Consider the following 41170-nt stretch of genomic DNA (forward strand, 5'->3'; position numbering starts at 1 on the left):
CAGTATTTCACCAGAATGCACGAAGTCTGAATTTTATGACTGTCTACAATTCGGGAACATATTGAGACGGCGTCCACAAATTTCAGGTTGATTTTTCCGGTGTCTACTGAATCAGGAAAAATAAAGATCACGTCCACTTTCAGGGGTACAGTTTAGCTGCTAGGACTTATACTGAACTTGTTTAGAAGAGAAGAGAAAAAGAAAGAAGGATGAAAAAAGACATGCAAAAATCAACTTTTGTAAAAAATATTCTGGATGGTTCACTCAGTAAAAACATTCTACTATTCGCCTTACCGCTGGCCTTTACCGGAATACTTCAGCAATTATTCAATGCCGCGGATATTGCTGTTGTCGGACAGTTTACAGGGGAATTGGGCGCTCAGTGTATGGCAGCAGTTGGCGCCTGTGCTCCGCTGATTAACCTGCTGGTAAATCTGTTTATCGGTATTTCACTTGGCTCGAATGTCGTTATTGCAAATATGACTGGCCACCGAAATGAAAAAGGATCTTCTCGAGCAGCGAAGACTTCTGTCATCATTGCCCTGATTGGCGGATTTTTCATTGCTATCGTTGGACAGCTGATTACACCTGCATTAATGAGATGGATGAGCGTTCCGGATGAGGTTTTTGGGATGGCCATGGAATACATGAGAATCTACCTGATTGGAATGCCTGTCATTTTGCTTTATAACTTCTGTGCTGCGATCTTCAGAGGCATAGGAAATACCAGACTTCCACTCTTAACTCTGAGTTTTGCCGGGATCGTCAATGTAGCCTTAAACCTGTTTCTGGTTGCGGTTTTACATCTCAACGTAGCTGGAGTAGCCATTGCAACGATTACCTCTAATGCAATCAGTTCTGTTCTTCTGATCTATTTGCTCTTTAAGAAAACCAAACTGATGAGTATGGATTATGGGAAGTTTCGTATTGATCCTGAACTGGCTAAACGGATCCTGAAAATAGGTGTGCCTTCCGGAATTCAGACTTCTGTATTTTCGATCGCCAACATGGTCATTCAGTCTGGTTTTAATTCATTGGGAACGATTGTTATGGCGGCAAGCAGTGCGTCGATCAATCTGGAGTTAACAACATTCAACTTCGTATCTGCTTTTGGTCAGACATGTACAACTTTTATCGGACAGGCGTATGGAGCTCATCAGATTAAAAAATGTAAGAAGATTCTGAAAATTTGCTGTATGGAAGGATTTGGAGCGGTTTTGATTGCAGCTTCATTAATCGTCTGCTTTGGAAAGGACATGATCGCTTTGTTTAATTCAAATCCGGAAGTGATCGAATATGGCTATTACCGGCTTTGCATTCTGGTATTCTCTCACTTGTTTTCAGTTCAATATGAGGTTATTTCTGGATATCTTCGTGGATTTGGAATTTCATTGCTTCCCGCTGTACTGACAACTTTTGGGGTTTGTATCCTTAGGATTTTCTGGATTCTGTTCATTTTCCCGTTAAAACCTACCTTTGAAACGATTGTAATGGTTTTTCCGATTTCACTAGGAAGTGCAGCTTTAATGCTTGTGATCGCATTAATCATCAAACATCCAGCAACCAGGATTCTTCAAGATGATGCATTCAGACAGAATCAGGTAATTTCTCAAACTGGACAGATATAAATCATTGCTTGTTAAATTCTTATACAATTTATCTGAAAAGACTGTTTGTTTCATGGAAATAAATAGTCTTTTTTTAAACTCTGATAGGGGATGGATCTTTCAATTCAAGGTTTTCTGAATTTTAAGCTTTCGATAATTTTTGTTTGCGAGGATTAATAGTTTAGAAGCTAAACTATGGTTATGGAAAGTGGTTCTGAGTTGATCAGGTCAGGAGTGATATCCTTCTTTATTTCGGTTTACAAAGAAGCGGAGATCTTTTTGTATAGGTGGCTAAACTTGGAACTATTTGGATTTGGAGGTGCTGATTTTGGAAGCAGAAAGAATCACTCATCCCTTTGCCCCGGTCTGGAATCAGAATTCAAAGATATTAATTCTTGGCAGTCTGCCGTCAGTGAAATCCAGAGAGAATAACTTCTATTATGGTCATCCACGTAATCGCTTCTGGAAGGTACTGGCTGGAATATTTGAAGTAAGTATTCCAGAAACGATTGAAGAGAAAACTGACTTTATTCTGGGTCATCAGCTGGCCATCTGGGATGTGATTGAGAGCTGTCAGATTCAGGGAAGCAGCGATTCGAGCATTCGAGAAGTGAAGGTTAATGATCTTGAAATTGTTCTCAGGCAATCAAATATTCATTACATCATCTGTAATGGAAAGGCCGCTGAAAAATTTTTTATGAAATACCAATATCCAGAAGTCGAAATTAAACCGATTGTATTACCATCTACCAGTCCGGCGAATGCAGCCTACAGCCTCGAACGTCTGATTTCAGTCTGGAAGCCAGCAATTCTCAATCTTCTCAATGACGAGAATTCGCTGGTATCATAAAAGATAAATATGAATAAAAAAGAGATCAAAGAAAATGAAAATGAACAAAACTGATAAGAACAGAGATTACGATTCAAGTACAGGAAAAAGGGATTTTAGATCTTCAGACAGCAAATCGGATTTACAACAGGATTCAAGAGGAATTTTATTCGGGCTTGCGGGAGGTATGTTATGGGCCGTTGATTCAGTAATTTTATCTATGGCTCTAGCTCCCTATGAAATGATCTGGATGGCACCAGTTGTTGCGACGTTTATTCATGACTCAATTTCCGCCCTGATTTTAATCCTGCTTCAGATCGCAAAAAAGAAGCTCGGGCAACTCCTTCATCTATTAACCATGAAAGAAGGGCGTTGGCTGATTTTTGCCGGCCTTTTAGGTGGTCCGGTGGGGATGAGTGGATACGTTTTCTGTATTCGCTATGCTGGTCCAGGATTAAGTGCTGTCTTTTCCTGTTTGTATCCTGCATTTGGTCTTCTTCTTTCATTTCTGCTCTTTCATGAGCGGTTCTCAAAGAGGCAGATTTTGGGACTTATACTTTCTCTAAGCGGAGTAATTGCCTTATCAGCTGGCAGCGCTCAGAGTGATAATTCGAACTTGCTTATTGGATTGGTGTTTGGTCTGGTTTGTGCCTTAGGCTGGGCTTTAGAAGGATTGGTTGCCCAGAAGTCAACTGAAAGCCAAATGGTCAGCAGTGATCAGGCATTGACCATCCGTCAGATTACTTCTTCAATTACATTCGGTCTGATTTTAGTTCCACTTCTTGATGGATGGCCTCTCACATCGCAGATTATAATGAGCCCCGATTTGAAAGTGATCGCTCTTGCCGCAATAGCAGGTACTGCAAGTTACTTATGTTACTATAAGGCAATTCATCTGATTGGCGCCTCTAAAGCCATGCCGTTAAATATTACTTATTCGGGATGGGCAATTGTCTTTTCTTTGCTCTTGCTTGGAAGCATTCCAACTTTTTTAGAAATAGCTGCCGCGATTATCATACTAGCTGGCGCTCTGATGTGCTCTTCGAAATAAATGCTATTCAATACATTAACAGTGCCAGAATTTAAAACAGAAAAGGAGCATTTATTCAATAGGTAATGTCTTTGTTTACTCATCGAATGATGGAAACTTCATAGTTTATTCTCCCAAATAAAGGACAGATGGATAATTAATAAAAAATTCTCTTTTTTTGTTATTTTGGGTTGTACTTTCGAATTCTATAAGTATAATAGATTAGGCAATGAGGTACTGAGGCCGTGGTGGAATCGGCAGACACGCTACTTTGAGGGGGTAGTGAGCTTAGCTCGTGTGCGTTCAAGTCGCATCGGCCTCACCATTTTTAGCACATCCGAACGTGTCAGCTTCTTAGCTGGCACGTTTTCAATATTTAAGGCAATGATCATTTTGGCATCATTGCCTTTTTCTTCGTCAAAAAGATAGACCGAATTTACAAGAGAGTTAATAACTGCTTTCTTATAATCAAAGTCATTTATATCTCCGGCTCTAAACTTCTCTAGCCAGAAAACGATATGATCCTTTGTAAAGGCTGGCTTCTTTAACCTTTCGCGAACAATCTTATCTGCAAGAATTGACTGCTGATCTTCCAGATCTATAAGGCGCTCCTTCGTTTTTGGGGTAAAAATGCCTTCTTCGATCGCTGCTAAAATATTTTCAATCTTTTTAGTGACTTCTTCATGTTCTGCTTCCAGTGATACCAAAAGACTTTTATTTGAAGCTTCTTCTTCCAGAAGAGCATACTCTTTCTCAGCAATCTGTTCGATCATGTCATCTGTCAGGACTTCACGACAGATGTAGGCTACTACTGTATCTTCCAGATCTGTCTTTCTTTCGGTTTCCTTCGAACAAGATCCGGGGCGATTTTTTCTCTTGGAGCATTTGTAATAGTGATATCTCTGACCTGTGCTTGAGGTTCCCTGTTCTCCAATCATGGTGGCCCCGCATTCCCCACAAAATAACTTGCCGGATAATAAATATTCTTCCATGGCTTTCTTCCTTCCTCTAGTATACCGATTGGCTTCTATTCTTTTCTGTACAATTTCAAAAAGTTCTTTACTGATAATGGATGGTAAAGCATCTTCGTGGCGATGATCGCCATAGATATAGACTCCTGTATATCGTTCGTTTCTTAAAATTCCATGCAATCCATTTCTTTTAAACTCTCCACCTCTGCGGGTCTTGAAGCCTCTGTCATTTAGAAAGTCACAGATTTCAACTTTGCCGTATCCATCCGCATACATTTCAAAAATTATACGAACGGCTTCAGCTCCAACCGGCTCTAGGACAAAGCGGCCAGCTTCAACTTTATATCCTAATGGAGTTGCACCATTACTTTTAGCATGCAGCGCGTTTTCTTCCAGCCCTCTCTTAGCAGACCTGGATAGATTTTCTGAATAATATTGGGCAAATCCCTCCATGATTGATTCCATCAGACTGCTCTCTGGAGAGTCATCCAAAGGTAGAGTAGCGGAAATGATCCGTACTCCATTCTTCTTTAATTTACTCTTATAGACCGCTGTATCATACTTGTCTCTGGAGAACCGGTCGTGAGCATAAATCAGAACTGTGTTAAATTCGCCTTTGGAGCTGTCGCTAATCATATGCTGAAAAGCTGGACGCTGGTCTGTTCGACCCGAGATTGCACTGTCTGTATATTCACGAATTACTTCCAGATCGTGATCGGCAGCAAAGCGGTGACAAACTCTAAGTTGCGATTCAATACTTTCTTCTCTCTGGTTGCTGCTAGAGTATCGGGCATAGATTACAGCAGTTTTAACTTCGTTCATCTAAACATCCTTTCTGTTGGAAATTGGATATACATTGAATTCAGAAGATAGCAGCTTCTGAGCTCGTTTGTTTATTTGTCTTTGGCCTTTTTAATCACATCTTCCATCATTGTTCTTATAGCCTCCGAGTTTTTCTGACCAATTTTCTTTAATGCCGCTTTGTATTCATCCACAAAGTCAGCTTTGTATGATGCACTAACTGTTTTCATATTCTGTTTTTTCCAGTCGTTCTGATAGGATTGCTGATTGAACGGTTGACCATCTTTAGTTTTTCTTGGCATAAATTTTCCTTTCTTAAAGAAGAGGCTAAAGCTGATTTCTTCAGCCCCTCAATAACTCGATACGATTACTTATTTAAAAAGAACCATCAGAGCTAGAATGATTCCAATAATATAAAATGCAATCTCAGCATAATCTTTCCAATGTTTCATATAAACTCCTTTCTAAGGTGTAACATATATCTAAGAAGGGGAGAGGATCTCCCCTTGATAATTCAACTTAGCAAAGTTTTTATAACTGCCGCTAAGTTGAGTAAGAACCAGATGACTTTGAACACGGCTTTGGCGAGCTTTAATGTGTATTCGAAGTCATTTTTCTTTGCGTGTCTCATAAGCACCACCTCCTTACATCTATATAATAACATAATAGAGCTAGTATGTAAAGAGTAAAACTGAGAATATCCTTTATCTATCGTCTTTTCACTTCTTCTCTTCCTCAAAACTCTGTAATACAAGCAATTGTATTTAACTCTACTTTGCTTGTTTCTCCATATCTTCCTTGATCAGTTTTTTTACATACGGACCAAAGGACTTATTCTCCAGCCATCTCAAAAGATCGGATTCTGTATTTTTGTTGAAACTCACTGTTTTGTTTGTTAACTTGCGGGCGTTGTAATTATTCCTGGCTCTTTTCTGTGCGTCTGTAGTCATTTAGATCGCCCCCCAGAGAATGACAAAAAATGCGATAATGCCGATTAGCTCAAGGGTAGTAATGATGAAGTTGCTTAATTCTTTTGACATGTTTATACCTTTCTTTATAGAATGAAAGAGCAGAGAGCACTGGAATCTCCGCTCTTTGAATTGTTTTAAATTAAATGATTCCGATAACTTTAAGAAGGATCATCAGCCATCCAACGACTGAAATGATTCTGATCAAGACTTCTTCTATAGCCGCCAGCAAAGGAAGAAGTCTTTTTATATGTTGTGTAATTTCATCCATTCTCTTGATTCCTTTCTATATCAGATGGGTTTCCAGTGCTTCATCTGACTTCTATAGTATATACCCAATGGGTATATAAATCAAGAGAAACCTTATATATAAAGCAAATTCGAATCTTTACCTTTTTTATATCTCTGCCTTTCCGATTACTTTTCCATAACATCTAATATCGGAAAAATCTGTCAGCGGCACATCTTCGTATTCAGGGTTCAAAGAATGCAAGGTGTTGCCGTTTTTCTCTTTAATGTAGATTTCTCCATCAACACACCAGATTCCGATTTCTCCATCTTCAATGTCATCTTGAGATTTAACAAGCACAAAATCTCCGTCTTTGAATTCGGGTTCCATCGAGCGACCGTCAACTTGTAAAACAAAATCAGCTTTTCGCGCGTCTCTTGAATCTCGAATTCGAATGATTCCATCTAGATCTAGCGCACCATTACCAGCACCAGCTGATGGCCGTCCGTAATAATAGCGCTTTTCGATCATTGGGATTGGATAGGCCTCTTGGTCTGAATCACTTTCCAGGAAGTCGATGGCAACATCGAGAATTTCCATAACGACTCTTTGCAATCTGGGATTTACCAGCCGAAATTTTCTAATTAGTTGTTCTTCTTCGTCGGAGTTGAACATCAAATTCGGAGATAAATGATTTTTTTCTTCATCCATACCGACTAAATAATCGACAGATACATTTAGAGCCTTTGCAAAATTCAAAATAACTTCGATCTTTGGTGTTCTAGATCCTTGTTCATAAGCTTTGTAGGTATCGAACGGGATTCCCATATATTCGGCAAATTCTTTTTTGGTGAACCCTCGTTCAATTCTTTGTTCTTTTAAATTTTCCGCAAAACTTTTCATCTCCTTTTTTATCCTTTCTATCGTTTCCATTATATACGAAACGAACGAAACTTAAGTCCGTAATGGGTACAAAATGGGTATTTGTTTTCGGCAAAGGGGTTGAAAAGAGGTACATAACGGGTATACTAAGTTCTGTAAGAGGTACAAATTGAACCTATTACAGAAAGGAGTAACTATGTACCCAAACATCAATGCTGAGTTAGCTCGACGAGGAATGACTCAAGGTGATCTTGCTGTTTTTCTTGGAGTTGGGCGCAAAACAGTTAACAAATGGCTGACCGGAAAGTCTTCAATTCCGGTCGAAGTATTATGCCAGCTAAAAAAGTCATGGGGGACAAGCATTGACTACCTGCTTGATAGATGTAGCCCTAATCAGAAGGAGAAGTTATGAAAACCGAAATATGGAACGGTAACGAAATTCGATTTGTTGAGAAAGACGGCGAATGGTGGGCGGTTCTGGCTGATTTGTGCAAACCATTGGGAATTCGCCAAAGAGACGTTAGCTACCGACTTAAGAAGAAGGGGGTCGTTTCAAACGTCCCCCTACCAGACAAACGCGGCGTTACTCAAAATTATTTAATCGTTAATGAAAAAGGCGTTTATAACACGATATTTGCTAGCAAAAAGAGAATCGCTGACGAATTCAGAGATTGGGTAATGGATTTGCTGGTAGAACTTCGAAAACAGACAGGCCTTGAAGGCTTTGAAGTATTCCGGATGCTCGACAAAGAGCATCAAAAAGAAGCGATGCAGAAACTTCGCGACAGCCTGAAGCCAAACGGAAAAGTGAATTACATCAAAGCAAACACCATTGCTAACAAAGCGACCAGCAATAAACACGGATTCGACAAGATGATCAAAAAGGCGGATATGACCCCTGGTATGCTCAGTGATCGAGAAGCCATTCTCGATGACGTCGTTGAACTAATGATCGTTAAAGAGAAATACGAATTGAACGATTTAAAAATTGCAGAAGAAATTTATAGGAGATGGGAAGCATGAACAAGATCGAAATCAGAACAGACGACAACGAATTATACGCAACTTTGGATTGGAATCCAAAGTTCGCAGGACTTCCTGAAGTCCTTGGCAGCATCCTACACAAATCCGCAGCTAACCCAGATGGATCAGTGAACTACCTGCATATTATTTGGGCCCTTGAGAAATTGCTCGAAAGAATCGAAGCCTTAATTTCCGAGGTTGATGAAGAAGACGAACCGGAAGATGACGACTTTCTGGATGAGTTGATCAAAACCGCGTTAGATAACGGCTGTGATGTGAAAGTTATCGAGGTTGGAAAGGAGTAGCGAATGACAGAAGAAGTGCTCCAGGCTCTTGCCAGAGGGATCGGCCTGCAAAAATTGGTCGATTTCTACGCAGACGAAATGAATGCGAAAGAGTTTGAGCAATGGCTCGAAAAAAGAGAGGGAAAGAAGAATGACCAAAGACGATCTGATTGAAATTATGATCAACGCCCAGGATTCCGAAAGTGAACTGAGTACTGTATTGAACTCAGCTCTTTCTGGAGCCTTGTTAGGCGCTGATATCGAACAGCAAGTGGATTTTGCTCTTGATTGGATTGACAAGATCGGCATGGATCTACAGCGGATCCATGATTATTACCGCTCGGCTGACGAGTGGGAAGGAGAAAGATGGAGATGAAAGAAGGACGAAATCTAAATCAAATTCAAGAAAATATTTTAGAAATTTCAGATTTATTAACCGCAGATCTAGCTGACGAATTGAAGCACAATCTGTTGGGCGTCGATGAAGCATATCAAATTAGCCGCATGGTGAGCGAGTGTATGGGAGCCCTAACCAGACTTGATACATTAATCGTAGATATATATGCGTCATAAGCGGGTTTAGGAGATTAAAAGGAGAAACAAGATGGAAACAAATAAAAATCACCAAGAGACTATCAGTTTATTCGGCAAGCGCTACCGCATCAAACCAGCACTTTACCGCTTCTTAGGAGGGCTACAGATTGGAGCCGGGATCGCTCTCGGCTTCAGCCTGGTTATAGCAATAGCACTGATGTTTCTAGGGGCTGCATTTCACTATGCGGTCTGGCACTAAAAAAGCCGTCCTGATCACCACAAGCAGGACGGCATGATTAAACAAAACACTTAAATATTAACAAATTTTCCCTACCTCGTCTCAGGGGCAGGGTGGAAAGGAATTAGAAAGGAAAAACATGAACTATATCAAACATAAACTACCCGAAACCAGAGAAGAATGGCTTGCTGGAAGACAGAAAGGACTTGGCGGCTCAGATGCCGGGGCTATCTTAGGTCTTAATCCTTACAAATCGGCCTATACGCTGTGGGCTGAAAAGTGTCAGCTAATCAACTCTGAGGTCCCGGATAACGAAGCTATGAGAGTAGGCCGAGATCTGGAGGATTATGTAGCAAAAAGATTCACAGAAAAAACCGGCTTAAAGGTCAGAAAGAGCGGATTCAGCTTTCAATCCGAAGAGCATCCTTTCATGCTTGCTAACGTCGATCGACTTATTGTTGGCGAAAAGGCAGGGCTCGAATGTAAAACCGCAAATGCGCTGAATAAAACCGATTTTAAAGGTGGCGACATTCCACCGAGTTATTACGCCCAGTGCTATCACTACATGAGTGTGCTTGGTTTTGATCACTGGTACATGGCCGTGCTGGTGATGGGAAAGGGCTTTTATTGTTACCGGATCGACCGAGACGAGGCCGAGATTCAGGCTCTGATCGAAGCAGAAGAGGAATTTTGGGCAAAAGTCCAAAACAAAGAAGCCCCAGAAATTGATTGGTCTGAGTCCACTGAGAAAACGATTCAGACGCTTAATTCTGATGTGGAACCTGATGCAGTTGAAGACCTGGACTATCTGAAAGAGGTTTTCGATGCAAGAAACGAGCTCGATTTACAAATCAAGGATGCAACAAACAAGAAAAAGCAGTGTGAAAACCGCATCAAAGATGCGCTTGGAACAGCCTGCAAAGGTGTTCTATCTGGATACAGAGTATCTTTCAAACCTCAGGAAAGCCGAAGAATTGACACAGGAAAGCTGAAAAAAGAGTACCCGGACATCGCTGCGGCCTGCTCAACCACAAGCGCCAGCAGACCGCTGCGTATCACAGCGGAAAGGAGTTAATAATGACCAATACAGTTAATCAGAATGGAGCTATTGCCAAAGCTCGAAACTCGCAAGTATCAACCAAAAGAGAACAGCCAACGAGTATCAAAGGATGGTTGAAAACATACCAGGGAGAAATCGCAAGGGCACTCCCTGCCCAGATCGGGCCTGAACGTTTTAACCGAATCTGTATGACTGCCTTAACCGCCAATCCGAAATTAGGTGAGTGCACACCGGCCAGCTTTATCGGAGCTGTCATGAACTCGGCTCAGCTTGGCCTGGAGCCAAATACTCCATTGGGTCAAGCTTACCTGATCCCGTTCAAAAACAAAGGGGTGATGGAAGTACAGTTCCAGGTCGGTTATAAAGGCCTGATTGAACTCGCTCGCAGATCGGGAGAAATCTCCATGATTAAGGCTCAGGAAGTACACGAAAACGACGATTTCAGCTATGAGCTTGGTTTGAATCCGACAATTCATCACGTCCCTGCCAAAGGCAACAGAGGAGCTATCATTGCCTACTATGCCTTCTATAAGACCAAATCCGGAGATTTTGATTTTGAGGTAGCCTACAAGGACGAAATTGAAGCTCATGCCAAAAAGCATAGTATGGCCTATTCCAAAGGCTGGACTTCGCCGTGGTCAACCAATTTCGACCAGATGGCCAAAAAGACACTGGTAAAGCGTGTGCTGAAGTATGCACCGATGGCCACAGAAAGAGCCTTGCAGATCGAAAGCGATACGACAATTAAGCGTTTCGACCCAACGGAATCTGATGCCATGAGCGATTTATCACTGGTTGCCGACTCTACTGTCATCGAGGCCGAATACGAAGAAACACCGACAGATCCTACAACTGGTGAGGTGATCGAAAATGCGTGAGTTCAACTATCAGATCACAGCCGAGTTGGGGACGCTGTCCGAATGGAGCGATAAGGCCAAAAAGGTCCGAATGATCAGCTACAACGGGGCAGAGCCTAAGCTTGATATCCGCACATGGCAGGATGATCGGATGCTCAAGGGTATCACTTTAAATCACCAGGAAGCAGTTGAATTATTGAAAATCCTCCAGGGAATGGGGCTGTAAAAAAATGGAAAGGGGATGGGTGAAGAATTACCGAAAGATCGAAGACTGGGAATGGTATAAAAAGCCGCTGACTGCCCATCTCTTTCAGCATTTGATTCGACGGGCAAACCATACAGTAAAGAAATGGCAGGGGTATGAAATCCCTGCCGGCTGTTTGGTTACTTCTATCCCACATTTAGCGGAGCAAACCGGTCTATCTATACAGCAAGTTAAGACTTCTCTGTCGCATTTATATAGCTCGCTAGATATAGAAAAAGTAACCGACATTATAACCGACGGAAAGAAGGCTAATTTTACCGTACTTAAAGTAAATCACTATTCTGTATATCAAGAGGATAACCGACCTGTTAACCGACCGTTAACCGACGAGCAACCGACCGGTAACCGACCGGTAACCACTAACAAGAATGAAAGAATTAAAGAATTAAAGAATGAAAGAAATATAAAAACTATGTCAGGCGACAAGCCACCTGACACCCCTGCCGCTGAGGTTATCCGGTATTTAAACGAGAAGGCTGATAAGAAGTTTTCGCCTAATTCAGATGCCAGTTGTAAGCCAATCAATGCTCGGATCAGAGAAGGGGCATCCATCGAAGATCTGAAAAGAGTCATTGATCTGAAAGTATCTGAATGGAAAGACAACGAGACGATGAACAAGTACCTGAGGCCGCAAACATTATTTGGACCTCAGAAGTTTGAGCAATACATGAATGAAGTACCAGCAAAGAGAGAAAAAACAAAAGAAGAGATGCAGGCAGAATACGGAGGCTTATGGCTATGACAGATGAGTTTAAAACGATCACAGGATTTGGCAAGCCAGCCATGACGGAATGGGAGTGGCAGCAAAAGCTTGCCGATGATGAGAACAAGAGGCCAGGAAAGCTGAATCAGTTCGATAAGATCGATTGCCCCAAGTGTCTTAACCGCGGTTATACAACAGTGCTGATCGGGGACCCCGAAACAGATCTTTATCCCGAGATGGCTCAGCGTCGCTGCGAGTGTATGACCAGAAGGGAAATTGTTCGAAATGCCAATGCTTCCGGAATGGGCTCGATGCTAGGTCGAAAGTTCAAGGACTTCAAAGTCGAAGCCGACTGGCAAAGATCCATGAAACAAAAAGCAGTCAGTTTTGCCGAGAATCCAGAAGGCTGGTTTACCGCAATCGGGCAGATCGGATCGGGCAAAACGCTGATTGCTTCTTGTGTCGCTAATCAACTTCTTAGGGACGGTCACAGGCTGCTTGTTAAGTCTTGGCCAGAGTTGGTTAGAGAGTCGGGTGTGGACTGGTTCAAAGAAAAGGAGATTCTTTCAAAGTTCCAAAAGGTTGAATGCTTGTTTCTTGACGACTTCCTGAAGACAAAACCGACAGACAGAGCTTTGGACATAGCGTTCGAACTTCTGGACTATCGTTACCGCAACGGTTTGATTACCTTGATCACCAGCGAGAAAACTCCAGATGAAATCGCGGACTATGATCCAGCCCTCTGGAGCCGAATCAGGCAGATGAGTGGAGATCGGCTGGTTACCGTATCCAAAGATCAATCGAAAGACCAAAGAAGAAAGTGAGAGAAAAAAGAATGGATAGAGAGATTATAGCCGGCAAGCTGTACCGGCATTTCAAAGGGAATGTTTATCTGATTGATGGCATTGGGATGGATGCAGATAACAATGCTCAGGTTGTCCTGTATCGAGATGTACGACAGCCAAATAGGACTTGGGTCAGATCTTATGACGAATTTATCAGCGAAGTCGACCGTGAGAAGTACCCGGACGTAAAACAGCACTACAGATTTGAGGAAATCCCGGGAGTTGACGAAAGCAACATCGGCAAAGCGTGTCTCGGTTGCCGAAAGATTCTTCAGTGCCTAGAAATCGAGGAATCAGGATGTCAGTACAGCATGGCGTAATTGCACTGTTAGCGTTGGTGGTTGCAGTTGAAACTTCCTTGCTGATTAAAATCACAAACCAGTCTGGCAAATACCTTGCAGAACTTGAAGCAACCACGATCAATAAACAAAGAATCAACCAAATTTTAAACGGATTACTGAAGTCTGAATTGAAAAGATCTCACAAGCGAGAAGAAAAATTGTTCAACCAGGCAATTCGAGAAGTAAGAAACGAAATCAACAGAGAATTTGAGAAGAGGGAAAAAGAATGACAGGAAACGAATATCAGGTGTTAGCGATGCGAACTTGCAGCATTACCGAAGATCCAGAAGCGAAGCTCAGACATGGAGTCTTTGGGCTTGCTTCCGAAGCCGGGGAAGTATCTGGAATTTTTCAAAAGGTTTATCAGGGTCATGAGTTGGACATCGACCACGTGGTGAAAGAATGCGGTGATTGCCTGTGGATGATCGCCGAGATACTCGATACTTTGGATATCGAGCTTGAAGAGTGCATGGAGATGAACATCAGCAAATTGAAAGCGAGATATCCTGATGGATTCGAACCCGAAAAAAGCCTGCATCGAAAGGTTGGCGATGTCTAAGCCTAAAAAGTGGAAACCTGGCGAGATTGGATTTATTTACGCGAATGATCTATATGGCATCCGTTTTAAAACGCCGATAAAAGTGGAGGTTATGGCTGAGATCGAGCAAGACCTCCATCCGGTTAAAGTCAGATCTTTGAAATCGGACGTCATCTACTACTGCAAACACGAAGAGATCCAAACCAGAGCTGCTAAAGCGGAAAGAAAATCAGCAAAGCTTATCATCCCAGAAAAGATCAAGGAACAAGCCGAAGAACTGGCGGCAAAGAGAATGGAGAAAATCATGGAAAAACCAACTTTTGAAGAAGTTTGTGAAAAGTTTTATGCATTAGCGAAGTTCGGTGCAGAGGAGATTCAAGGCAAAGATATCGTCCTGCAGCTTGCTGAAAAAGCCCTTTTTGAAGAGATCAAGAATGGAGTCATCTGGAAATGAAGCCATATATCATCACAAAAAGCTCAGGCGAGCGATTTGAAGCGGACAGTATAATTTATCGCGGATTCGAAAAATGGGCCGTGGTGAAAGAAAGAGGCGGCAAATACGAGGTAAAAATCTTAGATGATTGGAAAGTAGCAAAGAGGGAGTTTGTATGACAGAAAAAGCGATTAATGCATTGTCGGAATTAGGTGCTATGACAGTCGTTACCGATGCCAGACAAAGAAAGCGCAGAGATGAGCTAGTTAAGATCCTGCTAGATGCGATCCTGGAGAAAGTGAAATGACGCTGATCTTAGGGTGTGCTCTGATAGCTATCGGAATTTATATCATGGTTGAAACACTGATCCAAGGCTATAAAGACTGGGTCGACATTAAGGAGAAGGTAAAAGATGCCAAAGCCGTTAAAGACGATTGAACATTCGTTAGCTAAATCAATTGAGCATTTGTCTGATCTGGAAGCCGAGCTGAAGCTTTTGAAATCCATAGATTTAGAATTGCTGATTAAAAATCTTGAAGAAGAGATACGGCTTGAAAGAATGCGAGTGGCATATCTCCATGGATTGAGAGCTAAGGAATTTGGCTGCTAGAGAAAAGAGAAAGAGAGGATCTATGAAACCGAAAGAGTATTTGCTACAGATTGGACGAGCAAAGCGTCGGATCAAGGAGATTGAAAATGAAATTCTTGAAACCAGAGAGGCCATGAACTCTCTTTCTTGTCGGCTGGGGAGCGGGGGAAGTCCATCCAGTAACCAGGAAATCAAGAGCCCACAGGAAAAGCTAATGAATCAGCTTTTAGAGCATGAGGAAATGCTTGCGGATGAGCAGAGACATTACTTCGGCCTAAAAAGGCTGATCGTTGGGCAGATCGATGCGGTAGACAATGACGTATATCGAAATTTGCTGTATGCCAGATATGTCGAAAATAAAAGGCTGGAACAGATTGCTGTGGATCTTGGCTATTCGTACGATCATGTAAGAAGAATTCACGGAAGAGCACTGTGTGATTTCGGGAATAAATATCAGATATAAATGAAAAGAAGAGGGGATAAAATTCCCTTTTTCTATTGCTATTATGTATCGTATACGATATAATATAGTCAGGAAGGAGGTGAATGATACGAAAAAGAAAACAAGAAAAACCCTTGAATGCTTGGGAACGTTCCTTGCTAAAGCCTCACCATTTATTTTAGCTTTAGCCGAACTTATCAAGTCAATCAAGGGTTAACAAACCCCAGAGCCGGTCAAACCGGCCGGCTCACTTTGTTTTCTTTATTGTATCAAAAACACCATGACAATGATTGTATTCGCGTTGATGTATGTCATTGTTTCAGACAAATCAAGACTTTCGCTGTTTATTTTGCTGGTTGTATCCGGCTATGAATTGCTTAAAGAAATCGAAAAGAGGTCAAAAAATGCAAAGCGCAAGATCAAAAGCAACAAGAAAGTACGAAGCTAAAACAGGCATGATCACAAAGTCATACAAGCTCAAAAAAGAGATTGTTGAAGAATTTAAGGTGGCTTGTGAAAAAGCTGGATCGAATCAGTCGAAAGAGCTGACCAGGATGATGCTTGAATTTATTGAGAAACAAAAAGAAAATTAGGTCGCTATGCCAAGCCCGATTATTTCGGGCTTTTGTATTGTTGGATTAATCCCTACAGATACCGGATAGAACCCTGCTGATAACATTGGGTATCACTGATGGCTATTGTATAAGGCTTATAACTCGTATAATGTGAATAAAGGCGAGTAGCGAAATATAACAAAGAAAGGAAAGATAGTATGAATGAATTAAGTTATTTTATAGCAGCTAACGGAGTAAATGATAGTGGCCCCGTTATAATTGATCAGCCTCTAACCTGTATCACTCTGCCTTCATTTCCGGGTTTGTTTTCTTTCTTTTTGGCGTTTGGCTTTTGTAATTGGGATTCTGAGAAAGAACATCGTTTAAAAATTATAGGCAAAGATTGCACGGGAGGCGTGTTTTTAGATACCGGTGATTTAGAGATACCGCAAAATATTCCGAACAAAAGTATTGATATTAAAATGAATATTCAAAACTTAAGACTTTCTATAGAAGGATTATATATATTCGAACTTTATCTCAATGATGAATGTGTTAATAGAATCAACCTCTATGGCTGTAAGGAGCTGGAAGCATGAATCAAATGACATTTTCCGTTAACCCTTCCAAGGAATCAATAAGTCCTGTTGTTTCGATGTTGTTTTTAAGAAATGAGAAATGTTGCGAAAAATACCCAAAGAGAAATGTACCATCGAAAAACAGAGTCTCTTTCTGTGTAGATAATCAATTTATCTTGGCTCATAAGCAGTTAGAAATCCTATCTTCTCTGGAAGAAAATTGGGATGGATACGGTAGTAAACCAATGTCCGAAGCCGCCGTGAATACAGCAGAAGAATTGCTCACGCGCCTTCCATACGCACCGATGATTTACCCTGTTTCTGGGGGCGGTATCCAATTTGAATATGAGATCAACGATAAGTATCTCGAATTTGAGATACTAGATGACGGAAAAATTAAACTTTTTAGTTCAAACAGCGGAGAAGAGACAGAAAGAATAATTCAATTAAGAGAAGCAAGAGGATGGGTTAATGGATTCTATTTCAGCTGAGTTTCATCCGAATGAACGTCTGCTTAGGGCAATATGGCCTAATGACGGAAAGTATAATCAATATTGGAAATGCGACAGACCATCTTCTGCTTGTTTCAAAGATCGCAGAGGTTTATCTGTGAACAGAACTGCAGGGAGAGATTTTCAGGGTGTATTAGAAATTACAAAGAAAAGTTTTTCGAACAGTGTCATTGCTTCAGTAAGTGTACAGGATTGTAAGGATATTAATGCAAAGCCAAAATACTTGCCCAGCAAATCGAACGAACTCCATTCGGAAATACATAAAGATGATCAGTGTAAATGTTTATCCGCCTCACAAGCTCGAGAGCTAGCGAAAAGAGCTAAGATTGATTACAAACCAGTTTAAAATGTTCAATAAGTTAAGATGCCACACAATGCCACATTCCAATGTGTTAAAGTAGTAGCATCGAGAAAACAAATAAGACCCGGGTCACTTAAATACCCCGGGCCTTTTGCTGTTTATGGGGGTGGGTTGAAATGCCGGGGGTGGGGTCAAACGCCAGGTATGGACCGTTCAGACAGGAGTACGAAAGAAACAGGAAGAAGATCCTGATGTCTCAAAACATTTGCGCACTCTGCGGCAAGCCAGTGGATAAGAGCTTGAAGTATCCTGATCCGATGTCAGCGACAATCGATCACATTATTCCGATTGATCGCGGTGGTCATCCAGCTGACATAGATAATTTGCAGTTAGCACATATGAAGTGCAACAGAGACAAATCAAATAACTTGCAGACTGAACAACAGACAAGCCAAGTAAGCAATCGGAATCTTCCTTGGCTGATCGACTGGAAAGCATATAGAGCAGATGATAAAGCATCTCAAAAAAAAATAAAAAAATGAATGATCAGTGTGGAAAACAGCTAAGGTATAGGGGCATACCCACCCCCGGCAAGGATCGCGAGACCTTCCGGCGGTACTGTACAAATTTTCTCGTGGAAGTTGATTTTTTTAAAATAGCAGATTTTAGAAGGAGGAACCGGAAATGGGTGAACGCAGGGGATTAGCATATTGCCGGAGTCTTCTGGCCAATAAAAGAAGCAGAAATGACGAAAGATATCGGTTTTATGAGATGAAGAACAAAGCTCTCGATTTGCCTGTTGTTTTACAGGAAAGAGCTTTCCGAGTCATGCAGATGTGGGCCCTTGGATGGTGTGCTAAAGCTGTCGATTCTCTCGCCGATCGACTTGTGTTCAAGGCGTGGAAAGACGATAACTTCAACATCTCTCAAATCTTCCAGTTGAACAACCCGGATATTTTCTTCGACAGCGCAATTATGGCTGCGCTAATTTCGGGATGCTGCTTCGTTTACATCAGCCTGGATGAAAACGGATATCCAAAGCTTCAGGTTTTGGATGGACGGAAGGCAACCGGGGTTATTGATCCGACTACAAACATGCTTTTTGAAGGGTATGCAGTTCTCGATGAAGATGAATTCGGTCCTTTGCTGGAAGCCTATTTCGAACCAGGAAGAACAACCTATTATCCAAGAAACGCTCAGCCATACTCGATTGGCAATTCTGCAGAATACCCACTCCTGATTCCTATCGTTTACAGGCCGGACGCAAAACGGAAACTAGGCCATTCTCGAATCAGCAGAGCTTGCATGGATCTGGTGAATGGGGCTACTAGAACACTGAAAAGATCCGAGATCTCGGCAGAATTCTATGCCTTCCCTCAAAAGTATGTTCTAGGACTTTCTCAGGATGCCGAAAGAATGGAGAAATGGAAAGCCACTATGTCAACGTTTCTTCAGTTCGATCAGGACGAAAATGGCGGTCATCCAGTAGTGGGACAGTTCCAGCAGGCTACTATGAATCCATATGTTGAACAGCTTAGAACATTCGCTGCAATGTTTGCTGGAGAAACAGGACTGACAGTAGATGATCTTGGATTTGTCTCAGACAACCCATCCAGCGCAGAAGCAATCAAAGCTTCCCATGAAAACCTCAGACTAACCGCAAGGAAAGCACAAAGAACATTTGGAGCTTGCTTTTTAAATGTTGGTTTTGTTTCGGCTTGTTTACGGGATGACTTCCCATACCAGCGACGGCAGTTTTATCTGACAAAACCAATCTGGGAACCAATCTTTGAGCCAGATGCCGCCACACTTTCGAGCATCGGCGATGGAGCAATTAAGCTCAATCAGGCGGTACCGGGTTATTTCAATACTGATAATCTGGAAGAACTGACGGGAATCAACGCATCGGAAATGGAGCCAGTAAGCAATGAACCGGCAGAATGAAGTGAAGGATATTGTCCCGGATCTTCTTAACAAAATTGAATCTACCTATAAGGACCTTGTCGAAAACGATGAGGTCCTTTCTTCATTGTTGAAGAAGAATGCTGACAAGCTGGCCAAAGCTCAGGATGAACAGGATTTTGCGGCTAAAATCGCCGAACGCCTCTCTGAGGCCTATAAAGAGCACATATCAAGCGGGAACTTGCCTAACGGTAAAATGTACTACAACATTGCCAAACGAATCATTCCACCTACAATGACTGATTCCTATCAGCAGATCAGCGATTATTGTTACGCCGCACAATCAGCTCTTAATGAAAATGCAGGAATTTCAATCAAGGCACAAAGAGCACCAATAAACACAGATCGAATTGATGGGATTGTAAATCGAGTTAGCCAGGAGCCATTTGATGAAATCGACTGGATCTTAAAAGCACCGATAGAAAACTTCTGTAGAAGCGTCGTTGATGATCACAAAAAAGCAAATGCTGATTTTCACTATAGATCCGGATTGCGTCCCAGAATTATCCGAAAAACAGACGGTAAATGCTGTAAGTGGTGTTCAAACCTTGCGGGAGCTTATGAATACAGTCCGGGAATGGATCGAGAAGTCTTTAGAAGGCATGAAAACTGTGGCTGTACAGTCGAATATGATCCGGGAGATGGATCAAAGAGAAGGCAGAATGTTTGGTCAAAAGAATGGAAGCAGAAATCAGAAAAAGCATCAGATTCGATAGCGTTAGAATCCCCGCTTGGAAATAAGCCAGTACTAGTAACCGATCAAGCGATAAGAAAAGTAAAAGCGGTTAAAGTTCAAGGGCTGGAAGAAGATAGCGAAATTCTTAAAGAAGAACATCAAAAACTGCTTAAATTCGCTCAAAAAGAAAACGGGAGCAAAGAGGTTACTGGTGTAATTAATAAATCGGAGTTAGGGGTAAAAAAATTTGTTTATGCAAAAGGAGACTGGGATCGAACAAATCTTGATAGTAATCCGGAAATTCCAATGATTTTCGCAATGTCACCTCCCGAATCTTTAGTGGTCATTCATAATCATCCAAACTCAAATTCTTTTTCTTATGCTGATTTGGGGATTTTCTCTTATCCACAGGTGAAAACTTTAACACTTGTTACAAATAAAGGGGTAGTAAGAGTTCTAAACAAAACCGATTCCTTCGATTATCGAGAATTTATTGATATAATCAAGGAAGAAAAGGAGAGATGGGGTTTTACTGGAACAACGCAGCCTGTAATAGTTAAAAATGTTCTTAAAAGGGCTAAAGAATGTAACCTCGAATATATCAAATGATTAAGAATGAACGCTGTATTCCGGTTTTGCCGAATCTTCCGTTACCAAATTTGGATGATAGTTCTCCTGAAAACATTGCAAAATGCGATCTTGTTTTTGATATGATTTATGACTGGTTCTCTAATAGCAAAACCGGAGATAAGAAAAGTCAGTAGATTTAAATAAGAGCCCTAACCGGCTCTTTTTCTTTTGGAGGAACAAAATGAATTCGAATAAAACAAGCAGCGGTGGCATTGGCTTTTGTGGCCTTCTAACCATCGCTTTTATTGTGCTCAAGCTAACCGGATACATCACCTGGTCATGGATGTGGGTGCTTTCTCCCGTCTGGATCTCGCTTTCTCTGGTTATCGTTTGTGCTCTGATATTGGCCTGGATGGATAATCATGTCTGATCAGATCGTCATGAACGTGTTTTTAACTGTCCTCGGTCTTATTTTTGGGTTGGTTACAGCGGGGGCGGTTATCCTTCTTCTCAAATTGCTTTGGAATATATTCAAATTTTTCTGGGAAGAATTGAGCGATTGGTGATGAATCAAAAAGGTCGCGCTATCATACGGCCTTTTATTCGCTGGATTGACTGAGGGCTTAAGGTGTCCGCCTTGAAAGCGGAAGATCTACACAGATCCGAAGGTTCGAATCCTTCATCCAGCGCCATTTGCAAAGTTGGCTGAGCGGACGAAAGCAACCGTTTGCTAAACGGTCGATCCATAAGGATCCACAGGTTCGAATTCTGTACTTTGCGCCAATTAATTATTGTTAATACAGGCCCTGAATACGGCTTTAAACTGTTCGATCAGGAGGACTTATGGCAGCTGACAAGAAAAGAATTGGCCGCCAGACTCCTACTAAATCCTATGTTTTAGAGTATCAGCGATCCAAATATCAGGAAGCGATTAGTTACTATGAAAAGTCTGGTCAATCCGTATTGGAATGGCAGAGATCATTGCTTCGGGACATCATGGCCATTAACACAGAACATGAATGGACTCATATGACCATTGGCTACTCCGTCCCCAGACGAAATGGAAAGACAGAAGCTGTTTATATGCGGGAACTATGGGGATTGTTCAAAGGTGAGCACATAATTCACACTGCCCACCGTACTTCAACATCTCATTCATCCTGGGAGAAACTGAAACGGCTGCTGGAAAAATCCGGACTGGTTGAAGGGACAGACTTTCGAAGCATCAAAGCCAAAGGATCGGAATCCCTTGAGATATTCGAGACTGAAGGCGTCATCCATTATCGAACCCGAACCGGATCTGGTGGGCTGGGTGAAGGATTTGACCTTCTGGTTGTTGATGAAGCTCAGGAATATACCGGAGATCAGCAATCCGCATTGAGATATACGATTTCATCTTCAATGAATCCACAGATTATCATGTGCGGAACCCCGCCAACAGCAGTTTCAAAAGGGACAATCTTTCCAAAATATCGGGAAACCTGTTTATCAGGTAATCCTGAAGATTCAATGTGGGCTGAATGGTCCATTGAGAAGATGGCAGAAGATCGTTCTGATCTGGATCTGTGGTATGAAACCAATCCGTCTTTAGGATTGATCATTAATGAGCGATCTGTTCGAGGGGAGCTTTCTGATACAGAGGAAACAGATTTCAACATTCAGCGTCTGGGTTTATGGATCCAGTACAATCAGTCTTCAGCCATTTGTGCTGCAGATTGGGATGCTCTGACAATCGATAGAGACAATATGCCGGCCTTTAAGGGTCGGCTTTTTGCTGGAATCAAGTACGGCAAAGATAACAAAAACGTCGCTCTTTCGATTGCGGTTAAGACAACTGACCAGCGGATCTATATCGAAAGCCTGGATTGCAGGGAAATCGCTAAGGGAAATCCATGGCTGATCGATTTTTTACTGAACGCAGATGTTGAAAAGATTGTAATTGATGGGGCCAATGGACAGAGTCTTTTAACTGAAGAAATGAAAGACTCCGGGATAAAGAAAAAGCCTATTTTGCCAAAGGTCGCTGAAATTATTGAAGCTAATTCCGCATTTACTCAGGGGATCGCATCAAAGTCAATTTGTCATTCGGGCCAACCCAGTTTAAGACAGGTGGCCACCAACTGTGACAAAAGATCCATAGGAACCAATGGTGGTTTTGGCTATAAATCTCAGATTGATGAGTTTGATATTGCCCTGCTGGACAGTGCGATTCTTTCTTATTGGGCCTGTGCAACCACAAAAGAAACTCGAAAACAAAGGATTTGCTATTGATCCACTACGCTGACGGCAGCGGTAATAGCCGGGAGGAGATTATGGCAGAAAACAATAACGCACCAGCACCTGGTGAAGAGACAACGAATCCAAATCCAGATGGATTCAAACCAATCGAAACACAGGAAGCATTTGATGCTCTGATCAAAGATCGAATCGAAAGAGCGCAGAATGCAGTCCGAAAAGAATATCAGGATTTCGAAACTTACAAATCGAAAGCCGAAGGCTATGAAACAAAAATGAACGAGTTCACCAAACAGATTACAGATCTGACAGCCGAAAGGGATCAGCTCAAAGGTGAAATTTCAAAACGCGAAACGGCGGCGGAAAAAAGCCGGATTGCCCGAGAGTATGGACTTCCTGAGTCACTGGCCGATCGATTAACTGGATCTAAAAAAGAAGATTGGGAAGAGGACGCAAAAGCTTTAGCGGCGCTGTTTAAAGATCAGCGACCACCCTATCCCCAGCCAAATCCAGCGGATCCAATCGCCGAAAATTCAGATCTGTTAAGACTGGCTCGTGAACTTTAGATAAATAGAAAGGTAAAAACATGGCAAGCTCTAATATCACAAAATCAGGCACTCTCTTTTCTGAGAAGCAGGTAGGAGAGGTATTTAACAAAGTTGCCGGACATTCTGCGATTGCTAAACTGTCTGGCCAGACTCCAATCCCTTTTGCTGGTATTGAAAATTACATCTTCAGCATGGATGGAGAAGCGTCCATTGTCGGCGAGGGTGAAAACAAACCGGCTGGACCAGCAGAATTCAAGAAAGTATCTGTTAAACCTGTAAAGGTCGTCTACCAGCATAGATTAACCGATGAATTCTGCTATATGTCAGATGAAGCCAAATTACCATATCTGGCTCAGTTCCAGGACGGATTTGCGAAGAAGATCGCTCGTGCAATTGACATCATGTATTTCCATGGATTAAATCCCGCCACTAAAGAGGCGGCAACGGCGGTCAAGGACATTGCTTTTAACGCCAAAGTTTCTCAGGAACAGACTTTTGATGCGGCAAACGCTGATGATAATGTCAACGATGCAGTCAATACAATCGTTGCCAAGGACGGAACGCCTACTGGTATCGCCATGGCTCCAAAATTCAGAACTGCTCTGGGAGCTATCAAAGAAAAAACCGGATCGAAGGTTCCAATGTATCCAGAATTCAGAGGTGTAGGAAATCCTGGTACTTTTATGGGTCTGACTTGCGATATCAACAACTCTTTGGCTTACAATGACAAGACTGCAGCCGGATCTAAAAACACTGTTGCAATTGTAGGCGACTTCCAGAACGCGTTGAAATGGGGATATACCAAGAATATCGCTATGGAAAAGATCGAGTATGGTGATCCTGATGGACAGGGTGATCTGAAGCGCACTAACCAGATCGTACTCCGCGCTGAAGCTTATATCGGATGCGGAATTATCGATCCGGAATCGTTTGTTCGCATCGTGGAAACTGTACCAGCGGCCGCCTAGTGACAGAGTATGGAAGGAAAAATTCTTACTCTCGAGGATCTTAAAATTCTTTTTCGGCCTTTGACTCAGGCTGAAGAGCTCAAGGCAGACAGGCTGATCGATACCGTATATGAAATCTTGCAGCAGGAAGCAAAACGAGTGGGCAAGGATTTACAGACGATGATTGATCAGGGTGATTTGTCTCTTAGGGTTCTTCAGTCAGTCATTGCCGATATTGTCGGGCGCACTTTAATGACAGCAACAAACCAGGAGCCGGTTTCGCAGTTTACTCAATCGGCTCTTGGTTATTCTGTTTCTGGTACTTATCTGGTTCCAGGTGGTGGGATTTACGTAAAGAAGTCGGAGTTGGCAAGACTCGGACTCAGGCGACAAAGAGTAGGAGTGATGGACGTTTATGGCCTTGATCAAGGGGATTGATGTAGTCCTTTATACCCGGATTCAAGTTGGAATAGACGGTTTCGGCACTCCGATCTGGGAAGAAAAGCCAGAGATCGTCAGTAATGTTTTAGTCTATCCAGCAAGTTCGGAAGATATCACAAACAGCACTTCTTTGTATGGTAAGCATGCTGTTTATACTTTGGGGATCCCAAAAACTGATAACCATCAGTGGGAAGATACGACGGTAGAGTTCTTTGGCAGAAAGTGGAAGACGTTCGGGTTTCTCACCAAAGGGATTGATGAACTGATCCCGCTGGAATGGAACGGGAAGATTCAGGTAGAAGCGTATGACAACTAAAATTGTTTTAAACTCAGCAGGTATTCAAGCTTTACTGAAAAGTCTGGAGATCCAAAACGAATTATCAAGAGTTGCAGACTCTAGGATCAGTAAGGCAGCCGGAAATTACAAAAAATCCATTGAAGTTCAGTCTACTCGAGCCGCAGTTAAGATCCGGCCTAAGGATCATAAGACTTACAAGAAAAACCTTAAAAACAACGAAATGGTAAAAATGGTGAAATGATGACAGCCGAAAAAATTGTTTATGACCATCTCGTCAAGTCGATGAGCGTTCCGGTCTCTTTTGAGCGATTCTCCAAAGATCCGGAGCGCTTTATTATTATCGAACGCGTTGGCGGTTCAATAACTGGCCACATCGAAAAAGCGTCCTTTGCGATCCAATCCTATGCCGAAAGTATGTTTGAAGCTTGTGAGCTCAACGGTCTGGTCAGAGAAGCCATGACAGATCTGATTCAGTCGGACTTGGTTTCAAGCGTGGATCTGGACTCGGATTACAACTGGACAGATGAAGAAACAAAGAAATTCAGGTATCAGGGCATCTATGACCTGGTGCTTTTTATTTAGAAGGGAGATCAAAATGGCAAACACAGCAAACGTAACTCAGGGTAAGCCAAAAATTGCTGGTGCTTTTTCAATTGCACCCGCAGGAACAGCGCTGCCAACAGATGCTGTTACTGCACTGACTGAAGACTTTAAAAATCTTGGGTATATTTCCAAGGATGGATTAACTAACTCAAATAGTTCTGAATCGACCGATATTACTGCATGGGGTGGAGATGCAGTATTAACTACTGATTCGTCCAAAACAGACACTTTTCAGGCGACGTTTATTGAGTCACTGAATCCTGAGGTATTAAAAATGGTTTATGGGGACTCTAATGTAACTGGAGCTGATGTTGATGCAGGCCTAACGGTAAAAGCTAACTCTTTAGATACAAAAGCCCATGTATATGTTATTGATCAGGTTCTTAAGGGAGATGTGCTGAAAAGAATTGTTGTCCCGAATGGGACTGTAACCGCTGTTGGAGACATTTCTTACAAGGATGATGATGCAGTTGGATACCAGGTAACCATTTCTGCCGCTCCTGACAATGACGGAAATACCCATTATGAATATTTAAAAAGAAAGGGAGCTGAGCCGAAATGACAAAAGAAAAACTGGTTAAACCAATTCTGAAAATCGACGAAGATGCATTAGACGACTGGGAATTAGTCGAAGAAATGCAGGCTATGATCGAGAATAATGATCCACTAAAATCCATCGGAATTTTCAAACGCCTCGTAGGGTTGGAGCAGTACGAAGAACTTAAAAAGTACTTGAAAGCGCGTGATGGCAAAGTTAAAACGGGTGAAATGCTTAAAGAGTTGGAAGGAATCATGGCAGAATCCGAATTAAAAAAATAGCAGCCCTGGCTTATATGATCAAAGAAGACAGCGATAGCTTGAAGTGTGACTTAGCCGAAACATATCGAATTTATGATATGAAAGCTTTCCCTCTTCGGACTATCGCTGTTTTTGCGTATGGGCTGGGGAAAGATTCCAGAATTCACATGAAGTTATCAGGAGCTGAATGCTCATTTAGCTCGTTGCTGCTAGCTCAGGCGGTAGATGGAATCAATCTGCTCCTGTGGATGTTAGGAGGAGCGGATAACCAGAGACCGGAAAGCATAGTCGAAAAAATGATTCCTTCACATTTACAACATAAAGGCTCAGAAGATCTTACCGTCTCTTTTGATAACGGAGAAGATTTCGAAGCATTCCGAAATTCTTTGATTGGAGGTGATGAGAATGGCTGAAAATACAATTGGTCAGGCTTATGTCCAAATCGTGCCGTCAGCCAAAGGAATCAAGGGAGCGTTGGCCCAACAGTTTGATGGCGAAGGAACCGCAATTGCGGACTCGCTGATGAGCAAGATCAAAGGCGCTTTAGCCGCAGCTGGAATAGGGGCGGCTATCGGTGCGGCTTTTAAAACGGCGCTGTCAGAAAGCGCCAAACTGGAACAGTCACTCGGCGGGATTGATACCCTCTTTAAAGGCTCGGCGGATACTGTTAAAGCTTATGCGAGAAATGCATTTAAAGATGCTGGGGTATCGGCTAATGAGTATATGGAAAACGTTACTTCGTTTTCCGCTTCTTTGATTTCATCGTGCGGCAACGACACCGCTAAAGCAGCAGAAACCGCAAACAGAGCAATGATCGATATGTCGGATAACGCCAATAAGATGGGCTCGAATATGGCAGATATCCAAAATGCCTACCAAGGTTTCGCCAAACAAAACTATACGATAAACTTAATGTCCGCTATGCCAGTGATGGCATAGTGATTTCTTGTGAACCTTATCAAGGGTGTGGGCTTTGTGCCTGCTAACGGGGGAAATCTAAACCGAAAGGCATGACAATCCCGTGCTAAGCTATATACCAATTATTCCTGTTAGATAGCTGAAATTGTGCTATGATAGGTATATAGAAAGTGTAACGACTATGAGTTAGTTACTCAGTACGGCTTCTATTGATACGAAGCTGGAAGCGCAAGACACTTTTACTAACAGGAGGATTTCTAGTGGAAGAATTCAGACCAATTAAAGATTTGCCCGGATATTCCGTCAGCAACAAAGGCAGGGTTAGAAAGGACTCGACAGGACAAATCATGGTTCTAAGCAAAAACGGTGGGTACTGTCGTATCACTATAAGCAAACACGTTCATCGGCTTGTTGCAGAGGCATTTATTGAAAAGCCGCATGAATCAAAGGCGTGGGTGGACCACATAGACGGAAACAGATCGAATAATGATGTTTCAAATCTGCGCTGGGTCACACCTTCTGAAAATTGCCTTGCTTATGGCTATCATTCGAGAATCAAAAATAAAAGACGACCGGTTAAAGCCGTCCATACAGATGGGCAAGAAATTCTCTTCGAATCAAGACAGCAGGCAGCCGAATATTTTGGATGCTCTGACTCGGAAATTGTTTACGGTAAAACATATCAAAAACATTCTCCAAAGGTCAGAAGTAATCCAAATGCTCATGACAAAAAAGGCTGGAGATTCGAGAAAGTAAAAGATGAAGATATAGTCTAATCCCTGATAGCCGAGAGGCTGTTTTTAAATACCATGAAAATGGGGGTATAAATGGTTAGACAACTTGAAGCTCGGCTATGGCGGTACTCAGGAAGAAATGAAGCGTCTGGTCCATGATGCTTCACAAATGACAGATGTCCAAAGTAAATTGAATGTTTCTGTTAAAGATGGAGACCTGAGTTTTGCTAACATTGCGAATGCCATCAGTGTAGTTCAAGACAACCTTGGAATTGCCGGAACAACTGCAGAGGAAGCCAAAACAACTTTTTCAGGATCATTTGGAATGATGAAGGCAGCCGCCATGGATTTAATGGGATATCTGGGGGCTGAAGAAATGTACAGCTTTGTGCCTCAGGCCCTTGAGAACCTTGCTACTTCTGTGGATATATTTTTCTTTGGGAATTTTTTACCTATGGTTGGCCGAATTGTTGAGCAGATCCCATCAGTACTTTCTCAAGGGCTAGGGATGCTTACCGATCGATTAAATAATGCCGGATCTCTGGCAACTTCAGGATTTATTACCGGATTTATCCAGGGGATTCCGGGACTGATCAAAGCCGCTGCTGAGTTCGTTGCGGCAATTGTAAATTACATCATCACTCATAAAGATGAGTTTTTCCAAATCGCTCGTGACTGTGTCGAAGCATTTGTAAAAGGTTTGGGAGAAGTGATCCCAATGAGCGAGGAAACCATGGCAAAGCTTCCCGGAGTGATTGAGAAAGCACTTCAGGGGATTGCTTTACTTAAAGTGGGTTCGATTCTCCAACCGTTTGTATCTCAATTCGGAGGAGTGATAGGCGGAGCTTTTAAAGGAGCCTGGTCACAGGCTTCAACTTTCTTCGGGCTGATGAAATCCGGTGGTGGAGTGTTCAGCAATCTTGCTTTGATGGTTTCGCAAGGAACCGGACCAATGGCAAGCCTTGCCGCCAGTTTCGTTAATGCTGGTGGCGGTCTTTCGGGATTTATGGCTTTGTTAAAAGGGTTTGGATCCGCTTTGATATCAGCGATTGCTTCTCCAGTAGCTTTAATCACTGCAGCTATTGCGGCTTTGATTGGTGCCTTCATGCATCTGTGGAACACCAACGACGAATTCAAAAACAATATGATTGCGATCTGGAATGATTTAGTTTCGGCAGTCAATGATTTTTGTCAGGGAATCGTTGATCGAGTAAATGCGTTGGGATTCGATTTCGAAAGCGTCGGAGAGATGATCAGCGCTATTTGGAATGGATTCTGCGAGATGCTAGCGCCTGTGTTTGAGGGGGCGTGGGCAGTGATTTCCGCGGTATTGCAGGGAGCGTTGGATATAATTACCGGCTTGCTTGATATATTCATTGGATTATTTACAGGCAATTGGTCACAACTCTGGACGGGAGTTCAGGAAATTGCAGCAGGTGTTTGGAATGCTATTTGTGGAATTTTCTCAGCGGCATGGAATATGATCATTGGTTTACTTGATTGGTTTTGTGGATTATTTGGTACCACGTGGTCTGCAACCTGGGCTAGTGTTCAGGCTACTGTATCGAGCATCTGGAATGGGATTGTTTCTTTCCTATCCGGAATATGGAATGGACTTGTAGCTACAGCAACTTCGATTTTCAACAATATAAAAACAGCTGTAACACAGGCTATGCAAAGTGCTATCGACATGATTACGAACATTTGGAATGGAGTAACAAGCACTTTATCAAGCATCTGGAATGGTATAGTGTCGACTGCTCGAAGTATTTTTGACGGTGTGTATAACGCAATAGTTGGTCCGTTTCAGCGAGCTAAAGAAACCGTCCAGGGGATTTGGGACTGGATAACCGGGCATTCGGAAGTAAACGTCAAAGTAAACCAGTCATCTGGTGGGTATGGATCGAGCTCAGCGGCTCATGCTGCAGGCGGCGTTTTCACCAGAGCTACTCTTTTACCTTCTGTTTATGGAGCAACACATTTAGTTGGAGAAGCAGGACCTGAAGCTATTCTGCCACTGACGGAGTTTTACCGATCTATGGATCGATCCATTAAAGAAGGATATTCCGCAGCGGCGGCAAATCCACAACTTGATGTTGTGATTGATCTGCTGGCGGCTATTGCCGGTAAATCCACAACAATTGTCATGGATAAAAAAACAGTTGGTCAAATTGTGGCAGATGAAGTCGAAAAGGCAATCAACAAAAAGGCTGTATTGCGGACTAGATTGGCAGGTGGTTAGAGATGAATAAAATTGATGTCTCGGTCAATGGACAATGGATTTCAGAAGTTATTCCAGGATTTACTGTTACTTCGATATCAGGACGGGAGCTTCATCCTCGTAAGATCCGGGATGAAGCGATTAAGGGAATTGATGGGTCACGTTACTTAGGGTCAGAATTTCCTGTTAGAAATCTCGAGATTGAATTTTTTATACTTGCCAAAAATAATGTTGAACGAGGACGTAAGTACAATGAACTTGCGTCCCTTTTAAATTTCGAAGAAGGAAAAGTTGTGTTTTCGGACGAAATAGATAAGTACTTCATCGGAACACCAACCGGAAGCAACCATAAAACTATAACCTTTAAGTGTACAGATCCATTCAAATATTCCTCGACTTTAAAACTTTTCGAATCATCAAATGAAGTCCTTAAAATTCAGAACTCTGGATTTCCTTGTGGGATCGAATTCGAAGCCACCAATACTCAAGAAAACGGATTTATAAGTCTGGTATCAGAAGATGGAGCAATTGAGCTGGGTTGCCGTGAAGAGAAAAATGGAGAGACATATAAGCAGGCTGAGGTTGTTTTGTCACAGGAAGATTTCTATACCGCTGAAAACCAGGTCGGCATTGACTATCTGCATCCAACCTATGTGATTAATGGCCACTTAGGAAAAATCGAAGTCGGTACAGATCTGCCTCGAGAAGACGGTAAAACCTCTCCTGTGGATTGGTTGTTTTTAGGAGGATATGGCACAGGATCCGGTTGGCACGGCGGTGGTAAAGTTGTCTCACTCAAAGCCGATAGCAGCGGCCATATTGGAGCTAAGAATTTTGATGTATATCTATATCACTGGTTCCATAAAGCGAATCCAAATAACATTGGAGAGCAGACAGTGAATTTCTTAACCGCTGATAACAAAGTGATCTTGTCAATTAATATCTACTCTGATGTCAGCGGTTCGTTTTCCTCTACAATTGAGTGGTGGGCTAATGGAATTCAGCGCCAGCAGTTCAAATTCGACGCCAGAGGTTACGATCACGGACACATGGCGAATGCCTTTGGATCTGGCTCAAACGGGCACAACATGATTCGAAAAGAAGGCTCAAAAGTTACTTATTATTACTGGGGCCAGTATTACACTTTGATCATCCCCGAAATCGAAAACATGGAATGTACGAAAGTCCAGGTCTGTATGAAACAGTTTGCCTCATCCGACTATATGGTAAGAAATTACATCCGGGATTTTCGAATGACTAAACTGGATGTTGAGGGTTATCAAGACATCAAAAACCGCTTTCCAGCTGGTTCGGTAATAAGAATCAAAGAGGGCAAGCCTTATGTAAACGGCATGTATAAACCTGAAGAAGAAGTGCTTGGGTCCACATATTTTAAAGCCAGATCAGGAGAGACAAAGGTTTTGATCAGTGGTTCAGATTGGTCGACTGCACCGAAAGTAAAAGCCTGGATCAGAGAGAGGTGGTTATAATGCGGATAGCTATTCTTAACGCAAACTCAACACGAATCGGCTTTATTGATAACAGCATTCAAAGCGCTCTACATTATTGGGATGACACTCTCCACACATATTCCGAAGGTGCTGCATGCACTTTCGACTTCACTTGTTCAACGAACCATGAAGATACCGAACTGCTTCAAGTCGGAAATAAGATCGCTTTTCGATATGGAGATAAAGATTACTTTCTGACCATTATGTCCGTAGAAGAAAGCGAATGGGAAAAGAACATCAGTGCTCAAAGCCTGAACCTGGAATTACTTAACGAAATAGCCTTGCCGATTTCAGGCACTTATAAAATCGCTCAGTTGATTGAATCCTTAGGGGTTGGAGCCAATCTAAAAATCGGCAAAAACGAGATCTCTGATCGATCAAGATCAATCAAACATGAAGGGAATAACGAGACGCTGCTAAAGCGTCTTTTTTCTTATGCTGCTGATTTTGATGCAGAAATCGAGTTCGAAACAAAATTAAACTCTGATTACACCCTGAAGCATTTCGTAATCAACATTTATAGAAAACATTCAGAGACCGATCAGGGCATGGGGCGCAAACTGCCACAGGTCATCCGATATGGAGAGGGTATCACAAGCATTAAGCGTAAGAGTGATATCACAGAGCTTTACACCATGCTGGTAGGAAGCGGGAAAGAAAAGGACGGTCAGAAATTAAATCTGGCCAGTTATCCAGAACAAAAAGTTATGGATAAAAACGGTAAACTTCTCTATCACAAACCGGCTGGCAGCGAAGCGTTATATGCTGTTCAGGCCAAAGACCAATTTCCATCTACCTTAGCATCTGAGGATCGCTGGATTGGGTATTATGCGGATTATGAGTATGAGAGTCAGGAAGATCTATACGGACATATGCTATCCGAGTTGAAAAAGCACTCCAAACCGAAAGTCGAATATGACGTATCCGGTTATATCGCTGGACAGATTGGGGACACCATCACCATCCAGGACGAACGATTTCATCAAACATTGTTCTTGGAGTGCCGAATTGTAGAACAGGAGATCTCAACAACAGACTCAAGCCGCAACAAAACAAAGTTGGATAACTTTACGGAATTGAGTTCGAAAATTTCAGAGCAAAGCCTGTCACAGATTGCTCAACTGATCCAGCAAGCCAAACGCTATACCGGCGAAATCATCTCCACCAACGGTGTCATCCTCAAAGAAGGACAGTCCACAACCTTAACAGCAAGGGTTATGGATGGAGCAAAAGAAATCGATACTCCAATCCAATGGACTCGAAACGGGTATGACTTGTCAAAAGATAAAACCATCACTGTCAAATGGGATGATGTTGTAAATGGAGCCGTTTTTGCTTTTCGAGGACACAAAGTTTACTCAGAAGTCACGGTCACAACCGTTTTTGACGGCAACAAGGGGGAAAAAGGAGACAAAGGCGATAAGGGAGATCCGGGAGAAACAGGACCACGAGGTCTGCAAGGCCTTCAGGGTGAAAAGGGAGAACAGGGCATTCAAGGTCCTCAAGGTGATCCCGGACCTCGGGGACTGCAAGGATTACAGGGTGAAAAAGGTGAGCAAGGAATACCTGGTAAGGATGGACCATCCGGAAAGACATCATACTTTCACATCATGTATTCAGCCGTTGCTAACCCGACAAACTCCAATCAAATTTCTCAGACTCCTAATACATACATAGGAACATATGTTGATTTCAATCAGGCCGATTCAACCGATCCATCTAAATATACTTGGATGAGACTTGCAGGTGCTCAAGGTATTCAGGGTGCCCAGGGCATTCCGGGTACAAATGGGATAAACGGGAAGACGAGTTATCTTCATATTGCTTACGCAATCTCGGCAGACGGTACGCAAGGTTTTTCTGTCTCTCAATCAGCCGGCAAAACATACATTGGACAATATACAGATTTCACACAAAATGACTCGACCGATCCTACTAAGTACTCTTGGAGTCTAATCAAAGGTGATAAAGGCGATAAAGGCGATCAGGGTATTCAAGGTGTAGCGGGTAAAGATGGAAAGACAACGTATTTCCATATTAAATATTCATCTGTAGCCAATCCAACCAGCGCATCTCAGATGAGTGAAACGCCTAATACGTATATGGGAACGTGTGTTGATTTTAACTCCACTGATCCAACTGATCCATTAGCTTATCAGTGGTTTAGAGCACAGGGAGCGCAAGGCGTTCAAGGTAATCAAGGCATTCCCGGTAAGAATGGATCAAATGGTCAGACGAGTTATCTTCATATCGCTTATGCAAACTCAGCGGATGGAACTTCTGGCTTTGATGTAAGCAACTCAGCTGGAAAGTTATACATCGGTCAATATACAGACTTTTTACCGACGGATTCAAATAACCCTTCAGCATATAAATGGACAAAAATCAAAGGCGAAACAGGTCCTCAAGGCGCTCAGGGTCCACAGGGTGCAACCGGTCCAAAAGGTCCTCAGGGTATTCAGGGTCCTCAAGGTAATAAAGGAGACAAGGGCGATAAAGGGGACAAAGGACCTCAAGGCGCTCAAGGACCTCAGGGACCTCAGGGGCCTCAGGGAGAACCCGGAAAAGATGGAATTGACGCATGGAACATTGAGGTTACTCAGTCTTATACAAGAACCGCTCCTGATTCAACCGGAAACTATATCGAAACTTTGACAGCAAACGCCAAGGTTTATCAGTCTGGAAGAGAGCTGACCGACCCCCAAGTCACCGCCCTTGGCACTCTAACTTGGTATGCCGACAACACAAAACTCGGTAACGGGAAAACTTTAACCCGTACCGTATCGGGACGAGAAACAATCAAATGTGTGTTGGAATCTGGGGGGGTGGTCTAATGGAATTAATTAAACTAGTAGACGGCTCCTATGGTATAAAAGGAAGGAATTTACTAAAAACATCGATTGAAAAAGTAATGGTCACATTTGGACACGATGAGTATGCTTATTTTCCAGTGCCAGAAGACATGGAAGGGGTGAATTGATGGATTGGGCGAAATTAAAAGGCGTAGAAAAACGTCCTTGGATTCTACCGTGCTTTGATTTTCCAAATGTTCAAGCATCTGAAGTTGGAGCAACACTAGAATACAAAAATTGGTCGCTCATGTATGGTGACGAAGAAATCCCATGGTCATCCGCTCCCGAAGATGTAGATAACCCAACGGAGGCAGTGTGATGAATAGAGACATGTTTGGGACTCTTCCTGACGGGAGCTTATATACAAAGAGGCGAAATCTGTGGACTCAAAAGCCTCAGAATGTTGTGACTTATCAAGGGTATGAGTGCGAGAAGGTAACATGCGGGCTTAAACAGACAAAATACTATCTAAGGCAAGAGTTATTTCCACTTGTCGGAAGTGTGGGAAGAGAAACACATTTTACCGTGTCTTTTGACTACATTTACATAGAGCGTCAAAGAGGCACAACCAATCCAATGTCAGAGACGTATCCGAGTGGTTATACAACAAACCCTCTCGAATCCAAATATTGGTTTGGTCATATTCCTAAATCAGGAAATATAATGCTCATCAATGGCGAAATTTGGCGGCACCATAAATACACCTTTGCTTTTGACGTTGACAAAGGCAAGGCGGTTACCCTTCCGATTGTTCCCGCCTATTTAAGAGATGTAGACGCAGATCTCTACATCCGAAACATTATGGTAACCTACGGTGATGAAGACTACCCCTACACACCAGCTCCTGAGATCGACCCAACGGTGGTGATTACATGACAGACATGATAACGGTGGTGATTTGATATGGCGGTTTTAGCTTTACGAGAAGTCCAGATTGGTCCTGACTACACTGTAAAAATCGAGCAACTCGAAAAGTCTATTTTGAATACTGTTAAGGCTGAATATGTATCCGGCGAAACGTTGACATCGTACAATTTTCAGACGGTCGATTCTTTCAATCAGGTTATCAAAGAGACAGTAACAAATCTCAACGGAGCGATTGAAGAAAAAACGAAGTATATGCGTTTTACCAATAGGGGTCTTGAAATCGGTGAAGTGAATGCTCCAATCAAGCTGGTAATGAAAAATGACAGAATCGCTTTCGTTACTTCTGATAACTCTGAGCCGATGTGGATCACCGCAAACATGATTCATATAAACGAACTCGAAGTCAAAGAGAAGTTCAAATTCGGCGGTATGACGGTAACGATTAACTCTCAGGGAATCGGAGTGATTCGATAAGAAAGGAGGTGTAAAATGGCTTATTGGTTAGGTACCACTAAAACTAGTTATACATTGACCGAAGGGATTACCTTTGGAGCTGGCAATAATCCAACAAACAACAAATGGATTGTCCGCGCGTGGTTTGGCAGTAAGTACCTTGAATTAGCTAGAGATTTGCCGGGCAACGCAAATACGACTGTACCTTTAAACTGGGGGAGCCAAAAAGGAAACGCATTGATGCGTGTTATGGGTGGATCGAGAAGTATTACCACATCCAAAATTAACGCCATTATGTACGACAGCGGTAACTGGTCAGACAGCGGTGGTAATCATCAAGTTTTCACAATGGATCTTCCGAACGTTACGTTCACAATCCCTGATGATGGTCTGTTTAACCCTAAACTCAGTGCGTCATTCAGTCTGATCAACGCTCTAAATGGGCAATGGGTACAAAACAAAACTACTGCTCTCATCACTTCAACAGCGGAAGCCGCTCCGGGCGCTTCGATTGAAGGAGTTGCTAATACTTTTACGGCTGATGGAGATGTCTGGTGGGGTGAATCTGTAACGAAAACCACTCCAATCACTAAAGCTGGAACATTTCAGATTAAAACAGAAACTCAGGATACTCGTAAACTAAGAAAAGAAATTTTTACAACCATTAATGTATTACCCTACCATTCGCCAAGAATAAACACATTCACACTTCAAAGATGTAATTCTTCTGGAGCTTTGGATGCTAACGGCACTTATGCGAAAGTTACGTATAACTATGAAGTTAAAAACATCTCAGGAAACACAGCTACAGCTGTCTTTCAGTATTTAAATGGGTCAACATGGACCTCTATCAAAACCCTAACCGGATCTACAGGAAACTCATCTTTTGTAACAGGGAATATCTGTCCAACAAACACGGAAACTCAATTCAGAGTTATACTTACTGATAAATTCGAGTCTGTAACTCATACCGGAAGCATTACCCCTGCAAGAGCTTGGATGGGATTTTCTCAGCAAGGTGATGCTATGGTTTGTGGTCGTGAATACAACCCAGCTACCGATGCGGGAAAAACGATTACCGCAAGACCGTTTGTGGCTGAAAGTCACGCTTATTTTGATAAAAAACTCATTTTTAATACCGCTGAAGCTATTAAATCTCTTGTTGATCGATTATATCCCATTGGAATCAGTCTTCCTTTTAAAGAAGGTGTAAATCCAAACACGTTATTCCCCGGAACGACGTGGCAGGAAATGGCAAATGTTATTGAATCAACCATCACTTCTGGGCAATGTATAAATAACTCGGATTGTAATGCAAGTAATGGGGGAAAAGTCGCAATGTATCAAATGGATGGAACTTTTGCATCAAAATGGAGATTTTATTTAGCTCCACTGAATGACACGGGAACGAGCATCAAAACGCCGTGGTGGTTAAGAACCGCATAGAAAGGGAACATATGAAAATTTATGTTGGGTTAGACGAAGCAAGAAATGTTTCCGCTCTGTCGACATTTGCGACAGAGTTCACAAAAATCGAATTGGAAAATGAAGCCGTTGAGACGCTGACAGATCTTGACGGTTTTTATATTTCTGGCGACAAACTCATGTATTCAAAAGAACTTTCTGACTCTAAAAAGCTAGCTAGAAAAGAGCTGGAAGACAAAAAGAAAGCAGAAGAAATGCTGGACAATCTGAAGACCAAGGAACTTCTGGATAACCTGAGTGATGAGAACGCAGTTCTGGTTATGGCTTTATTTCCTGCGTGGAAAACGAAAACGAAATACAAAGTCGGGGACCGAGTTAGATATGAAGATAACCTCTATAAAACAATCCAGGAGCACGATTCACAAGATAACTGGACTCCTGATCAGGTTCCGGCACTTTTTGAAAAGTTAGCAAAAGGAGACGAATGATGAAAAAGAAAATCGAACTGAATAACGATGTCTATGACGTACTGAAGTGGATCGCTTTACTGGTTTTGCCGGCTCTTGCGACCTTTTATACTGCTCTTGCTCAAATCTGGAATCTGCCTTATGTCAGCGAGATTCCAGCAACGATTACGGCAGTAGATGCTCTCCTTGGGGCGCTTTTAGGAGTTTCGTCTGCAAACTACAAACCAAAAGGAACAGATTAATGGATGTATTTGTAACTCTATTTACCGCAATCGGCGGCGCTTTAGTCGCTGGGATCTTTTCGGTGATTGTCAAAAAGATGGATGCTGCTACACAAGAACAGCGAGATGCGCAGAAAAAAGCAGATGAACGTATGGCCAGGATCGAGGCGAATACAGAAAAACTGGCAGAGCATGACAGTATTATTCTTTCTCTGGCTGAAGTTGCTAAACAGCTAAAAGAAAGCACCGACGCAAACGGCGAGGGAGTAAAGATCATCATGCGCTATATGCTCCAGCGATATCATGCGGAGTATATGCTGCAAGGATTCGTTACCAGTCACCAGCGGACCGACTTCCTGGAAGCTTATGGCGTTTACCATTCGAAAGGCGGCAATGGGACAGCAGAAGGATGGAAAGATGAAGTCTGCAGCCTTCCGGTTCGTGATGATCAAGTGGTAGTTAATCCGTTTCTAGCAGTACTAAAGAAAGAAAAAGGAGCCTGATTTGGGCTCCTTCTATATTTTATGGAGGTATTTATGAAAGGTGTTGATATCTCATCCTATCAGGTAGGAGTTAATTACGCTGCAGCAGCCAAAGAAATCGATTTTGTAATCCTCAGGGCTTGTTGGGGAGAAAACGAAGATAAGATGCTTCGGACTCATGCTCAAGGATTCAAAGAGGCCGGCATCCCGATCTTAGGGCTGTATTGCTTTGATTACGCTTTATGCAAATCCCAGGCAGCTGCAGAGGCAGATTACATTGTAGATCTGGCCAGATCTTTGGAGTTGCCTGAATCGGCAATCCTGTTTTTTGATTGCGAGTACGATTCAGTCCGCTGGGCCAAAGATAACGGGCTAGATCTGACTGCCGAAAAGGTCCAGAAGCACACCAGGGCGTTTATGGATCGAGTAAAAGAATCAGGCTACCGAACTGGATATTATACGAACTTAGATTGGTCTAATCGGTACTACAAAAACTTTGAGAAGCAGCCAGACGAACTCTTCTGGTTTGCAAGATACGGAGCAACCCCTGAAATTGATTACGATATTTTGCAATATTCGGCCGATGGAACAATTCCTGGTATCAAAGGAAAAGTTGATTTAAATGAAATGAAGGAGAAGACTATGGCATTAAAAGCAATTAACCCGAACGAATGGATTGATTCCCACGAGGGGAAGATCTATGACATCGATGGCGCTTACGGGGTGCAGTGTGTCGATTTATTTAAGATATTCCTTAAAGATATTGGCTATCCGGCACCAACTGAACCACTCGGGGGAGATGGATACGCGCATCAGATCTGGTACGGACGCCAGAAATATTCTAAGTATTTTGATTTCGTAACCGGGAAACTCAAGAAAGGGGACATCCTGATTTGGCCAAAAGGACATCACGAATGTCCAGACAGTCATGTGGCCATGTTCGTAGGAGATAGCCCACGAGGAGGGAATCGAGGAATTTTTTTAGGAGCTAATCAGGGTTATGCTCACAGTCCAGGAGTCCTTACAGATATTTCTTGCAGCGGGTCTTTGGGAGCACTCCGGTATAAAGGTTTTACAGATAAATCATCTACTCAACCGGCAAATAAACCTATTGCTGAAAACGGAACAGTTAGAGTTCTGAAAGGGCATGAGATTAATTTACGTGCTGGTGGCCCAAAAGGTCGAGTTGTTGGCCAGCTGAAAGAAGGAGACGAGCTGACATATGATCATAAAGTGGTTACTAACGGTCATCGTTATGTGATCAGCGGATCACTCTACCTGGCAATCACACCGACTGAGAAGCGAGAAAATTGGTGGGTAGATGTAAAAACGAGATAAATCTATGAAGTAATAAAAAAGGGGCTCCGATTTGGAGTCCCGTTTTTTAGTTGGATAAGCCGATTTCATGCTTTAACGCTTCCTGAAGCACTTTAGAAAACTTAATTCTTTTTGCTTTGCAAGTGTCATCTAACCACTTTGGAATGCTTAAAGTTTTCTTTACCGGTTTTTCAAAATTCTTTTTGATGTAGTCATCTACGTCAAATGAAACAAGTACCGGAAAGCTTCCGTCATCAGGTTTAATATCTTCGATTTTAGAGGGTTCCGGAACCGCTTCAGAATGAAGTTTTGCCCAGTGGAATTCACCGGCAAGAAGATCAACGGCCATCGCCATGGCATCGTCGTAGGAATTGCCAAAAGTGGCCAGATCATTTAAGTCCGGAAAAACGACCGAATAAGATCCATTTTCTTTAAAGAATAGCGCAGGATAATTAATATACATATGGTTTACTGATAAACTTAAACAAGAGCAGGGGGCTCATTTGAGCCCGGCCTGTTTTAAGATTGAATTGGCGGTTTTTAGCGGAAGGTCACCTTTATGATATGGGATGGTGACTTTCCATTTTTTAATTTGATGCATGTAATGATAATGCGATCCGTTCACCGATACCAAAAACCAACCATCTTTCTTGATTGTCTTTTCAATTTCTCTAAAGTTCATCAGTTAACCTCCTTTCTTATTTATACAAGAATTATAACAGAATACGTATAAAACAGATACGTGTTTTGGGTGGTTGAAGATTAATAGAAGGTATCGTTATTCCTTAAGAAGAAAAAATTGGTGGGCAAAGGTGCTTTAACCGAAATAAAAAGCCTGGGGGATTATCCCTCAGGTAATTTTTTTGGTTAAAACTGTCAAATGCAGAAAATAACGAGATATTTTCGAATGAGGATATCGTTCGGCTTCTGTTTGAAGTGGTTCACCATTTTGTAAATTCAAGGGGCTGTTAAATTTCTGACAGTCCAAAAATAAAAAGAGGCACCTGATCCGTAATGGATGAGGTGCCTTTTTTGGTAAAATATGTTCATGATCAATAAACAAAATTACCAAACACACTATAACTCGATTCAGGGCCGTTTGCCACTGCTCCATTCTCTCTTCCCTCATATTGAGATGGATTCTGTCTTCACTACTGTCAGTTCCTTTGTCGATGATTATCTCGACCTTGCCCTTTATCCTTCTTTTGCC

The 41170-nt window shown here is 42.3% G+C and carries 61 protein-coding genes, 3 tRNA genes and 1 pseudogene; 58 read left to right on the forward strand and 7 right to left on the reverse strand.

The genetic code is table 11. The features are described 5' to 3' along the window. Positions 1-221: 221 nt before the first annotated feature. The 4 genes from BO222_RS02810 to BO222_RS13630 all read left to right on the forward strand — a co-directional run bounded on the left by BO222_RS02810 (position 222) and on the right by BO222_RS13630 (position 3791). Positions 222-1628, forward strand: a complete 1407-nt coding sequence (locus tag BO222_RS02810) for an MATE family efflux transporter (protein ID WP_075818235.1) — start codon at positions 222-224, stop codon at positions 1626-1628. A gap of 307 nt (positions 1629-1935) precedes the next feature. Then, a complete protein-coding gene (locus BO222_RS02815) occupies positions 1936-2457 on the forward strand; it encodes a DNA-deoxyinosine glycosylase (RefSeq protein WP_083647645.1) in 522 nt (173 codons plus the stop codon). Between the two features lie 34 nt (positions 2458-2491). Further along, the gene (locus BO222_RS02820) at positions 2492-3487 is read left to right on the forward strand and encodes a DMT family transporter (RefSeq protein WP_083647646.1); all 996 of its coding nucleotides are present in this window, start codon (positions 2492-2494) and stop codon (positions 3485-3487) included. Between the two features lie 218 nt (positions 3488-3705). Then, a tRNA-Leu gene (locus tag BO222_RS13630) sits at positions 3706-3791 on the forward strand. 484 nt (positions 3792-4275) lie between these two features. Here the strand turns inward: BO222_RS13630 and BO222_RS14370 are convergent. The 5 genes and pseudogenes from BO222_RS14370 to BO222_RS02840 all read right to left on the reverse strand — a co-directional run. Beyond that, positions 4276-5259: pseudogene (locus tag BO222_RS14370) on the reverse strand (recombinase family protein); the annotation flags it as partial. Positions 5260-5330: 71 nt separating this feature from the next. Then, on the reverse strand, positions 5331-5540 hold the full coding sequence (locus tag BO222_RS02830) for a hypothetical protein (RefSeq protein ID WP_075818182.1): 210 nt from the start codon (positions 5538-5540) through the stop codon (positions 5331-5333). A gap of 468 nt (positions 5541-6008) precedes the next feature. After that, positions 6009-6188: a hypothetical protein gene (locus BO222_RS02835; RefSeq protein ID WP_075818183.1), complete on the reverse strand. Its 180-nt coding sequence runs from the start codon at positions 6186-6188 to the stop codon at positions 6009-6011. Positions 6189-6348: 160 nt separating this feature from the next. Beyond that, positions 6349-6477 carry a hypothetical protein gene (locus tag BO222_RS14230; RefSeq protein WP_269843611.1) on the reverse strand — a complete coding sequence of 43 codons (129 nt, stop codon included), beginning with the start codon at positions 6475-6477 and terminating at the stop codon, positions 6349-6351. A gap of 126 nt (positions 6478-6603) precedes the next feature. Further along, entirely contained in the window at positions 6604-7338 is a 735-nt protein-coding gene (locus tag BO222_RS02840) for an XRE family transcriptional regulator (protein WP_075818184.1), read from the reverse strand. A gap of 214 nt (positions 7339-7552) precedes the next feature. Here BO222_RS02840 and BO222_RS14375 point away from each other — a divergent pair, with 214 nt between their 5' ends. From BO222_RS14375 to BO222_RS03090, 54 genes are all read left to right on the forward strand, one after another. Next, positions 7553-7729 (forward strand): helix-turn-helix domain-containing protein, encoded by a 177-nt coding sequence (locus tag BO222_RS14375; RefSeq protein WP_350338606.1) that lies wholly within the window; start codon positions 7553-7555, stop codon positions 7727-7729. Further along, positions 7726-8340 (forward strand): BRO-N domain-containing protein, encoded by a 615-nt coding sequence (locus BO222_RS02850; RefSeq protein ID WP_075818186.1) that lies wholly within the window; start codon positions 7726-7728, stop codon positions 8338-8340. The genes BO222_RS14375 and BO222_RS02850 overlap by 4 nt, the downstream gene beginning before the upstream one ends. Then, entirely contained in the window at positions 8337-8645 is a 309-nt protein-coding gene (locus BO222_RS02855) for a hypothetical protein (protein ID WP_143356912.1), read from the forward strand. The genes BO222_RS02850 and BO222_RS02855 overlap by 4 nt, the downstream gene beginning before the upstream one ends. A gap of 3 nt (positions 8646-8648) precedes the next feature. Then, positions 8649-8798, forward strand: coding sequence for a hypothetical protein (locus tag BO222_RS13645; RefSeq protein WP_158024546.1), 150 nt, complete (start codon positions 8649-8651; stop codon positions 8796-8798). Continuing rightward, a complete protein-coding gene (locus tag BO222_RS02860; RefSeq protein WP_075818189.1) occupies positions 8776-9000 on the forward strand; it encodes a hypothetical protein in 225 nt (74 codons plus the stop codon). The genes BO222_RS13645 and BO222_RS02860 overlap by 23 nt, the downstream gene beginning before the upstream one ends. Beyond that, entirely contained in the window at positions 8991-9197 is a 207-nt protein-coding gene (locus tag BO222_RS02865) for a hypothetical protein (protein WP_075818190.1), read from the forward strand. The genes BO222_RS02860 and BO222_RS02865 overlap by 10 nt, the downstream gene beginning before the upstream one ends. Before the next feature lie 31 nt (positions 9198-9228). Then, positions 9229-9417: a hypothetical protein gene (locus BO222_RS02870; protein WP_075818191.1), complete on the forward strand. Its 189-nt coding sequence runs from the start codon at positions 9229-9231 to the stop codon at positions 9415-9417. 118 nt (positions 9418-9535) lie between these two features. Beyond that, complete coding sequence (locus BO222_RS02875) at positions 9536-10471, forward strand: YqaJ viral recombinase family nuclease (RefSeq protein WP_075818192.1); 936 nt, start codon at positions 9536-9538, stop codon at positions 10469-10471. A gap of 2 nt (positions 10472-10473) precedes the next feature. After that, positions 10474-11334 carry a recombinase RecT gene (locus BO222_RS02880; protein ID WP_075818193.1) on the forward strand — a complete coding sequence of 287 codons (861 nt, stop codon included), beginning with the start codon at positions 10474-10476 and terminating at the stop codon, positions 11332-11334. Next, positions 11327-11539: a PC4/YdbC family ssDNA-binding protein gene (locus BO222_RS02885; RefSeq protein WP_075818194.1), complete on the forward strand. Its 213-nt coding sequence runs from the start codon at positions 11327-11329 to the stop codon at positions 11537-11539. Before BO222_RS02880 ends, BO222_RS02885 begins: the two co-directional genes overlap by 8 nt. Before the next feature lie 19 nt (positions 11540-11558). Then, positions 11559-12320: a conserved phage C-terminal domain-containing protein gene (locus BO222_RS02890; protein WP_158024547.1), complete on the forward strand. Its 762-nt coding sequence runs from the start codon at positions 11559-11561 to the stop codon at positions 12318-12320. Next, the gene (locus BO222_RS02895; RefSeq protein ID WP_075818196.1) at positions 12317-13105 is read left to right on the forward strand and encodes an ATP-binding protein; all 789 of its coding nucleotides are present in this window, start codon (positions 12317-12319) and stop codon (positions 13103-13105) included. The genes BO222_RS02890 and BO222_RS02895 overlap by 4 nt, the downstream gene beginning before the upstream one ends. Positions 13106-13116: 11 nt before the next feature. Beyond that, positions 13117-13446: a DUF1653 domain-containing protein gene (locus BO222_RS02900; RefSeq protein WP_075818197.1), complete on the forward strand. Its 330-nt coding sequence runs from the start codon at positions 13117-13119 to the stop codon at positions 13444-13446. Beyond that, positions 13425-13697: a hypothetical protein gene (locus tag BO222_RS02905; protein ID WP_075818198.1), complete on the forward strand. Its 273-nt coding sequence runs from the start codon at positions 13425-13427 to the stop codon at positions 13695-13697. Before BO222_RS02900 ends, BO222_RS02905 begins: the two co-directional genes overlap by 22 nt. Continuing rightward, positions 13694-14026, forward strand: a complete 333-nt coding sequence (locus BO222_RS02910; RefSeq protein ID WP_075818199.1) for a nucleoside triphosphate pyrophosphohydrolase family protein — start codon at positions 13694-13696, stop codon at positions 14024-14026. Before BO222_RS02905 ends, BO222_RS02910 begins: the two co-directional genes overlap by 4 nt. After that, on the forward strand, positions 14019-14459 hold the full coding sequence (locus tag BO222_RS02915) for a hypothetical protein (RefSeq protein ID WP_075818200.1): 441 nt from the start codon (positions 14019-14021) through the stop codon (positions 14457-14459). Before BO222_RS02910 ends, BO222_RS02915 begins: the two co-directional genes overlap by 8 nt. 154 nt (positions 14460-14613) lie before the next feature. Next, entirely contained in the window at positions 14614-14745 is a 132-nt protein-coding gene (locus BO222_RS14235; protein WP_269843612.1) for a hypothetical protein, read from the forward strand. Further along, positions 14742-14876, forward strand: coding sequence for a hypothetical protein (locus BO222_RS14240; RefSeq protein WP_269843613.1), 135 nt, complete (start codon positions 14742-14744; stop codon positions 14874-14876). Before BO222_RS14235 ends, BO222_RS14240 begins: the two co-directional genes overlap by 4 nt. Further along, positions 14851-15048, forward strand: coding sequence for a hypothetical protein (locus tag BO222_RS02920; protein ID WP_075818201.1), 198 nt, complete (start codon positions 14851-14853; stop codon positions 15046-15048). The genes BO222_RS14240 and BO222_RS02920 overlap by 26 nt, the downstream gene beginning before the upstream one ends. A 22-nt stretch (positions 15049-15070) precedes the next feature. Beyond that, positions 15071-15490, forward strand: a complete 420-nt coding sequence (locus BO222_RS02925) for a hypothetical protein (RefSeq protein WP_075818202.1) — start codon at positions 15071-15073, stop codon at positions 15488-15490. A 383-nt stretch (positions 15491-15873) separates the two neighbouring features. Beyond that, complete coding sequence (locus tag BO222_RS02930; protein WP_075818203.1) at positions 15874-16062, forward strand: chemotaxis protein; 189 nt, start codon at positions 15874-15876, stop codon at positions 16060-16062. Positions 16063-16241: 179 nt separating this feature from the next. Next, positions 16242-16622, forward strand: coding sequence for a DUF6941 family protein (locus tag BO222_RS02935; RefSeq protein WP_075818204.1), 381 nt, complete (start codon positions 16242-16244; stop codon positions 16620-16622). Continuing rightward, on the forward strand, positions 16619-17092 hold the full coding sequence (locus BO222_RS02940; RefSeq protein WP_075818205.1) for a hypothetical protein: 474 nt from the start codon (positions 16619-16621) through the stop codon (positions 17090-17092). Before BO222_RS02935 ends, BO222_RS02940 begins: the two co-directional genes overlap by 4 nt. Further along, the gene (locus BO222_RS02945; protein ID WP_075818206.1) at positions 17073-17459 is read left to right on the forward strand and encodes a hypothetical protein; all 387 of its coding nucleotides are present in this window, start codon (positions 17073-17075) and stop codon (positions 17457-17459) included. The genes BO222_RS02940 and BO222_RS02945 overlap by 20 nt, the downstream gene beginning before the upstream one ends. 206 nt (positions 17460-17665) lie before the next feature. Beyond that, complete coding sequence (locus BO222_RS02950; RefSeq protein WP_233131197.1) at positions 17666-17956, forward strand: HNH endonuclease; 291 nt, start codon at positions 17666-17668, stop codon at positions 17954-17956. A gap of 142 nt (positions 17957-18098) precedes the next feature. After that, positions 18099-19358 carry a phage portal protein gene (locus BO222_RS02955; protein ID WP_075818208.1) on the forward strand — a complete coding sequence of 420 codons (1260 nt, stop codon included), beginning with the start codon at positions 18099-18101 and terminating at the stop codon, positions 19356-19358. Next, positions 19342-20661, forward strand: coding sequence for a hypothetical protein (locus BO222_RS02960; RefSeq protein WP_075818209.1), 1320 nt, complete (start codon positions 19342-19344; stop codon positions 20659-20661). Before BO222_RS02955 ends, BO222_RS02960 begins: the two co-directional genes overlap by 17 nt. A 202-nt stretch (positions 20662-20863) precedes the next feature. Next, entirely contained in the window at positions 20864-21052 is a 189-nt protein-coding gene (locus BO222_RS02965) for a hypothetical protein (protein ID WP_075818210.1), read from the forward strand. A gap of 175 nt (positions 21053-21227) precedes the next feature. Further along, positions 21228-21314: transfer RNA gene (locus BO222_RS02970), tRNA-Ser, on the forward strand. Between the two features lie 3 nt (positions 21315-21317). Continuing rightward, positions 21318-21405: transfer RNA gene (locus BO222_RS02975), tRNA-Ser, on the forward strand. Between the two features lie 60 nt (positions 21406-21465). Continuing rightward, a complete protein-coding gene (locus BO222_RS02980; protein ID WP_075818211.1) occupies positions 21466-22893 on the forward strand; it encodes a terminase in 1428 nt (475 codons plus the stop codon). A 41-nt stretch (positions 22894-22934) separates the two neighbouring features. Beyond that, a complete protein-coding gene (locus tag BO222_RS02985) occupies positions 22935-23423 on the forward strand; it encodes a capsid assembly scaffolding protein Gp46 family protein (RefSeq protein WP_075818212.1) in 489 nt (162 codons plus the stop codon). 20 nt (positions 23424-23443) lie between these two features. Further along, complete coding sequence (locus BO222_RS02990) at positions 23444-24373, forward strand: phage major capsid protein (protein ID WP_075818213.1); 930 nt, start codon at positions 23444-23446, stop codon at positions 24371-24373. Positions 24374-24382: 9 nt separating this feature from the next. Beyond that, positions 24383-24790: a Gp19/Gp15/Gp42 family protein gene (locus tag BO222_RS02995; protein WP_075818214.1), complete on the forward strand. Its 408-nt coding sequence runs from the start codon at positions 24383-24385 to the stop codon at positions 24788-24790. After that, a complete protein-coding gene (locus BO222_RS03000) occupies positions 24768-25109 on the forward strand; it encodes a hypothetical protein (RefSeq protein ID WP_075818215.1) in 342 nt (113 codons plus the stop codon). Before BO222_RS02995 ends, BO222_RS03000 begins: the two co-directional genes overlap by 23 nt. Continuing rightward, the gene (locus BO222_RS03005; RefSeq protein ID WP_075818216.1) at positions 25099-25332 is read left to right on the forward strand and encodes a hypothetical protein; all 234 of its coding nucleotides are present in this window, start codon (positions 25099-25101) and stop codon (positions 25330-25332) included. Before BO222_RS03000 ends, BO222_RS03005 begins: the two co-directional genes overlap by 11 nt. Beyond that, positions 25329-25673 (forward strand): hypothetical protein, encoded by a 345-nt coding sequence (locus BO222_RS03010; RefSeq protein ID WP_143356913.1) that lies wholly within the window; start codon positions 25329-25331, stop codon positions 25671-25673. Before BO222_RS03005 ends, BO222_RS03010 begins: the two co-directional genes overlap by 4 nt. Positions 25674-25686: 13 nt before the next feature. Continuing rightward, on the forward strand, positions 25687-26256 hold the full coding sequence (locus BO222_RS03015) for a phage tail tube protein (RefSeq protein WP_075818218.1): 570 nt from the start codon (positions 25687-25689) through the stop codon (positions 26254-26256). Beyond that, positions 26253-26513 carry a hypothetical protein gene (locus tag BO222_RS03020; RefSeq protein WP_075818219.1) on the forward strand — a complete coding sequence of 87 codons (261 nt, stop codon included), beginning with the start codon at positions 26253-26255 and terminating at the stop codon, positions 26511-26513. Before BO222_RS03015 ends, BO222_RS03020 begins: the two co-directional genes overlap by 4 nt. A 14-nt stretch (positions 26514-26527) precedes the next feature. Then, positions 26528-26905 carry a DUF5361 domain-containing protein gene (locus tag BO222_RS03025; protein WP_075818220.1) on the forward strand — a complete coding sequence of 126 codons (378 nt, stop codon included), beginning with the start codon at positions 26528-26530 and terminating at the stop codon, positions 26903-26905. Next, complete coding sequence (locus BO222_RS14025) at positions 26898-27431, forward strand: hypothetical protein (RefSeq protein ID WP_075818221.1); 534 nt, start codon at positions 26898-26900, stop codon at positions 27429-27431. Before BO222_RS03025 ends, BO222_RS14025 begins: the two co-directional genes overlap by 8 nt. 239 nt (positions 27432-27670) lie before the next feature. Then, on the forward strand, positions 27671-28186 hold the full coding sequence (locus tag BO222_RS03035) for an HNH endonuclease (protein ID WP_075818222.1): 516 nt from the start codon (positions 27671-27673) through the stop codon (positions 28184-28186). A gap of 97 nt (positions 28187-28283) precedes the next feature. After that, positions 28284-30386, forward strand: a complete 2103-nt coding sequence (locus tag BO222_RS03040) for a phage tail protein (RefSeq protein ID WP_143356914.1) — start codon at positions 28284-28286, stop codon at positions 30384-30386. A 2-nt stretch (positions 30387-30388) separates the two neighbouring features. Further along, complete coding sequence (locus BO222_RS03045) at positions 30389-31855, forward strand: distal tail protein Dit (RefSeq protein WP_075818224.1); 1467 nt, start codon at positions 30389-30391, stop codon at positions 31853-31855. Continuing rightward, the gene (locus BO222_RS03050) at positions 31855-34710 is read left to right on the forward strand and encodes a phage tail spike protein (RefSeq protein WP_075818225.1); all 2856 of its coding nucleotides are present in this window, start codon (positions 31855-31857) and stop codon (positions 34708-34710) included. Before BO222_RS03045 ends, BO222_RS03050 begins: the two co-directional genes overlap by 1 nt. Next, a complete protein-coding gene (locus BO222_RS13650; protein ID WP_158024548.1) occupies positions 34710-34856 on the forward strand; it encodes a hypothetical protein in 147 nt (48 codons plus the stop codon). The genes BO222_RS03050 and BO222_RS13650 overlap by 1 nt, the downstream gene beginning before the upstream one ends. Then, complete coding sequence (locus tag BO222_RS03055) at positions 34856-35047, forward strand: hypothetical protein (RefSeq protein WP_075818226.1); 192 nt, start codon at positions 34856-34858, stop codon at positions 35045-35047. Before BO222_RS13650 ends, BO222_RS03055 begins: the two co-directional genes overlap by 1 nt. Then, positions 35047-35604 (forward strand): hypothetical protein, encoded by a 558-nt coding sequence (locus BO222_RS03060; RefSeq protein WP_075818227.1) that lies wholly within the window; start codon positions 35047-35049, stop codon positions 35602-35604. The genes BO222_RS03055 and BO222_RS03060 overlap by 1 nt, the downstream gene beginning before the upstream one ends. Before the next feature lie 27 nt (positions 35605-35631). Further along, positions 35632-36069, forward strand: a complete 438-nt coding sequence (locus BO222_RS03065) for a hypothetical protein (protein WP_075818228.1) — start codon at positions 35632-35634, stop codon at positions 36067-36069. 15 nt (positions 36070-36084) lie between these two features. After that, positions 36085-37494, forward strand: a complete 1410-nt coding sequence (locus BO222_RS03070; RefSeq protein WP_075818229.1) for a hypothetical protein — start codon at positions 36085-36087, stop codon at positions 37492-37494. Between the two features lie 11 nt (positions 37495-37505). Continuing rightward, the gene (locus BO222_RS03075) at positions 37506-37961 is read left to right on the forward strand and encodes a carbohydrate-binding protein (RefSeq protein WP_075818230.1); all 456 of its coding nucleotides are present in this window, start codon (positions 37506-37508) and stop codon (positions 37959-37961) included. Then, positions 37958-38182, forward strand: a complete 225-nt coding sequence (locus BO222_RS03080; RefSeq protein WP_233131198.1) for a phage holin — start codon at positions 37958-37960, stop codon at positions 38180-38182. The genes BO222_RS03075 and BO222_RS03080 overlap by 4 nt, the downstream gene beginning before the upstream one ends. Further along, the gene (locus tag BO222_RS03085; protein ID WP_075818231.1) at positions 38182-38664 is read left to right on the forward strand and encodes a hypothetical protein; all 483 of its coding nucleotides are present in this window, start codon (positions 38182-38184) and stop codon (positions 38662-38664) included. The genes BO222_RS03080 and BO222_RS03085 overlap by 1 nt, the downstream gene beginning before the upstream one ends. 33 nt (positions 38665-38697) lie before the next feature. Then, a complete protein-coding gene (locus tag BO222_RS03090; RefSeq protein ID WP_158024549.1) occupies positions 38698-39981 on the forward strand; it encodes a GH25 family lysozyme in 1284 nt (427 codons plus the stop codon). Between the two features lie 46 nt (positions 39982-40027). Here the strand turns inward: BO222_RS03090 and BO222_RS03095 are convergent, their stop codons facing one another. Continuing rightward, positions 40028-40423: a type II toxin-antitoxin system HicB family antitoxin gene (locus tag BO222_RS03095; protein WP_075818233.1), complete on the reverse strand. Its 396-nt coding sequence runs from the start codon at positions 40421-40423 to the stop codon at positions 40028-40030. 36 nt (positions 40424-40459) lie between these two features. After that, a complete protein-coding gene (locus BO222_RS03100) occupies positions 40460-40642 on the reverse strand; it encodes a type II toxin-antitoxin system HicA family toxin (protein WP_075818234.1) in 183 nt (60 codons plus the stop codon). Positions 40643-41170 lie beyond the last annotated feature (528 nt).

Origin of the sequence: Ileibacterium valens, assembly GCF_001945525.1 — a bacterium.
In the GTDB taxonomy this organism is placed as follows: domain Bacteria; phylum Bacillota_I; class Bacilli_A; order Erysipelotrichales; family Erysipelotrichaceae; genus Ileibacterium; species Ileibacterium valens.

Bases quoted from the DNA above. Each gene is read 5' to 3' on its own strand.
- BO222_RS02810 (WP_075818235.1), top strand. From the start codon at position 222: ATGCAAAAATCAACTTTTGTAAAAAATATTCTGGATGGTTCACTCAGT.
- BO222_RS02820 (WP_083647646.1), top strand. From the start codon at position 2,492: ATGAAAATGAACAAAACTGATAAGAACAGAGATTACGATTCAAGTACA.
- BO222_RS02830 (WP_075818182.1), bottom strand. From the start codon at position 5,540: ATGCCAAGAAAAACTAAAGATGGTCAACCGTTCAATCAGCAATCCTAT.
- BO222_RS02835 (WP_075818183.1), bottom strand. From the start codon at position 6,188: ATGACTACAGACGCACAGAAAAGAGCCAGGAATAATTACAACGCCCGC.
- BO222_RS14230 (WP_269843611.1), bottom strand. From the start codon at position 6,477: ATGGATGAAATTACACAACATATAAAAAGACTTCTTCCTTTGCTGGCG.
- BO222_RS02840 (WP_075818184.1), bottom strand. From the start codon at position 7,338: ATGAAAAGTTTTGCGGAAAATTTAAAAGAACAAAGAATTGAACGAGGG.
- BO222_RS14375 (WP_350338606.1), top strand. From the start codon at position 7,553: ATGACTCAAGGTGATCTTGCTGTTTTTCTTGGAGTTGGGCGCAAAACA.
- BO222_RS02850 (WP_075818186.1), top strand. From the start codon at position 7,726: ATGAAAACCGAAATATGGAACGGTAACGAAATTCGATTTGTTGAGAAA.
- BO222_RS02855 (WP_143356912.1), top strand. From the start codon at position 8,337: ATGAACAAGATCGAAATCAGAACAGACGACAACGAATTATACGCAACT.
- BO222_RS13645 (WP_158024546.1), top strand. From the start codon at position 8,649: ATGACAGAAGAAGTGCTCCAGGCTCTTGCCAGAGGGATCGGCCTGCAA.
- BO222_RS02860 (WP_075818189.1), top strand. From the start codon at position 8,776: ATGACCAAAGACGATCTGATTGAAATTATGATCAACGCCCAGGATTCC.
- BO222_RS02865 (WP_075818190.1), top strand. From the start codon at position 8,991: ATGGAGATGAAAGAAGGACGAAATCTAAATCAAATTCAAGAAAATATT.
- BO222_RS02870 (WP_075818191.1), top strand. From the start codon at position 9,229: ATGGAAACAAATAAAAATCACCAAGAGACTATCAGTTTATTCGGCAAG.
- BO222_RS02875 (WP_075818192.1), top strand. From the start codon at position 9,536: ATGAACTATATCAAACATAAACTACCCGAAACCAGAGAAGAATGGCTT.
- BO222_RS02880 (WP_075818193.1), top strand. From the start codon at position 10,474: ATGACCAATACAGTTAATCAGAATGGAGCTATTGCCAAAGCTCGAAAC.
- BO222_RS02885 (WP_075818194.1), top strand. From the start codon at position 11,327: ATGCGTGAGTTCAACTATCAGATCACAGCCGAGTTGGGGACGCTGTCC.
- BO222_RS02895 (WP_075818196.1), top strand. From the start codon at position 12,317: ATGACAGATGAGTTTAAAACGATCACAGGATTTGGCAAGCCAGCCATG.
- BO222_RS02900 (WP_075818197.1), top strand. From the start codon at position 13,117: ATGGATAGAGAGATTATAGCCGGCAAGCTGTACCGGCATTTCAAAGGG.
- BO222_RS02905 (WP_075818198.1), top strand. From the start codon at position 13,425: ATGTCAGTACAGCATGGCGTAATTGCACTGTTAGCGTTGGTGGTTGCA.
- BO222_RS02910 (WP_075818199.1), top strand. From the start codon at position 13,694: ATGACAGGAAACGAATATCAGGTGTTAGCGATGCGAACTTGCAGCATT.
- BO222_RS02915 (WP_075818200.1), top strand. From the start codon at position 14,019: ATGTCTAAGCCTAAAAAGTGGAAACCTGGCGAGATTGGATTTATTTAC.
- BO222_RS14235 (WP_269843612.1), top strand. From the start codon at position 14,614: ATGACAGAAAAAGCGATTAATGCATTGTCGGAATTAGGTGCTATGACA.
- BO222_RS14240 (WP_269843613.1), top strand. From the start codon at position 14,742: ATGACGCTGATCTTAGGGTGTGCTCTGATAGCTATCGGAATTTATATC.
- BO222_RS02920 (WP_075818201.1), top strand. From the start codon at position 14,851: ATGCCAAAGCCGTTAAAGACGATTGAACATTCGTTAGCTAAATCAATT.
- BO222_RS02925 (WP_075818202.1), top strand. From the start codon at position 15,071: ATGAAACCGAAAGAGTATTTGCTACAGATTGGACGAGCAAAGCGTCGG.
- BO222_RS02930 (WP_075818203.1), top strand. From the start codon at position 15,874: ATGCAAAGCGCAAGATCAAAAGCAACAAGAAAGTACGAAGCTAAAACA.
- BO222_RS02935 (WP_075818204.1), top strand. From the start codon at position 16,242: ATGAATGAATTAAGTTATTTTATAGCAGCTAACGGAGTAAATGATAGT.
- BO222_RS02940 (WP_075818205.1), top strand. From the start codon at position 16,619: ATGAATCAAATGACATTTTCCGTTAACCCTTCCAAGGAATCAATAAGT.
- BO222_RS02945 (WP_075818206.1), top strand. From the start codon at position 17,073: ATGGATTCTATTTCAGCTGAGTTTCATCCGAATGAACGTCTGCTTAGG.
- BO222_RS02950 (WP_233131197.1), top strand. From the start codon at position 17,666: ATGTCTCAAAACATTTGCGCACTCTGCGGCAAGCCAGTGGATAAGAGC.
- BO222_RS02955 (WP_075818208.1), top strand. From the start codon at position 18,099: ATGGGTGAACGCAGGGGATTAGCATATTGCCGGAGTCTTCTGGCCAAT.
- BO222_RS02960 (WP_075818209.1), top strand. From the start codon at position 19,342: ATGAACCGGCAGAATGAAGTGAAGGATATTGTCCCGGATCTTCTTAAC.
- BO222_RS02965 (WP_075818210.1), top strand. From the start codon at position 20,864: ATGAATTCGAATAAAACAAGCAGCGGTGGCATTGGCTTTTGTGGCCTT.
- BO222_RS02980 (WP_075818211.1), top strand. From the start codon at position 21,466: ATGGCAGCTGACAAGAAAAGAATTGGCCGCCAGACTCCTACTAAATCC.
- BO222_RS02985 (WP_075818212.1), top strand. From the start codon at position 22,935: ATGGCAGAAAACAATAACGCACCAGCACCTGGTGAAGAGACAACGAAT.
- BO222_RS02990 (WP_075818213.1), top strand. From the start codon at position 23,444: ATGGCAAGCTCTAATATCACAAAATCAGGCACTCTCTTTTCTGAGAAG.
- BO222_RS02995 (WP_075818214.1), top strand. From the start codon at position 24,383: ATGGAAGGAAAAATTCTTACTCTCGAGGATCTTAAAATTCTTTTTCGG.
- BO222_RS03000 (WP_075818215.1), top strand. From the start codon at position 24,768: ATGGCCTTGATCAAGGGGATTGATGTAGTCCTTTATACCCGGATTCAA.
- BO222_RS03005 (WP_075818216.1), top strand. From the start codon at position 25,099: ATGACAACTAAAATTGTTTTAAACTCAGCAGGTATTCAAGCTTTACTG.
- BO222_RS03010 (WP_143356913.1), top strand. From the start codon at position 25,329: ATGATGACAGCCGAAAAAATTGTTTATGACCATCTCGTCAAGTCGATG.
- BO222_RS03015 (WP_075818218.1), top strand. From the start codon at position 25,687: ATGGCAAACACAGCAAACGTAACTCAGGGTAAGCCAAAAATTGCTGGT.
- BO222_RS03020 (WP_075818219.1), top strand. From the start codon at position 26,253: ATGACAAAAGAAAAACTGGTTAAACCAATTCTGAAAATCGACGAAGAT.
- BO222_RS03025 (WP_075818220.1), top strand. From the start codon at position 26,528: ATGATCAAAGAAGACAGCGATAGCTTGAAGTGTGACTTAGCCGAAACA.
- BO222_RS14025 (WP_075818221.1), top strand. From the start codon at position 26,898: ATGGCTGAAAATACAATTGGTCAGGCTTATGTCCAAATCGTGCCGTCA.
- BO222_RS03040 (WP_143356914.1), top strand. From the start codon at position 28,284: ATGAAGCGTCTGGTCCATGATGCTTCACAAATGACAGATGTCCAAAGT.
- BO222_RS03045 (WP_075818224.1), top strand. From the start codon at position 30,389: ATGAATAAAATTGATGTCTCGGTCAATGGACAATGGATTTCAGAAGTT.
- BO222_RS03050 (WP_075818225.1), top strand. From the start codon at position 31,855: ATGCGGATAGCTATTCTTAACGCAAACTCAACACGAATCGGCTTTATT.
- BO222_RS13650 (WP_158024548.1), top strand. From the start codon at position 34,710: ATGGAATTAATTAAACTAGTAGACGGCTCCTATGGTATAAAAGGAAGG.
- BO222_RS03055 (WP_075818226.1), top strand. From the start codon at position 34,856: ATGGATTGGGCGAAATTAAAAGGCGTAGAAAAACGTCCTTGGATTCTA.
- BO222_RS03060 (WP_075818227.1), top strand. From the start codon at position 35,047: ATGAATAGAGACATGTTTGGGACTCTTCCTGACGGGAGCTTATATACA.
- BO222_RS03065 (WP_075818228.1), top strand. From the start codon at position 35,632: ATGGCGGTTTTAGCTTTACGAGAAGTCCAGATTGGTCCTGACTACACT.
- BO222_RS03070 (WP_075818229.1), top strand. From the start codon at position 36,085: ATGGCTTATTGGTTAGGTACCACTAAAACTAGTTATACATTGACCGAA.
- BO222_RS03075 (WP_075818230.1), top strand. From the start codon at position 37,506: ATGAAAATTTATGTTGGGTTAGACGAAGCAAGAAATGTTTCCGCTCTG.
- BO222_RS03080 (WP_233131198.1), top strand. From the start codon at position 37,958: ATGATGAAAAAGAAAATCGAACTGAATAACGATGTCTATGACGTACTG.
- BO222_RS03085 (WP_075818231.1), top strand. From the start codon at position 38,182: ATGGATGTATTTGTAACTCTATTTACCGCAATCGGCGGCGCTTTAGTC.
- BO222_RS03090 (WP_158024549.1), top strand. From the start codon at position 38,698: ATGAAAGGTGTTGATATCTCATCCTATCAGGTAGGAGTTAATTACGCT.
- BO222_RS03095 (WP_075818233.1), bottom strand. From the start codon at position 40,423: ATGTATATTAATTATCCTGCGCTATTCTTTAAAGAAAATGGATCTTAT.
- BO222_RS03100 (WP_075818234.1), bottom strand. From the start codon at position 40,642: ATGAACTTTAGAGAAATTGAAAAGACAATCAAGAAAGATGGTTGGTTT.